The organism is Streptomyces sp. NPDC045695 (assembly GCF_056432025.1).
The window spans coordinates 1-57,188 of record NZ_JBWKJU010000030.1; the positions used below are offsets into that span (position 1 = coordinate 1).

Genomic DNA, 57,188 nt, shown 5'->3' on the forward strand with positions numbered 1-57,188 from the left:
TGTCCTTCTTGTCCCGCCCCCCCCTCCTCTCGCTTGACCGGCACCCTCTCCCCCCCCCCCCCCTCCCCCCCCCCTCCGCCTTGCGATGCACGGCACCGGACGACGCGGGCTCAACCGACAAGATCCGAAAGGGACGACCTAGGCCGGAGGGCCGATCGCGACAGCAGGCAGACATGGCTCACTCGAACTTCCCTCAGCACGGGCCCCCGAGGTCCTGCGGTGCCCCTCGCCACCACCTCCCCGCCCCACCGCCGCGCGGCGCCCTGCCGGCGGGGATCGTGCTCTCGCTGACGGCCCTGTCCGTGGGCCTCCTCCTCGGCGGTGAACGGCCGCCGTTCTTCCAGGCGCTCGACGACCGCTGGGCCCAGTGGACCGACGGGGGCGGGGGCGGCGGGCGGGTCGCCGGCCTCGCCTTCCTGCTCGACCGGCTCGGCGGCCCGCTGGGGACGGTCGTCCCGCTCGCGCTGTCCGGCGGCCTGTGCGTCTTCGGGCGCTGGAGGTCGGGGCTGTTCGCGTTCACGGCCGCCGTCGCGGCGAACGTGCTGGTGGTGCTACCGCTGAAATCGCTGGTCGACCGCCCGAGGCCGCCCCGCCCGCTGGTGCTGGTCAACGACGGCTCGTACCCCTCCGGCCAGGTGTTCACCGCCGTGACCGTCGTGATCGTGGTCGCCGTCGTCCTGTTCCCCGCCCGGCCCAGGCGCTGGTGGTGGCTCTTCGGAGCGCTGTACGTCGCGGCCATGATGGGGAGCCGCACCTGGCTGCACGCCCAGTGGCTCAGCGACGCCGTCGCCGGTGCCCTGGCGGGCGGCGGGGTGTGCCTCCTGCTGCACCGGGCCTTCGCCCCGCTGCTGGAACGGGAAGCCGTCCTCGCTGCGGAGGACCGGCTGTGGGCGTAGGGAGTGTCTCGTGGGTCAGGCCGGGCTCGCGGGGCCTGGTGCCGTGCCGTGGCGCCGTGGCTATCCCGTGAGAACGCCCTGCTTCTCCAGCGCCCTGCGCAGCGCCCGCACGGCGTAGAAGGCGCGGCTCTTCACGGTGCCGGGCGGGACGCCGAGGTGCTCGGCCGCCTGGGCCACGCTGCATTCCAGGGAGTACATGAGACGGATGACGGTGCGCTGTTGCTCGTTCAGTTCCCGCAGGGCGTTGAGCACGGCATGGGTGGTGATCGTGGATTCCGTGCTGTCCCAGGACGCGTCCAGGTCCTCGACCGGCATGAGCTCCAGCGGCCGGTTCCGCCGGGCCCGGTGGTGGTCGATGACGAGGTTCCGCGCCACGGTGAACAGCCATGGCCGGATGTGGTCGGCGCGGGTACCCAGGAAGCGGCCGTGCTTCCAGGCGCGGGCCGCCGTCTCCTGGAAGATGTCCTCCGCCTTGTGCCAGTCGCCGTCGAGCAGCCGCGTGGCGTACCGGACGAGCAGCAGCCCGTACTGGTCGTAGACGTCGCGCATGAAGGCATCGCAGTCGGCGTCCGACGTGACGTGTGGGGTGTGCGCCTGAGGCGGAGCGAGGGTGGTGGTCCCCGCTTCCATGATCCCGTTCATGGGTGGTGCCCGTTCCTGTGCGAGTGTTCTGTGGCCTGCTCTCCCGCATGCGCGGGGGAGTGGCTCAACACTCGTGGGGGGCCCTTGGCCGAACCTTGTCGTCTTCTTGTCGTGCCCTTCGGGTCGCGGTCGCGGTCGCGCGAGGCGTGGGTGAACCGTCGCCCTGTTCCGGGCGTTCACATCACAGCGCCTAGTGGGCTGGACCACCCTGGTGCGGAACCGGGAGGCGGTGGCTTCCGGCCGCCCGCTCCGGCACGGTGGGCGTGGGGTCCGTATGCATGTCCAGGGCGGTGAGGCGGTCGCGGACCTGCTGGGCGCTGTGACGCATGGCTCGCGCGTCGGCGTTCTCCAGGGCCTTGACCCAGTCCGCTCGGGCGCCTTCCCGGTCGCCCTGGGCCAGCCGGGTGTCCCCGAGCCGCATCAGTGTGCCGATGGCGTTCCTGTGGTCGCCCAGCTCCTCGAACGCCCGCGTCGCCCGCTGGTAGGTGGCCACCGATTCCTCGTAACGGCCGAGCGCACGGAGGGTGTAGCCCACGATGTCCCACCCCTGGGCCAGCTGCCACGGTGCGTCCAGGCGCTGGAACAGGGCGATGCCCTCCTCGCTGTACTCAAGGCCCTTCTCCAGCTGCCCCAGGTTGGAGAAGAACCAGGCGAGTTCGAGGAGGCACTCGGCCAGCCACAACTCCTCACCGGTCTTCCGGGACAGCTCCAGTCCCCGCTCGGAGAACGTGACGGCCTCCTGGACCCGGCCGAACAGGAACAGCGCGCACGCCATCACGTAGTGGGCTCGCGCCTGGTCGCCGGTCGCGTCGAGCTGCTCGAAGATCGTGGTGGCCGTGCGGAGGTGCTGCAGGGCTTCTTCCTGGTGGCCGAGATAGCCGTGGATGCTGCCCAGGTGGCGCAGGCAACGCCCCTCTTCGAGTCGGTCGCCCTGGCGCCGGGCCACTTCGAGGGCCGGGGTCAGCGCGGTGATCGCTTCGGGCCAGAACTCCTGGCGTTGGAGATGTTCCTTGAGCGACCAGGCCAGCCCGGTGGTGTGGTGGTCGAGCCCCTGGCTCACCGCGGCGTGGAGCAGGCCGGTCAGTACCCGGTCCTCGGCGGTGAACCACCGGGTCGCCTGCTGGGCGCCGGTGAACGTCTCCGGCGTGACGCCGGGGGCGGGCGCCCCCGAGATCGAGTTCGGCCGTCGTGTCCTGCTTGAGGAGCTGGTTGGCCGCGTAGGCGGTGAACATGTAGTGGTCCAGGACCCGCAGGGTGGCGCGGTCGCGTTCCTGGGCCGTGTCGTGGAGCTGGGTGAGCTCGCCGGCGTACCAGCGCAGGAGGTCGTGCACGCTGTAGCAGCCGGGCCGTGGTTGTTCCACGAGGCAGGAACCGGTCAGTGCGGCGAGTGCGCGGCGGGTCCGGGCGAGGGGGAGGCCGACGAGGCCGGCGGCGGCGGGGGCCGTGATGTGGGGGCCGGGGTGCAGGGCCAGGAGGCGGAAGAGCCGGGCGGCGTGCTCGTCCAGGGACCGGTAGGACCAGGAGAAGACGGTGCGCACGTCGGTGCTGCTGTCAAAGCCGGTGAACGCGTCGAGGTCCCCGTGGGTGTGCATCAGGTCGTCGACTATGGCGTGCAGAGGGAAGGACGGGTCGAGTTCGGCGCGGGCGGCGACCACGGCCATGGCCAGGGGGAGTCGTCCGCACAGGCGGATGATCTCGGCTGTGGCGGTGGGCTCGGCGGCCAGTCTCTCGCTTCCCAGACGTCGTTCGAGGGCTTGGTGGGCCTCGGTCGGTGAGGGCAGCGCGAGCGTGAGGGGTTTGGCGCCGTCGGTGGCGATCAGGCCGGGAAGCTGGTTGCGGCTCGTGATCAGGGTGAGGCAGCCCGCACCCGCCGGGAGCAGGGGGCGTACTTGCTCCTCGTCACGGGCGTTGTCCAGGACCAGGAGGATCCGGCGGTCGGCGAGCAGGCTGCGGAAGAGCGTGCTGCGGGCCGTGGTGTCCTCCGGGATGCGCTGCGCGGGAATGCCGAGGGCGGTGAGGAAGCCGTGCAGAACGGTGCCGGGGTCCACGGCGGGTGCGTGGGGGTGGAATCCGCACAGGTTGACGAAGAGCTGTCCGTCGGGGAAGGACGAGGCGATGCGGTGGGCGTGGTGGACGGCGAAGGTGGTCTTGCCGACACCGGGGGTACCGCTGATGACGACGACGGGAGCAGCCGTCGGCCCGGTCCGGTCCGGTGCACCGCTCACGGCTGACAGCCACGCGCCCTCGGCGGCCCGTCCCGCGAACACCGGGAGCCTGGCGGGCAGTTGAGCCGGGCGTACCAGGGGCGACGGCGTGGTTTCCTCCTCGGCGGCCGGGTCGTGGCGTGGGTCGGACCGGTTGGACCGGTCGGCCGCGCCGACGGCGGCCGCAGTCGGCTCGTCCTCCTCCGGCCCCGCGGACCCGGCCGGCCCGACCGGATCGCGGCCCCGCTCGGTGCCCCGGGCTCCGGGGACGGATGCCGCGCCGAAGCCGTTCAGCTCACCGGCTGAGTGAAGGGGCGGCAGGTCGTGGTGGAGGATGCCCTGGTGCAGGGCGCGCAGGGACGGGCCCGGTTCGAGGCCGAGTTCGTCGGTGAGGAGCCGGCGCAGCTCGGTGTAGCGCTGAAGCGCTTCGGGGTGCCGGCCGGCCAGGTACAGGGCGCGCAGCAGCAGGGCCCAGCCGGTTTCCCGAAGGGGATGCGTCGTGGTCAACTCCTGGGCCGAGTCCAGGGCTTCGGTGATCCGTCCTTGCACGAGCAGCGCGGTGGTACGGATCTCGCGTGCGGCCTGCCGCAGTTCTTCCAGGCGGGCTGTCTCATGGGCGGCGAACAGGTGGTGCGCCGCGTCGGCGAACGCGGTGCCACGCCACAACCCCAGGGCGGCCCCGGCCTCTTCGACGGCACGCTCGGGCCGTCCCTCGTCCATGAACAGGCGCGCCCGGGCGAGGGACCGCTCGAAGCGTACGGTGTCACGGCTCTCCGGGGGTACACGCAGGGCGTAGCCCAGGGGCTCGGTGACCAGCAGTTCGAAGGCGCCGTGCCGACGCAGGTGCGGGGGTTCCAGGACGGCGCGCAGCTTGCTGACGTGCGCGTGCAGGGAGTTCACCGCTCCGCCCGGGCTCTGTCCCGGCTGCTGGGGCCACAACTCCTCGCACAGCGTCTGGGGCGCGACCGCCCGGCCGTCGGCGAGCAGCAGGCGGATCAGCAGCAGCCGCTGCCTGCGCCGCCCCGGATCGACTACCGCGCCCGCCCGCCGTACCACCAGCGGACCCAGCAGCCCGAAGTCGAGCCCCTGCCCCACAGCTGTCATCGCATCCACCCGGAATCCCGCTCGACGGCGCCACCAGCGGGGGCACACCCATGACCATGGCCCGCGGACACGCGCGCGACCTTCGCCGCGGTGAGCTGTCCGCCGCGATGGGGGTGGCCGGTGCGGGTGGCCCGTGCGGGTGTCCGGAAGCGGCGAGGACCCCGTCGTGCCCTGCCCGCATCACCGGACAGGACATTAGCAGGGGCTCCTTCACGCGATGACGCCGCAGGTGGCGCGGTATGAACCGCTGTCCAACCGGCTATGAACCGGCATGAGGTCCCTGCCGTTGTGTGACCGAACGACCGTCGTCACGAGTGGGGAAAATTCATGGTCACCATCGAGGGAACGAGCACCGCACGGTTCGACCCGGTCCGAGCGGCGCTCGCAGCGCACCTGGAGTCCGGGGAGGAGCTGGGGGCGTCGATCGCCGTCGACGTCGACGGAGTCATGGAAGTCGATCTGTGGGGCGGACATACCGACGCGGCGCGGACGGTTCCCTGGCGCCGGGACACGGTGGTCAGCCTGTGGTCGACCACCAAGACCCTCAGCAGCCTGGCGGCCCTCGTCCTCGTCGACCGGGGCGCACTCGACCTCCACCGCCCGGTCGCGCACTACTGGCCCGAATTCGCCGCCCAGGGCAAGCAGGACATCGAGGTACGGCATGTCCTGGCCCACACCTCGGGGCTCTCGGGCTGGCAGCAGCCCTTCGCCATGGACGATCTGTACGACTGGCCGACCGCGAGCGCCCGACTGGCCGCGCAGGCGCCCTGGTGGGAACCGGGCAGTGCCTCGGGCTACCACGTGCAGACGCAAGGGCAGCTGATAGGAGAGCTCGTCCGGCGGGTCAGCGGCCTGACCCTGACCGAGTTCGTCGACACCGAGATCGCCAAGCCGGCACAGGCCGACGTCCAGATCGGTGCGCGGCAGGCCGACTGGCCGCGGATCGCGGAACTGGTGGCCCCGTCGCAGCTCTCGGGGATACCCGCCGGCCTGGATCCCGAGGGGATATTCACCAAGACGCTGCTCGGCAGCCCCGCCCGGGACGAGCACGTCGACACCCCGCGGTGGCGCCGCGCCGAACTCGGAGCCGTCAACGGACACGGCAACGCGCGGGGCATGGCCCGCGCCCTCTCCGTGATCTCACGGCGCGGCCAGGTGAACGGCCGTCGGCTCCTCTCCGCGGCCACGGTGGAGAAGGTCCTCGACGTGCAGGCCGACGGAGTCGATCTGTTCCTGGGTGTTCCCGTCCGCTGGGGCATCGGCTTCGCCCTCGCCGACGCGAGGACCATGCCCCACATGCCCACCGGGAGGATCTGCTTCTGGGTCGGCCGGGGCGGGTCGATCGTCATGATGGATCTCGACCGGCGCGTCACGTTCGCGTACACGATGAACCGGCTGGGCGACGGCATCCTCGGCTCGGAGCGCACCCACAGCTACATGCGGCAGGTCTACGAAGTCCTGCAATCCACGGACTGAGCACGGCCTGAGCACGGGCTGAGCACGACTGAGCACGGACGGAACAACAGCGCCGCTCTCGGAGTGAACCGAACCGGTCCTGCCGTCGTAGGACAGGACGAGCAAGCCTCCCCCCGGTCTGCGCCGGCCACTCGGCGGGAGCCGCACACACCAACTCAGGTGTCCACAGAGGAACTCGGTGCCTCGGCTCTCGAACGCACCGCCATTTCGCCGGGTCCGGCCAGGACCGACGGCCAAGAAAAGAAGGACGTTCACGCATGCGCACCACCCCCCTCAGCCGCAGATCCGCCCTGCTCGGTGTCACAGCGGCCGTAGGGCTCTCCGCGGCCGCCCTCACCCTGCCCGGTGCGGCCAGTGCGACGCCCCTCCGCCCGGAACGACCGACGATCGTGCTGGAGCACGGGGCCTTCGCCGACGCCGCGAGCTGGGACGGTGTCGTCACGCGGCTGCAGCGCGCGGGCTACCCCGTGGTGTCCGCCGCCAACCCGCTGCGCGGTCCGGCGAACGATGCCGCCTACCTGCGCAGCGTCGTCGACCACATCGACGGACCCGTGATCCTGGTCGGCCATTCCTACGGCGGTACCGTCATCAGCCAGGCCGCCGCGGGCCTGGAGGACAAGGTCAAGGCGCTGGTCTACATCGCGGCGTTCCTGCCCGACACCGGCGAGAGCTCGCTCGGACTGACGAACAAGTTCCCCGGCAGCACCCTCGGCCAGGCGATCGAGTCCGTCAACTACACCCTGCCCGACGGCGGTCAGGGCGCGGACGTGTACATCAAGGCGGAGAAGTTCCGCGGCCAGTTCGCCGCCGACGTGCCGGCAGGCAAGGCCAGCCTCATGGCGGCGGGGCAGCGTCCGATCGCCGCCGCCGCGCTGGAGGAGAAGTCGACGAAGGCCGCCTGGAAGACGATCCCCTCCTGGTCCCTGGTGACCACGCAGGACCTCAACATCCCTGTCGCCGCCCAGCGTTACATGTCGGCCCGTGCCGGGGCCCGCACCACCGTCATCGACGCGTCGCACGCGGTGCCGGTCTCCCGCCCCGACGCCGTCGCCCGCATCGTGGAGCGCGCGGCCCACACGGTCCGCTGAGCGACAGGACCACCCCCGTACCGGGCGCTTCACCACCGCACCCACCCGGGCACTTCACCACGCACCGCACGTCTCATCGAAAGGCAGTATCACCATGGCGTTCATCACCGTCGGCCAGGAGAACTCGACCAGCATCGAGCTGTACTACGAGGACCACGGCACCGGCCAGCCGGTCGTGCTGATCCACGGCTACCCGCTCGACGGCCATTCCTGGGAGAAGCAGTCCGCCGCCCTGCTGTCGGCCGGCTACCGCGTGATCACGTACGACCGGCGCGGTTTCGGCCGCTCCAGTCAGCCCACCACCGGCTACGACTACGACACCTTCGCCGCCGACCTGAACACGGTCCTCGAAACCCTCGACCTCGACGACGTCGTCCTGGTCGGCTTCTCCATGGGAACCGGCGAGGTCGGCCGCTACCTGGGCACCTACGGCTCCGCCCGGATAGCCAAGGCCGCCTTCCTCGCCTCCCTCGAACCCTTCCTCCTCAAGACCGACGACAACCCCGGCGGTGTCGACGGCGCCGTCTTCAAGGACATCGAAGGGGCCGTCACCGCCGATCGCTACGCCTACTTCACCGCGTTCTACGAGGACTTCTACAACCTCGACGAGAACCTCGGCACGCGCATCAGCGAGGAAGCGGTCCGCAACAGCTGGAACGTCGCCGCAGGAGCCTCCGCGTACGCCTCCCTGGCCTGCGTGGCGACCTGGTCCACTGATTTCCGTGCCGACCTGCCCAAGATCGACGTCCCGGCGCTGATCCTGCACGGCACCGCCGACCGCATCCTGCCCATCGAGGCCACCGGCGCCCTCTTCCACCAGGCGCTCCCGCAGGCCGACTACGTCGTCGTCGACGGCGCACCCCACGGCCTGCTGTGGACCCACGCCCGGGAAGTCACCGAGGCGCTCCTGGCCTTCCTGGCCAAGTGATCGTGCGCACCCCGCCGCCGTTCCCACGACGGCGGGGTGCCCCCCGGCCGCGGCCACGCCACTGCACGACGGCCCGAGTGGGCCACCCTGTCCTAGCATGTTACACGTGTAACAACGCCCAGGCGAGACCCTTCGAGCCATTTTATTGCGAGGTATTGACGGTCGTAAGTTTAGCGAGATACTTGCTCCACTCTCCCCGCTGCCCCGAGATTGAGGTGCCGCCCCATGGAGCTCTCCCCGTCCGCTCATGCCGATACCTTCTGTCGCGACCGGCTTCCACCGCTCGCACTCTGGCCCGACCTGCACTTCGACCTACCGGAGTTGCAGTATCCGGACCGGCTCAACTGCGCTCATCGACTGCTCGACGAAGCCGTCCGGCGCTGGGGGCCCGACCGGCCCTGTCTCCTGACGCCCGAGGGTGACCGGTGGACCTACGGTGACCTGCTGGAGCGTGCCGGTCAGGTCGCCCGCGTACTGACCGAGGACTTCGGTCTCGTCCCCGGCAACCGGGTGCTGCTGCGCGGGCCCAACAACCCCTGGCTGGTGGCCGCGTGGTTCGGCGTACTGAAGGCCGGCGGTGTCGCCGTCACCACCATGCCGCTGCTGCGCTCCGGCGAGCTCGCGGAGCTCTGCGAGATCAGCCGGCCGACCGTGGCCGTGTGCGACCACCGCTACCTCGGCGAGCTCGCCGCCGTCGAGTCCTCCGGACCGCCGGTGCTGGCGTACGGCGGTCCGGGCGAGGAGGACCTGGTCGCGCGCTGCACGGCGAAGGACGGGCGGTTCTCCAGCGTCGTCACGGCGGCCGACGACGTCGCCCTGATCGCCTTCACCTCGGGGACGACCGGACGGCCGAAGGCCACCCTGCACTTCCACCGGGACGTTCTGGCGAACGCCGACACCTTCTCGCGCCACGTCCTGCGCCCCCGCGAGGACGACGTCTTCACCGGAACCCCGCCCCTGGCCTTCACGTTCGGGCTCGGCGGTCTGGTCGTCTTCCCCCTGTACGCGGGTGCGGCGACCCTGCTGATCGAGCACGCCACCCCGCAGCGGCTGGCCGAGCTCGTGGCGGAGCACGCGGTGACCGTGCTCTTCACGGCGCCCACGGCCTACCGGGCGATCATGTCGGCCGGGGCGGTGGGCGCCCTGACCGGCCTGCGTCGCTGCGTGTCCGCCGGGGAGGCGCTGCCCGCTGCGGTGTGGGAGGAGTTCCACGCCGCCACCGGACTCGGCATCATCGACGGCATCGGCGCCACCGCCGCGAAGGGGCGGGGCGTGTCGGTGATCGCCGGACAGCGCTTCGAGTGGCAGCGGGGCGACATGTTCTGCGTCCCCTCCTGGGCCTGGCACGAGCACCGCAACCTCGACCCGTCCGAGGACGCCTGCCTGTTCTCCTTCAACGACTTTCCCGTCATGCGCTCGCTCGCCTTCCACCGCGAAGAGGCGTACCCCGACAACGGCGGGCACCAGCCCACCGCTTAGGCGGTGTCCGTCGTGTGGACCGCTCCGCCGGGCCGGACGCCGCCGGCCCTGACACCGGCGCCGGCCCGGCGGAGCACCACCGTCTCCCCCCTGCCCCGCTCTCTCCCCCCCGCACACGCACATGCAAGGAGCACCCCATGCGGCTGGTCACCTTCACCGCCGACTCCACGGACGGCTCGCCCCACCGCCTGGGAGCGCAGAGCGACGAGCTCGTCGTCGACCTCGCCTCCCTGGCCGCCCGGGCCGGCGTCCAACTGCCTTCAGACCTGCTGTCGTTCATCCAGGCGGGCGCGTGGGCCCGGGAAGCCGCGCGCGGCCTGCTGGCCGGCGGGCCCGCGGCCTGGCCGGCCGACGCCGTGCACCGCAGTGACGAGGTGTCGCTGCGGGCCCCGCTGCGCCCCGGAAAGATCATCGGGGTGGGGCTAAACTACGTCGAACACGTGGAGGAGTCCAGCCGCAGCCTGGACACCGACAAGGAACGGCCCTCGCGGCCGGTGCTCTTCAGCAAGCCCGCCACGGCGGTCACCGGTCCCGGCCAGCCGATCCTGCACAACGCCGACCTGACCGCGCAGCTGGACTGGGAGTGCGAACTCGCCGTGGTCATCGGCCGTACCGCCTTCCGTGTGAGCGAGGAGGAGGCGTACGACCACATCTTCGGCTTCAGCATCGTCAACGACATCAGCGCCCGCGACCAGCGGCGTTCCGGCCAGTGGTTCTTCTCCAAGGGCCAGGACTCCTACGCCCCCTTCGGCCCCGCCGTCGTCACCTCCGACGAGATCCCGGACCCGATGGACCTGGACCTCTCGCTGCGCGTCAACGGCGTCACCAAGCAGAGGTCCAACACGCGCCACATGCTCTTCCCCATCGCCCGTCTCATCGCCGACATCTCCTCCGGGGTCACCCTGGAGCCGGGAGACGTGATCGCCACCGGATCGCCGGCGGGGGTGGGAGCCGGCATGGTCCCGCCCGAGTTCCTGCACCCCGGCGACACCGTCGAAGCCACCGTCGAAGGCATCGGCACCCTCGCCAATCCCGTCGTCGACGCCCGCTGAGGAGCGAAGTCCATGTCCCCCCGTACCACCCCCGCCCCCCGTACGCCTCGTACCCCTCGTACGCACCGCGCCTACCGCATCGGCCAGATCGTGCCGAGCTCCAACGTGACGATGGAGACGGAGGTCCCGGCGATCCTGCGCGCCCGGGAAGCCGTCGCGCCGGAACGCTTCACCTTCCACTCCAGCCGGATGCGCATGACCCATGTGACTCCGGAGCAGCTCAGGGCCATGGACGCCGACTCCGACCGGTGCGCCGTCGAGCTCTCCGACGCGCACGTGGACGTACTCGGCTACGCCTGCCTGGTCGCCATCATGAGCATGGGGCTCGGCTACCACCGCACCTCCGAGGAGCGACTGCACCAGCGGACCGCGCAGAACGGCGCCCCCGCCCCCGTGGTCACCAGTGCCGGAGCGCTCGTGCACGGTCTGAACACCCTCGGGGCGAAGAAGATCGCGCTGATCGCCCCGTACATGCGGCCGTTGACCCGGACCGTCGTCGACTACCTCACCCACGAGGGCATCGAGGTGCTCGACTACGAGGCGCTGGAGATACCGAACAACCTGGACGTCGCCGCGCACGACCCCGCTCGCCTTCCGGGACTCGCCAAGGCGCTGGACCACGCCGACGCCGACGCCGTCGTGCTCTCCGCGTGCGTCCAGATGCCCTCCCTGAGTGCCATCGAGGAAGCCGAGCAGCTCCTCGGCAAGCCGGTCGTCTCGGCGGCCGTGTGCACGGCCCACCAGATGCTGCGCGCCCTGGACCTGCCCGCGGTGGCGCCCGGAGCGGGACATCTGCTGTCCGGCGCCCATGCGTGACGAGCCGCGGCCGGCGCGCCGCCCGGGAGGGGCGGGCAGCGGCAGCCGCCCGCCCCCGGGTCCGGTCGGTCCGGTCGGTCCGGTCGGTCCGGTCACACGGTCACGGTTTCGGGCCGTGCCCGCGCCGCGGGAGGTGCGAGCCGGCCGGTGCGGTGCAGCCCGTACAGGGCGGCGGCGCACAGCAGACCGAGGGCGAAGAGCGCCAGCCACGGCAGGGCGGACATCCCGGCGTCGCGCGCGGCGTCGAGCGCCGCGCCGGTGAGCAGGTTCCCGACGGTGATGCCGATCCCGCAGATGGTGTTGTACAGCCCGTAGTGCGTGGCGACCATGCGCCCGTCGGCGAGCCGCACGATGGTGTCCATCTCGAAGGGGTAGGCGATCATGGTGCCCAGGGCCAGCAACAGGGCCGCCAGCGCGGGCGGCACTGCGGCCAGCAGCCAGAGCCCTGCGCCTCCGTCCGGTACGGGTACGGTCGTGGCCGCCAGCAGCGGCACGAAGGCCAGGCCCATCGTCAGCAGCCCCCGGACGAGCGCGCGGTCCGGGTCCGTGCGGGCCTTGCACCAGGCGGTGATCTTCGTCTGGAAGAGGATCGTGCTCAGTCCGGAGACGGCGAACAGCCCGGCCACCGCCGCCGCGGCGAACCGCCCTTCGCCGCCCAGGCGCCGGACCTCCAGCGGGAGCGCGAGGTAGACCTGGAAGGACATGACGTACGAGCCGGTCATGGCCACCGAGAAGAGCAGGAAGGGCCGGTTGGCCAGCATGCCGCGCCACTGGGCGAGCACTCCCTCGGCCGGGCCGTCCGCCCGCTCCCTCGTGTCCCCGCCCCGCCGGGCGGGCAGGGCGCGGACCTGGACGAGGCTCAGCACGGCGAAGATGCCCGACGCCACCAGGCACGTGACGCGGAAGTCGACCCCGGTGAGCACCATGCCGACCAGCGGCCCGAGGAGGATGCCGGCCTGGTAGAAGACGTTGAACAGCGCGAACGCCTCCACGCGCCGTTCGCCCGCGTCCTGGGCCAGGTAGGCGCGGGTGGCCGGGTTGAAGAGCGCTCCGGCCAGGCCGGTGGCGGCCGAGGCGGCCAGCAGGGCCGGTGCGGAGTCGACGAGGCCGAGGGTGGCGAAACCGACGACGCGCAACGCCAGCCCGGCAATGATCATCGGCTTGTAGCCGAGACGGTCGGCGAGGGTACCGCCGATCAGGAACATGCCCTGCTGGCTGAAGTTGCGGACACCGAGGATCAGCCCGACCAGCCAGCCGGCCAGCCCGAGGGGGCCAGCGAGGTGGGCGGCGAGGTAGGGCATCAGCATGTAGAAGCCCAGATTGATGGTGAACTGGTTCACCATCAGCAGCTGCACGCTGCGCTCGTACGTGCGGACCTGCGCGAGCGTGCCCTTCACGCGCTCCCGCCTTCCACGTCCTCCACACCTTCCGCACCTTCCGCACCGTCGGTCCCGTCGGACGGCGGTGTGCGGCCGGCGAGCGTGAGCGGGTCGACGACACGGGTGCAGCGCGTCCAGTGGGTCACCTCCTTCTCGTCCAGGCGGCCGATGACCTCGGGTTCGGGCGCGGGCGGTGAGCCGAGGAGGCCGTGGGCCGCGCAGTAGTCGTCGTCGTAGACGGTGCCGAGGTAGCGCTGCGGACCATCGGGGAAGACCGCCGCGATCCGCGTGTCCCCGGGCAGGGTCCGGGCCGCCCAGCCCGCCACCAGCGCGACGGCGCCGACGCTCCAGCCCCCGGTGGCGTAGTGGGAGGAGGCCAGTTGGCGGCAGGTCCACACCGCCTCGGCCGGGGCCACCCAGTGCACTTCGTCGAAGTTCTCGTAAGCGACGTTGCGCGGGTAGATGCTCGAACCGAGGCCGCGCATCAGCCGCGGCCGGGCGGGCTGGCCGAAGATCGTGGAGCCGACGGTGTCCACGCCCACCAGGGTCAGCTCCGGATAGAGCTGGCGCAGGACGCGCGAGATGCCGGCGGAGTGGCCGCCGGTGCCCACGCTGCACACCAGGACGTCGATGTGCCCCAGCTCGGTGGCCAGTTCGAGGGCGAGCGGGGTGTAGGCCGAGGTGTTGTCGGGGTTGTTGTACTGGTCCGGGCACCACGAATCCGGGTGCTGCTCCATGAGGCGGACCACCCGGTCGCGGCGGGCCTGCTGCCAGCCACCCGTCGGGTGGGGCTCGGAGACGACGTTGACCTGGGCCCCGTACGCGGTCAGCAGCCGGGTCATCGACCTCTCCAGGCCGGGGTCGGTGACCAGGGTGACCGGATGGCCGTACACCATGCCGGCCAGCGCCAGCCCGAGCCCCAGGGTGCCGCTGGTGGATTCGATGATCCGGGCCCCGGGCTTCAGGTCACCACGGGCACGGGCCCGCTCCACCATGTGCAGACCCGGGCGGTCTTTGATCCCGCCGGGGTTGAATCCTTCCAGCTTCGCCCAGAAGCCCCGTCCCGAGGGGGCGAGCGGTTCCGATACGTGCAGGAGCGGGGTGTTGCCGACCAGCCCGGACAGGGCGGATCGAGCGGGGGGAGTCACGTCGGTCGTTGAGGAATGCATGAGTTCGCTCTCGGTCGATGGTGCGCGTCATGTACTCGCTCGTGTCGCATGCGCACGCCGCCGCTTGGGGGCGGGCCGAGCCGGGGCGGGGCTGGGCTGAGCGCCCCGCGCTCGGGGGCGGGCACGCGGCAGCCGATGCGTACGGCTGCTGCGTGGCGAGTGGCTTGGGGCGTGCGTTGCCGATCAGGCGGAACAGATCGGAACAAGCCATCCCCTAGATGCGCCACCGACAGATGCTGGTCAGGGTGGAGCGGCCGGTCGGGGGCGGGTGCGGTCCGTAGGCGTGCCGGGGGGAGGGGGACAGCGCGAGGGCCGGGGGCCGGCCGGCCAAGGACAGCAGCAACAGCCCGGGGGCTGCCGCCGTGGGCTGAGAGGTGTTCTGCGTCTGGGGGGTGAGGCCGGGGGAGACGCAGGTGGCGTGGTGTTGATCGTGCTGAGGGTGGCGGTCCTCGCCGCCCCCGGCCGGCGCCATGCGCACCGTGTTCCCGGTGGCGGTCGGTGTCGCCGTGGCGTGTCCGGGCCGATGTCCGTGGCTGTGTCCGTGTCCGTGTCCGAGGCTGTGGCCGTCATCGGCGGGATGGAAGGAACAGTGGACCGTCGCGAGCAGCAGGAGGCCCAGCAGGCCCGCGAGCAGCCGGCCGGGGCGGGTGACCGCCCGGTGGGCACGGCGTACGAGGGAAAGGCCTGTGCGGGAATGGCCGGTGCGGGGGCGGCCTACGAGGAGGCGGCCTACGAGCGGGTGACGGGACACAGTTCCTCCGTGCGGCAGTCGCCTCCCCCGGGGGCACGGGGAGCGGCTGGACAGGCGGCGGGCGTGGAAACTGGACGATTCCGAACATAGCGGCCACAGAGCCGCATGCGCGTGAGCGCAGCCTCAGCCGGCCGCGCGCGCCGCCGCTATACCCGGAGCATGCTCGACGTCCCGGGGTGCCGGGGGAGGAAAGGGCTGTCGTCTCCCGCGGTACGAGGGGGAGCCACGCCCGGACACCCCGCAGGGGCGCGCCGCGCCTCGACCGGCGGGACGGGACCGGGCGCCTCCGGCGCCACCGTCTGCCGCGGACCCCCCAGAGCGCACTCGTGCACGGGGTGGGCCGGCTCCGGATGGCCGGGGGCCACCAGTGCCGGGGCGGGTACGGGGCCGGAGTTGGGCGCGGGGACCGAGGTGGAGGCGTGGCGGGCCGCATGGCCCGAGGCGGGGTCCTCCAGCGGCGCGCCGAACGCGCAGAGGAAGCCCAGGAGCAGGACGCTCAGCCCGAGCAGCCCTGCGAGACCCGCGCGTGAGCGGGCCCCTTCAGCGCGTAAGTGCGGTCGGGCTGTCATCACGGGTGATCTTAAGGGCTGGTCCGCCGGGCGGGGCAACGAGATCTGGACAGTTGTCCCGGGATCGGGGAAGTGGCCGAAGCCCGCCGCCCCGGGCTCACGCCTCCTCGCCGGCGACGAGGAGCTCGCCCACCGCGTCCTTGAGCGCGGCGCGGGCCGGTGCGGGCGTGCCCGGGTCGGTCACGTACCAGTCGGCCTGATCGAGCGTCGCGAACCCGCTGAGCCCGACCACCCCCCACTTGGTGTGGTCGGCCACGACGGCGATCCGCCGTGCCGAGGCGACCAGGGCCCGATTGGTCTGGGCCTCCATCAGATTGGGCGTGGTCAGACCGGCCGTCTCCGACACCCCGTGTGCGCCCAGGACCAGGAGGTCCACGTGGAGGGAGTCGATCACCAGGTCGGCGAGCGGGCCGGCCAGCGCGGCCGAAGGGGTGGGGGAGCCGCCGGTGAGCAGCAGGGTGGGGGCCCCGGCCGCCGGATCGAGGCCGGCGGCCCGCACCAGGTCCGCCACCGGAAGGGAGTTGGTGACGATCGTGAGCCGCGGGACGCCGAGGAGCCGGGCGGCGACCGCGTGCGCGGTCGTGCCGCCCGAGATGGCGACCACGCTGCCCGGTTCCACCAAGGTGGCGGCCGTCTCCGCGATGGCGGCCTTGGCCTCCCCCTCCAGATCGGACTTGGCCTCGAATCCGGGCTCGTGCCCGCTCGCCCCGTCCGCGGCGGCGACGGCCCCGCCGTAGACCTTCTCGACGGCGCCGCGCCGGGCGAGGGCGTCCAGGTCCCGTCGGATGGTCATGTCCGACACGCCGAGCTGACCGACCAGGTCCGCCACCCGTACCGCGCCGTCGCGCCGGACCGCGGCCAGGATGAACGCGCGTCGTTGGTGCACCAGTTGGGTAGCCTGCTCGGCCAAGGGTCGACTCCCGGGTAAGCGGCCAATCCGGCCATAAAGCCCCAACGTAGCACGGTGACGGTGAGCGTCTCTGAGGAGTTGCGGGTCTGAGGCTGTTGATTCATGTGGGGATCTGTTTATTCTTGGGGGTGAAGAAGACCCTCGCCACACTCGCGGACGGCCGCGAACTGATCTACTTCGACACCGACGAGAGCGCCGTGCGCGAGGCGCCCGACCTCCGCCCGCTGGACCGTGTGCACAGCCACCCGGAACTGCGGCGCGACGAGGCCACCGGTGACTGGATCACGATCGCCTCCCACCGGCAGGACCGCACCTACCACCCGCCGGCCGGCGCCTGCCCCCTGTGCCCCTCCCGGGACGGCCGGCTGAGTGAGATCCCCGCCGCCGACTACGAGGTGGCCGTCTTCGAGAACCGCTTCCCCTCCCTCGCCGGCGCGGCCGGGCGGTGCGAGGTCGTGTGCTTCACCCCGCAGCACGAGGCCCGGTTCGCCGATCTCACCCCGGCCGCCGCCCGCCTCGTCCTGGACGCGTGGACCGACCGCACCGCGGAGCTCTCCGCCCTCCCGGGCGTGGAGCAGGTGTACTGCTTCGAGAACCGGGGGGCCGAGATCGGGGTGACGCTCGCCCACCCGCACGGCCAGATCTACGCCTTCCCCTTCGCCACCCCGCGCACCGTCAAGATGACCGCCGCCGCGACCGCCCACCGGGCCGCCACCGGCCGCAATCTCTTCGAGGACCTGCTGGAGCGCGCCCGTGCCGCCGATGAAAGGGTGGTGAGGGCCGGTGAGCACTGGACCGCCTTCGTGCCCTACGCCGCCCGCTGGCCGTACGAGGTGCACCTCTACCCGCACCGCCGCGTCCCCGACCTGACCGCTCTCACCGAGGCGGAGCGGGCCGAGTTCCCCGGCATCTACCTGGACCTCCTGCGCCGCTTCGACCGGCTCTTCCCCGTACCGGGGGAGCCGGAGCGGACGACCCCCGCGCCGTACGTCTCGGCCTGGCACCAGGCGCCCCGTACGGGAGGCGACGAACTGGCCCTGCACCTGGAGTTGTTCACCATCCGCCGGACCCCCGACAAGCTCAAGTTCCTCGCCGGCACGGAGTCCGGGGCGGAAGCCTTCATCAACGACGTGGCCCCCGAGGCGGCCGCCCGCCGGCTGCGGGAGGTCCAGGCGTGAGCCCGTCGGCGCAGGGGGACGACGACAGCCGGGCCGAGCGGGTCAGGGCCGACTTCCACCGGATCTACGGGGGCTCCCCGGACGGCGTGTGGGCGGCCCCGGGCCGGGTCAACCTCATCGGTGAACACACCGACTACAACGACGGGTTCGCCCTCCCGATCGCCCTCCCGCAGACCACCCTGGTCGCCGCCCGCGCCCGTGACGACGGGCGGCTGCGGCTGCACAGCGCCCAGGGCGACGGCCGGATCACCGAACTGCCCGTGGCCGCGCTGGCCCCCGGCGCCGCGACCGGCTGGACGCGCTATCCGGCCGGTGTGGTGTGGGCGCTCGCCGAGGCGGGACACCCGGTGGGGGGCGCGGACCTGCACTTCGACAGCACGGTGCCCACCGGCGCCGGCCTGTCCTCCTCCGCCGCGCTGGAGTGCGCCGTCGCCGTCGCCTACGACGAGCTGTACGGGCTGCGCCTGCCCGGGCCCGCACTGGCCCGGATCGCCCAGCGCGCGGAGAACGCCTTCGCGGGCGTCCCCTGCGGGATCATGGACCAGATGGCCTCGGTGTGCTGCACCGCCGAGGCCGCCCTCCACCTCGACGCCCGCAGCCCGCAGCATCACCGGCAGGTGCCCTTCGACCTGCGGGGCCAGGGCCTGGGGCTCCTGGTGATCGACACCCGGGTCGCCCACGACCTGGGCGACGGGGCGTACGCCGCACTGCGCGCGGGCTGCGAACGCGCCGCCGCGCTGCTCGGCCTGCCCGCGCTGCGCGACCTGCCCGCCGGGGAGCTCCCGCAGGCCCTGCGGGACCTGCCGGAGGCGCTCGCACCCCTGGTCCGTCACGTGGTGACCGAGAACGCCCGGGTCGAGGAAGCCGTCTCGCGGCTGCGGGCGGGCGACGCCGCGGCGCTCGGCCCGATCCTGACCGCCGGCCACGCCTCGCTCCGCGACGACTACCGCATCTCCTGCCCGGAGACCGACCTCGCCGTGACCGCCGCGCTGGGCGCCGGGGCACTCGGCGCGCGGATGACGGGAGGCGGCTTCGGGGGTTCGGTCATCGCCCTGCTGGAGGCCGGGCGGGAGAGCGAGGTGGGCGCGTCCGTCACGGCCGCCTTCGACGCCGCCGGCCACCGGCCCCCGCGCCTGTTCGCCGTCGCTCCCGCCGCGGGCGCCCGGCGGATGCACCCCCGTACCCCCACCACCCCCGCACCTGCCCCCGCATCCCGTGCCCCCTTCCCCGGGAGGACCCCGTGAGACGATGTTTACGGCCCGCGCTGCTCGCCGGAGCGCTGCTCCTCGGAGCGTGGGGAGGTCCCACGGGTCCGGCGTCCGCCGCGGGCTCCGCGATCTCTGCGGGCTCCCCGGTCGCTCCGGCCGACGCGTGGACCCCTCCCCTCAGCACCCGCGGCCGGTACGTCGTCGACGCGTCCGGTGACCGCTTCAAGCTGAAGTCCGCCAACTGGCAGGGCGCACAAGGCTCGTGGAACGGCTCCGGGGACATCAACGACCCGGCGAACCACCACGACGGCGAGAAGGCCGACCAGATGCCGCTCGGCCTGGACCGGGCACCGGTCGGCGTGATCCTCGCCGGTTTCCACGAGCTGGGCATCAACAGCATCCGCCTGCCGTTCTCGAACGAGATGCTGCACGACCAGCGCCCCGTCTCCGACGCCTCGGTCGCCGCCAACCCGCACCTGCGCGGCAAGACCCCGCTCCAGGTCTTCGACGCCGTCGTCGCCGCCACCACGGCCGAGGGCTTCGCCGTCATCCTCAACAACCACACCAACACCTCGCGCTTCTGCTGCGGACTCGACGGCAACGAGCGCTGGAACACCAGCCAGTCCACCGCGCAGTGGGAGAGCGACTGGATCGGCCTCGCCCGCCGCTACAAGGACAACAAGCGCGTGGTCGGCGCCGACCTCTACAACGAGGTCCGCCGCACGGTCACCGACGACGCCAACTGGAACTGGGGCAACGACCACGACTGGTGGACCGCCTCCCAGCGGCTGGGCGACCGGCTCCTCACCGAGGCCAACCCCGACCTCCTGGTGATCGTCGAGGGCATCAACTGGCAGGGCGTTCCCCTGGACGGCTTCGCCCACGGGCGCCCCACGCTGGAGCCCGCGCGCACCCTGTCGCACACGCTCGTCGCCTCCGACAAGCTGGTGTACTCGGCGCACTTCTACGGATACACGGGCCCGAACCACACCGGCGCGACGGGGCTCGGCGAGACCCATGACCCGCGCTACCAGGACCTGTCGCGCCAGGACTTGTTCGCCACCCTCGACCGGCAGGCGTCGTTCGTCACCGGCGAGAGCGGCCGCCACTTCACCGCGCCGGTATGGATCAGCGAATTCGGCATCGGCAGTGACGAAACCAATCCGCAGGCCCGTGCGTGGTTCGGCAACTTCGTCGACTACCTGATCGACCGTGATGCGGACTTCGCCTACTGGCCCCTGGTCGGATGGACCGGACACGGCACCTGGTCGGTCCTCAACTTCGACGCTCAGGGCCGCCGTTCCGGCATCCTGGACGACGCCGACTGGCGTGCGGCCCACTGGTCCCGGCTGGCGGCCGCCCCCCACCAGAGCGGCCCCGTGGCCGCCTCCGACACGTGGGACATGCTCAACCTCGACCACGCCGACGCGGTCCAGTCGCTCCGTATGCGTGCACGCGGGGACTGGGACCCGGGAGCCCGCAAGGCGGTGTGCCCCGACGGTCAGCGCCTCATCGGCCTGTCACACCGGGACGGACGCGGTCTGTGCACCGACGCCGCGGCCCGCGGGCCGGTGGCTCCCGACGTGCGGGACGGCGTGGTGCGCGACGAGCGGTACGTCCAGGGCGACTGGGCCGGCGGCTACACCAAGTACCAGTGCGGCCCCGGTCAGTTCATGACCGGGTACAGCGTGCGGGGCCAGGAGGTGTCGGCGGTGCTGTGCAGCGACGCGGGCCGGACCCTGGGGACGGGCGGCCGCACCGTCTGGTTCGACCGCGGCGACGACCGGCCGGCGGGAGCGCCGGGCGGCGAGTTCGCCGTCGGCAGCTACAAGGGCCAGTGCGGCACCGGCGAATACGCGGCCGGTGTGGCCTTCACCGGTGCCTGGGCCAAGGGGAAGACCCCGGACGCCCTGCTCTGCCGCACGCTCTGAGGGCTGATCCCGGACCGGGAGCCGGGAGCCGGGAGCCGGGAGCCGGGGGACGGGGGACGGGGCCGGGCGAGCCGCCGCGGCGCCCGGCCCCCGGTCGGGAGGCGTTCTACGGGGCCGGGCTCACGTCGTCCGGCCAGCCGTAACCGGTCCGCGGCGGATCCGGTACGGCGCCCACCGCGGCCAGGTCCCGGTCGGCGGCGCGCATCAGCTGACCGGCCAGGTCGCGCATCGCCCTGCTGGCCGCCAGCTCGTCACCGATCGCGGGGACCTCCACGTCCTGCGGATTGCAGCGCGCCGTGCCGCGCCCCACCATCGTCGTCTTCCCGTTCTCGAGGACGGCCCGGGCCTTGGTCGTGCCGTCCTCCTCGGTCAGGTACACCCCGACCTTCCACTCCTCGGCGTGTGTCATGACCCCGCCTCCTCGCGCTCCGGTCCCCTGGTGCCAGTAGTTCCAGAATCCCTCGCTCCGCCGCCCGGAGCGAGGCCTGCACGCGAGCGAGGCCTTCACGCGAGGGAGGTGTGCACGGGGGGATACGTCCCTGCCCCGCGGGTAGGGGCGGGGCATGCCCATGCTCGTCGGAACCTCCGGGTGGCAGTACGAGGACTGGCGCGGCGGGCTCTATCCGACCGGCCTGCCGCAGCGGCTGTGGCTGGAGGAGTACGCCCGGCGATTCGCCACCGTCGAGAACAACAACGCCTTCTACCGGCTTCCGTCCAAGGAGGTCTTCGAGTTGTGGCGGCAGCGGACCCCCGAGGGCTTCGTCATGGCGGTCAAGGCCAGCCGTTACCTGACCCACATGAAGCGCCTGCGCGACCCCGGCGAGCCGGTGCACCGGCTCCTGGAGCGTGCCGAGGGGCTCGGTGACCGGATGGGGCCGGTCCTGCTCCAGCTGCCGCCGCAGTTCCGCGAGGACGTCGGCGCGCTGGACGCGTGCCTGAGGTGCTTCCCGGCCACGGTCCGGGTGGCCGTCGAGCTGCGGCACGGCTCGTGGTGGGAGGCCGAACGCGAGCTGCGGGCGGTGCTCGAACGCCACGGCAGCGCGCTGTGCTGGGCGGACCGGGGATCACGCCCGGTGACCCCGCTGTGGCGCACCGCGTCCTGGGGCTACGTGCGCTTCCACGCCGGGACCGCCGCGCCCCCGCCCCGCTACGGCCGGCAGGCCCTGGCGTCCTGGGCCGGACGGGTCGCCGGAGCCTGGGCGGACGCCGACGACGTGTACGCGTACTTCAACAACGACCCCGGAGGTGCGGCCGTCCTGGACGCGGCGCGGTTCGCCCGGGCCGCGGCGGCGCTGGGCCGCACGGTGAGCCGTACGCCGCCGTCCTTGGCGCGCTGAGGTCGGGCCTGAGGACCAGCTGTACGGCGATGTTCACGCGAGCCGGGTCAGGCCATGGCCCGCTGTCAGACCATGGCCAACTGGGGGATCAGGTGCAGCGCGTTGTCGCGGTAGATGCCCGGCAGTTGGTCCGAGGTGAAGGCGGGGTCCGCGTCGAGGGCGGGGAGCGCCAGGTCCAGGACGGTGTCGGCCGGGGCCGCGGGCCAGTCGGTGCCGAAGAGGATGTGATCGGCGGGCACATGGGCGAGGAGGGTCGCCGCGGGCGCCATGGGCCCCGCGGTGTCGTAGTAGAAGCGCCGCAGGTCGTCGCGGACGGCCGCGGGGTCGACGGGCGGGTCGCAGAACCGTCCGAGGGCCTCCATGCGCGTCGCGATGTACGGCAGGAATCCGCCGGCGTGCGGAAGGATCACCGAGAGGTTCGGGAAGCGGTCCAGCGTCCTCTTGCTGATCATGTTCACGGCGGCCCGGGTGGTGTCCAGGAGGAAGTCGCACATGAAGTTCGGAATCCCCGGAACGCTGGCCGCGCCGGGCGGGCAGCCCGGCAGGTTGTGCGGATGGGTGTCCACCACGGCGCCGCAGTCGTCCAGTTCGTGGAAGACGCGGTCGTAGACGGGATCCCCGAGGTAGACGCCGTCGTAGTTGGCCGTCACGTTGACCCCGACCGCCCCGAACTGGCCGAGCCCCCGGCGGATGGCCCAGGACGACGCGTCGGGGTCGTCCAGGAAGAGCGGCACGTAGAACGAGAACCGTCCGGGATGCGAGTTCGCCACGTCCAGCATCGACAGGAGCGTGATGTTGATCGCCTCACGCAGCTGCGCGGACGAGTGGTAGCGCGCCGGCAGCATGGGCTTGAGGACGGCCGTCGCGATGCCCGCGCGGTCCATGAAGCCGACGGAGGCCTCCGCGTCGAACCGGGCCCACGGGGGCAGCTGCTCCGGCTTGATCAGTCCGTGGCGCTCGGCCCACTCGCGCCACTCGGGCGCGCAGAAGTGATGGTGCATGTCGATCTTCGACGGGACGGCGTGCGCGCCGGAGAGCCGTTCGCCCTGGCCCGCCTCGGAGACCGGTCCGTCCGCCGGCCTTCCCGGGAGGTGCAGCTCGGAGGTGCTCGCTGAGTCGTGCATACGGTCCGCCGTTCGTTCGTTGTTCTTCGTCCGCCCGTCGGGACCGGATCACTTCCCGGAGACCGGGGAGGCCGCCACCGCGGCCAGGGGCGCCGGCGTGCCGGACCCGGAGGGCTCCAGGACGATCCGAAGCTGCTGGAGGCCCCGGAACGCGGGCATGGGGCCCTTGAGCCACGCGCTCCTGCTCTCCTGCGCGTCGTACAGCGTCATGTCGGGGAATCCGCGCAGCAGGGCGCCGAGCGCGACGTCGAGTTCCAGCCGCGCGAGCGGCGCGCCCAGGCAGTAGTGCGTACCGAACCCGAAGCCGAGGTGCGACCCCTGGAGCCCCTCGCGCGTCACGTCCAGGTCCTCGGGGCGGTCGAACTTCTCGGGATCCCGGTTCGCCGAGGAAAGGGCGATCTGTACGAGGGACCCCTTGGGGATGAGCGTGCCGCCGATCTCGGCGTCCTCGGCGGCGTACCGGAAGGTCGACGACTCCACCGACCCCTCGAAGCGCACGTTCTCCTCGACCGCCTGCGGGATCAGCAGCGGGTCCTCGCGGAGCCTGTCCATCAGCTCGGGACGCAGCAGCAGATTGAGGACGGAGTTGCCGATCTGGAACGCGGTGGTCTTGTGGCCGGCGAAGAAGATGACCCACAGGGACGACAGGAGCTCCGTGTCGTCCAGCCCCTCCTCGGCCCGGACGAGGTCGCTCAGGAAGCAGTCCGACGGGTGCTCGCGCGTGGACGAGATGAGCCGCGCGAACCGGTTGCGCAGCCACTCCTCGGCCGCCTCCAGCTCGGGCCGCAGCCGGGGATCGAACCGCGACCGCGCCACGACCGCGAACTGCTGCGTGATCTCGGCCCGGTCGCTCTCGGGGACGCCGATCAGTTCGCAGAGCACCGCGATGGGCAGGGGGAACGCGAACGACGACATCAGGTCGACTGGGTCGCTGCCCCTGCACCCGTCGAGGAGGCCCTCGGCGATCTCGGTGATCCGCGGCCTCATCTTCTCCACCCGGCCCGGTGTGAAGGCGCTGCGCAGACTGCGCCGCAACCGGGTGTGCCGCGGCGGGTCGGAGAAGAGCACGTTGTCGTCCAGCGCGTCGAAGACGCTGCCGTACACCGCGTGGTAGGTGTCCAGGGCTCCGTGCATGTCCTTGCTGAAGCGCGGGTCCGCCAGGGCGTCACGGGCGTCGTCGTACCGGGTGATCAGGTAGGTGTCGATCCCGTGCGCGGGCTTCAGCAGGCAGACCGGCGCCCGCTCGCGCAGAGCGGCGTAGTAGGCATGGGGACACGCCCGGTATTCCGGCGCCCCGGCGGACACGGCCGCCACGATCTCGTCAAGGGTTCCGCCACCCGCGGGCGGCGACGTCTCGTAAGCCATGCTCCCTGCCCTCCGTGACACTCGCTCTCGTTCTCTGCGCGACAGAGCGGTTCCCTGCAGGGGCCGGCCGCGAAACGGCCGGCGTCTCGTTGGAGTGGTGCCGCTCCCCGGGGGGACGGGGCGCTCGCTCCCGCCGGGCCGCGGCGGTGCGTCGATCGGCGGTCAGCCGATCAGCGGTCAGCCGTCCGGTCCGGCGGTGTGGCGAGCCCGGAGTTCCGGGGACATGGAGCTCGTCCAGCCAGCCCGCCCCAAGGAGTCCGCGCATGCTCCGAAGCCTCACCCTGGCGCTCACCACAGCGGCCTCGCTCGCCGTGGCGCCCCTCGCCGCTCCCGCCGCCGTTTCCCCTCCGGCCGACACGGACCCCGGCAGAGCCGCCGCCGACCGCGCCCTCACGTACCGGGCGACCGCCGGCTACCAGCATCACGCGAACGCCGTGCGCGCCGGTTACGTGCCGGACAAGTACTGCGTCGCCGACCGCACGGGACCGGGGGCGCTCGGCTACCCGCACTTCAACCACGCCCACGACAACTCCGTCGACCCGGCCGTGCCCGCGGCGCTGTACTACGAGGACGACCCGAGCGGCGGCAAACGCCTCGTCGGTGTCGAGTGGCTGGTCTACGACCGGGACCAGAACCCGGCCACGGACGACGACCGCCCCACGATGTTCGGCGTCCCCTTCACGGGCCCGCTGCGCGGCCACTTCCCCGGCCAGCCGGTCCACTACGCCCTGCACCTGTGGCTGTGGAAGCACAACCCCCTGGGAGCGTTCGCGACCTACAACCCGAAGGTGACCTGCCTTCCCGGTACCACTCGTCCCGAGCCCGGTAGTTGAATCTGGGGGTCTTCGCGGTCGGGAGCACGCCGCGGACCGCCGTGGCGTGGCTCCCTCCGGCCGAGCTGTGGCCGGCCATCCAGGGCATCCGCGAGCAGCACGATCCGCAGGTCCGGCGGTGGCCACCCCATGTGAACCTGCTCTTCGGCTTCGTCCCGGAGCCGGACTTCGAGGCGGCCGCCCCGTTGCTGGCCGCCGCGGCGGCCGAGTGCGCGCCGTTCGGCGTCCGGCTCAGCGGGGTGCACAGCTTCCGGCACCGCGACTACGCGACCGTGTGGCTGGATCCCGCCGCCCTCGGCCTGGCCCCCTGGGACGGGCTCCGGCGCGCGCTGGTGGAGCGCTTCCCCCTCTGCCGGGGCCGCTCCGCCCGCTTCACGCCGCACCTCTCCCTCGGGCGGACCCGGGATCCGCACCGCCTGGCGGCGGAATGCGCCGTACGGCTGGGCAGTGCGCGGGCGCAGGTCGACCGGCTCGTCGTACTCGCGCGTCGCGGCGAGGAGCCGATGACTCCCCGCGCCACGGTCGCCCTCGGCACGGGCGAGGTGCGGTGGGAGCCCGAGGGCGGCGCCGCCCCCACGCTCCGCTGACCCGCCGCATCCACGCCCTGAAGCCCGCGGCCCCGTCACCGCAGCTGGCGGCGGACCAGCTCGTGGAACAGGCCGCCCGTGTCGGCGAGCAGCTCGGCGGGCGGTCCCTGTTGGACGATCCGCCCGTCCGCCATGGCGATGACACGGTCGGCGCCCATGATCGTGGACAGCCGGTGGGCGATCACGATGCGGGTCGCGCGCAGCGCGCGCGTGGACTCGATGACCACGCGCTGGGCCTCGTTGTCCAGCGCGCTGGTGGCCTCGTCGAAGAACAGGATGCGGGGCCGGCGGATGAGGGCCTGGGCGATCATCAGCCGCTGGCGCTGGCCGCCCGAGATGGTGCCCCCGCCGTCGGTCAGCATGGTGTGCATGCCCATGGGCATGGCCTTGATGTCCTCGGCCAGGCCCGCCATCGCGGCGGCCTCCCACGCCTCCTCCGGTGAGTAGGCCTCGGCGCCGCGGATGCAGTCGAGGACGGAGCCGGTGAAGGGCTGGGCGTTCTGTAGGACGACGCCGCACTGTCGTCGCACGGCTCCCTGGTCGAGCGCCGCCAAGTCCTGGCCGTCGTACAGCACACTGCCCGCCGACGGTTTGTCGAAGCCGATGAGCAGCCGCAGCAGAGTCGACTTCCCGCAGCCGCTGGCCCCGACGATCGCGACGAACTCCCCTTGCCGCACACGGAAGTCGACGCCGTCGAGCACCAGCGGGCCGCCCTCGGTGTAGCGGTAGGACAGCTGCCGGGCCTCGACGGCCCCGCCCAGCACACCCGGGGGAACAGCGGCGGCGCTCCCCTCGGGCGCCGCCCTCAGGATCGGCGCGACCTCCTCGAACACGGGCAGCACGGCCGCCGCCGACAGGAGCGCGCCGGTCACCTGCGTGACCGAGGACAGCAGCAGCGTCACGGCCGTGCTGAAGGTCAGGAACTCACCCGCGGACATGGTGCCGCGGGCCGGTCCGGCCAGCAGCATGAACATCACCAGGGTGCACAGCGGCAGCCAGACCGCGTTGAGCACGGCGATGACGTTCTGGATCCGGCCCGCGCGCTGCTGCAGCTCGCGCGTCCGGGCGAACTCCCGCGCCCAGGCCGCGTAGGCGAAGCTCTCGGCCGCGGCGACGCGCAGTTTGGGCAGCCCGCGCAGGGTCTGGTAGGCCTGGTTGTCGAGACGGTTGTTGAGCTTGACCAGCCGGCGCTGGTAGCGCAGTTGCCACAGTCCCAGCCCCAGGAAGGCCGCCGCGATGACCAGCAGCATGGCGACCGCGGCCAGCGCCAGCGGCACGCTGTAGAGGAGCAGCAGCGCCAGGTTCATCGTGCCGACCGTGCCGGCCTGGACGCAGACCGCGCCGACGCCGGACAGCATGCGGCGGACGGAACTGATGCCCATGGCCGCACCGGCCAGTTCGCCCGTCGAGCGGCCCGCGAAGAACGTCGTGGGCAGCCTCAGCAACCGGTCCCACACCGCGGGCTGCAGCGTGGCCTCGATACGGCCCTCCATGCGCAGGATGGAGACGTTCTGGACGAGCATGAAGGCGGCGCTGACCACGCTGGTCGCGATGAGTGCTACCGCGGTCTGCACGATCAGCCCGGTCTCGGCCTCCGGGACGTACTGTCCGAGCACCTTGCCGGTCGCCACGGGCACCAGCGCCCCCAGGACCACCGCCACCAGCCCGCCCAGGACCAGGCCGCGCAGTTCCCTACGGGTGCCGCGCACGCTGAAGCGCAGCAGCGACAGGAGGCCCGTCCTCCCGGCGGGCAAAGGGCGGTAGAACATGACGGCGCGCGGTTCGAAGGCGGCCGCACCGCACGCGCCGGACGCGGCGACGCGCTCGCGCCCGCCGGTCGCGGGGTCGACGGCCACGTAGCCGCCGCGCCGCCAGAGCAGGGCGACCGGCGCCCCGTCCTTCACGCGCCTGCCCACCAGGGGACCGCTGTCCTCCCGCCACCAGCGCCCGCCGAGTCCCACGACGCGGGTGCGGATCCCGGACGCGAGCGCGATGCGCTCGACGGGGTCCGTCCGCTCGGAGCCGGTCCCCGACTCGGCCGGTGCGGAGAGCGTGATGTGCCCCTCGGCGGCGACCAGGCGGCACACGGCCAGGGTCGCGTCGACGCTCGCGTGACGGCGGGCGGCCCGGCCGGAGCGGTCGATCGAGGCCAGGAGCGTACGGTCCGCCTCGGTACGGGCGGCCCGGCCGGCCGCGATACCCGCCGCCGTACGGTCCTCGTGGGCGCGCTCGCGCTGCTCGATCCAGCGGTCCAGGGCGTACCGCAGCCGGTACTGCTGCTCGACCATGCCCTGCCACAGCGCAGGGTCGACGAGCAGGGTGCCGGCCGCCTGCGCCTCGTAGGCGGCGCCGTGGAGCACGCTGCCCGGCGTGATCCGCATCCACTCGATGTCGTCGTCGGCCCCGCCGTCCCCGGGCTCGGCCGGTCCGTCCGGTCCGTCCATCGGGGCTTCGTACAGCACCCGCAGCCCGCGGCCGATCCCGCGCGCGAAGGCGGCCTCCAGGGGGCTCAGGTACCCCTGGGCCGCGTACGGCTGCGCCTCGTACCACTGCGCCTCGTACGACTGGGCCGCGTACCACTGCCCCTCGTACCACTGCCCTTCCTGCCCCTGTCCCGCCTGCCCCTGGTACGCGAGCTCCCGCAGCTCGATGCGGCGCAGCAGGCACTCCCGCGAGGGCCGGGCCAGCACCGTGTGCGCGGGGCCCTCGGCGGGACCCAGCAGCAGGGCGCCCGCCTCCAGCCGGCCCAGGAAGTGCCAGGGCCCCAGCTGCGCGGCGTCGACGGCGAACAGGTCCAGCCCGCCCCGCACGACGAGCCACAGCACGGACGGCCCCTCCAGGTTCAGGCTGCGCAGGCCCGTGCAGTCCACCGGCGAGCCCAGCGCGCCCAGAGCCGCCACGACGGGGTCCGCGTTCGTCTCCGTGCCCACCTCAGTGCTCCTTGACCAGTTCGGCGTACGGGCCCCGCGCGGCCACCAGGTGCTCGTGCCGCCCGCGTTCCACGACCGTGCCGCGGTCGAGCACGAGGATCTCGTCGCTGTCGCGGACGGTGCTGAGCCGGTGGGCGATGACCACGCAGGCGCAGCCGCGCCGCCGCAGGTTGTCGATGACGACCCGCTCCGTCACCGCGTCCAGGGCACTGGTCACCTCGTCGAGCACCATGACACTGGGGCGCCGCACCAGGGCCCGCGCGATCTCCAGGCGCTGGCGCTGCCCGCCGGAGAAGTTCCTGCCGTCCTGTTCGACGCGGCTGTGGATGCCGCCGGGCCGCCGGGAGACCACGTCGAGGACGGCGGCGTCCTCCAGCGCGGCGACGACCGCCTCGTCCGGGACGGACGGGTCCCACAGCGCCACGTTGTCGCGGACGGTGCCCTCGAAGAGGAAGACGTCCTGGTCGACGAAGGAGACGGAGGCGGCCAGCGCTCCCCGCGGGATGTCCTCCAGCCGCATCCCGTCGATGCGGATGGCCCCCTCCCAGGGGGCGTACAGGCCGGCGATGAGCCGGGAGACCGTGGACTTGCCGCTGCCGGAGCCGCCCACCAGCGCGACCTGCTGCCCGGGGCCGACCGACAGCGAGAAGTCCTTGAGCAGCGGGGCGTCCAGCGGGCTGTAGCCGAAGGTGACGCCGTCGAGCTCGACGTGGCCGGTGAGGCGACGGGTGCCCGGGGCGGGCTCGCGCCGGGTGTGGACGGGGTCGGCCGGGAAGTTCTCGACGTCCTTGAGCCGGGCGACGTCGGCCGCGAAGTCCTGGATCCGTCCGGCGACGCCGTTCAGCCGGGTGATCGGCGCGGTGAAGCTGGTCACCAGGGCCTGGAAGGCGACGAGCAGTCCGACGGTGAGGTGCCCCTCCACCGCCCGCAGGCCCCCGATCATCAGGATCAGCGCGCTGTTGAGCGCGGCCAGGGTGGGCGCGACGATCGCCAGCCACGCGCTGGGCACGCCGAGCCGCTGCTGCACGTCGAGCGTGACCGCGTGCTGTCCGGCCCAGCGACGGAAGAAACCGTTCTCGCCCCCGGTGGCCTTCATCGTCTCGATGAGCTGGAGGCCGCTGTACGAGGTGTTCGTCAGCCGGGCGCTCTCGGCGCGCAGCTTGCGGGTGCCGGTGGCGCGCACCTGGACCGCGATCCGCATCGCCACCACGTTGAGCAGCGCGATCAGCACCCCGACGACGGTCAGCTGCGGATCGTAGGTCCACAGCAGCACGGCGTAGAGCACCACCACCACGGCGTCCACGCCCGCCGCGGACAGGTCGCGGGCGAGGGTCTCGGCGACCGAGTCGTTGGACCGCAGCCGCTGGACCAGGTCGGCCGGGTTGCGCTGGGCGTAGAAGCCGACGGGAAGCCTGAGCAGGTGGCGCAGGAAGCGGGCACTGCCCAGGGTGGAGGAGATCACGCGCCCGCGCAGCAGATTGGCCTGTTGCACGGCGGTGAGCGTGGCCGTGAGCACCAGGGCGGTCGCCATCGCCGCGAAGAGCACGCCGAGGAGCGACGTCTGTCCCGCGATGAGGAACATGTCGATGTACGTACGGCTCAGGGCGGGCACGCTCACGCCGACGGCCACCAGCAGGAGGCTGGAGACCACGGCAGCGGCCATGGTGCCCGAAGTGCCGCGCAGGCGGGACGGTATGGAGCCGAGGACGCCCGGTTTGCGGCCGCTGCGGCGAAAGCCGGCGCCGGGCTCGAAGGTGAGCACGATGCCGGTGAAGCTGGAGTCGAACTCGTCCATGGGGACGAACCGGCGTCCCTTGCCCGGGTCGTTGACGTACACGCCCCTGCGGCCGAAGCGGCGCCCCATGCCGTCGTAGACGACGTAGTGGTTGAACTCCCAGAACAAGATGGCCGGGGCGCTCACCTCGGCGAGCGCGGCCAGGTCCATCTGCATGCCCTTGGCCTGGAGCCCGTAACCACGCGCCGCCTTCAGGAGGTTGCTCGCCCGCGAACCGTCGCGCGAGACGCCGCAGGCGATCCGCAGCTCCTCCAGGGGCACGAAGCGGGCGTAGTGGCCGAGCACCATCGCCAGCGCCGCGGCGCCGCACTCCACCGCCTCCATCTGCAGCACGGTGGGGGTGCGTACGGTACGCGGCCTCCTGCCCCGGGGCGCGGGGGCGGCGGCGCGGCGCCGGCCCCCGGAGGGCGGGAGCCTGCGCGGCGACGGCTTGGACCGCCCCTGGGGCCGGGCGGTTTCCTGGGGCACGGTCATGGGAGCAGCCAGTCGACGGGGCGTTGCGCGGAGAGGTGGACGGAGCCGGTGACCGGCGTGCGGGAGTCGACGGCGTACGGGGGCCCGTCCGCGGAGGACCAGGCGTAGCCGGACCGGGTGGTCGCGGAGCGCTCCAGCGTCACGAGCACCGCGACGGGGTTGCCCGGCCGGGAGAACCGCGCGGCGAGGGCGTCGTCGCCGAGGAAGCTGCCGATCTGTGCCTGCGTCTGGGGCGCACGGCCCACCGCCTGGACGCGGCCGCGCAGCACACCGAACCGGTTCCGCGGGGCGGACTCGACGCCGAGGTCGACCCGGGCGCCGACCCGGATCGCCGACGCGCCCGCGCCCGGCACGTACAGCACGGCCACCAGGGGGTCGTCCGGGTTCGCGGTGCGTTCCACGGTCGCCACGTTCGCGCCGGTCGTGATGACCGCGCCCGTCCTGGCGAACAGCATGGTCACCCTGCCGCCGGTCACGGCGCGCACGGGCCGGTCGCCCTGGTCCGTACGGACGGTGAGCAGGGGAGCGCCGGCGGACACCGCCCGGCCCTCCTCGACGAGGACGTCGGTCACCTGCCCGGCGACCGGACTCTGCAGCAGGTAACTGCCCTCGGCGTGGGTGAGGATGCCGGGCGCGCTCAGCTTGGAGGACACCGTGCCCGTGACGCCCCAGAAGCTCGCGGCGGCCATGACGGCGACCGTGACGGCCAGCGCGAGGCGCCCCTGCGGGCGTGCGAAGCGTACGGGCACATCGAGTTCTTCAGGGGATTGCAGCTTGGAAAGAGCCTTTTTGCGGAACTCCACGGACTATTCCTTCAACTGCAATCGTTCGCTGTACGTGTTTCGCCCGGGCGGGGGATCCCCGTGAACCCCGGAGCCGGAAAAGCCCAGGGGTTCACGGGGAAATACCGCTCAGAGACCGGCAATACCGGTGCCGGAGGTGACCGAAACGCCGGTGATGCCCGAGGCCAGGCCCGGGACGGAGCCGACGAGGCCCTGGGCGGCCTGGACGGTGTGCAGGGAGCCGACGACACCCAGGACGCTGGAGACGTCGCTGGTCGCGGCGCCGGCGAGGCCGCCGGAGATGCTCACGAGGCCGCCGGAGACGCCGTCCAGCTCGGTGTCGGCGATCTCGCGGGTCTCAAGGTTGTCACGCATGATGCGCACCCTTCATTCGTTGGGGGGGGGGGGAGTGGGGGGATTCCATTCCTGCGGCGGTCCAACGTCCCCGAGCTCAAGGGCCGTTCTCCGGACTGCCGCAGCGGGGCTGATGAAAGCACGCGAACGGGCCGCCGGGCCAATTCGGCTGACGCTCCCTCATGAAGAAAGGCGTACCCGGGGCGACGGGTGTGCAGCAACTTTCACCGAATGGTGACAACGTCTCCGCGAGATCGGGTAACAGATACGGGCCCTCCGCCCCGCGCAGGGAGCATACGGGGGCAAAACCGGCACATCCGAGTGGGCTCGGCCCGGTCCACCGGTGAACCGTGAGGACGGGCGGGCCGGGTCACGCACACGATGTGGAGGTTTTCGAAAGGTGCGACGAGGCCGCTCGCAGCCCTCGTTCCCTGGTCAGGGCCTGACCGGGGACCGGCCCAGGACCATCCACGCCCGGGCGGTGAGAGGGATCGAGCCGTCGTCGGCAGCGGGGAGCGAGGAGCGCAGCCGCTCGCGCAGCCGGGCCCTGCGGTCCTCGGGCAAGGCGGTGGCGTAACCGGGGGCGGGCCCCTGGCCGCCCAGGAACGGAGTCCAGTAGTCGTCGAAGTCCCGGAAGCGGGTCGGCACGTCGATTGCCGTCACGTCCACGGCGCTCAGGCCCGCACCGGAGAACAGCGCGCGCAGCGGGCCCGGCCGGCACAGCGGGAAGCGCGTCCCCTCGTCCAGATCGCCCGCCCGCTCGTCGAGCGCTGCGGCCGCCTCCCAGAAGCGGCGGATGAGCTGCATGCCCTCGGCGTAGTCCCATACGTAGGCGCCCACGACCGAGCCCGGTCGCGCGGCCCGGACCATCTCGGCCACCGCGCGCGCCGGATCGGGTACGAAATTCAGCGTCAGCCCGCTGACGACCGCACCGGCCACGGCCTCGGGGACCGGCAGGGCCATGGCGTCGCCGACGACGAAATGCGCGCGGGGAGCGGACACGAGGCGGCGGGCGTGGCGGACGAACCCCTCCGAGGAGTCCACGCCGACCACCTCACCCGCGCCGCCCCCGTCCAGCGCCGCCCGCGAGACCGCGCCCGTGCCGCAGCCGACGTCCAGCCAGCGCTCGCCCGGGGAGGCGCCGAGGCGGCCCACGAACTCGGCCGCCACCGCTCGGCTCCACCGCCCGATGTACGGCTCGTACGCCGCGCCCACGGCCCACGCGTCACGACCGCGGCCACTGTCCTGGGGCATCGCAGCACCACATCCTCTCCGCGGCCGGGCGCCATCCGCCCCGGCCCACGGTCAGGATCGCAAGACCCCGCCCCCGGAGCGCTGACCCGGCGCCGTGGCGAGGCCCGTGAAATAGCTCGCGTCCTTGGGGCGCGCCGCGTCATGGCCGGCGGGACGGGGAGCCGGTTCCAGGTGGGGGATGTACTTGGAGCAGTGGATGTAGGCCTCTTCGACGCTCAGACGGACCCACAGCTCGGGATCGCGTCCCGGCGCGACGTCGGTGGGCAGGCTGGGATGGAGGGAACGCAGGTCCGTGTCGCTGAAGAGCCGGGACACGCCGTTGACGTGGAGGCCCACGTGGTGGTGGGTGAAGTCCACGAACAGCATGCCCAGGTGCGGGTTCTCCGTCATGTTGCCGGCGCTGGCGAGCACACCGTTCCCACGGAACTCGGGGTAGGCGAGCGTATGGTCGTCGATCACGTGGACGAAGCCCGGCGGCCCCGCCCGGAAGCTCGCGTCGCATTCACCGTGGGAGTCGGCGGTGGCCAGGAAGACCATGGTCTGGCGGCCTATGAAGTCGCGCATCTCGGGTGTGAGGCAGGGACGCACCTGTTGGTCGTAGAACCGGGCGGCGCGCTCGGCGGTGCCCAGTTGCTGCTGCAGGTGGTGTTCACCTGCTGATCCAAAGGGCGGCCGGGGCATGGTCACGGGCGTTCTCCTGGCAGGACGGGTGAGCGCGTGGCTCAGGGGCGGGACAGGACGGGCGTCTCGAACGGGTCGTGATGGATGCGGTCGGGCAAGGTGCCGCCGAGCGTGAGCGTCTCGCTGGCGGAGACGACCATGGGGGCCGGACCGCTGAGAAAGACGTCGTGCTGGTACCACGGTCCGTACTCGGCGAGCACCTCGGGCAGAGACCCCCGGATTCCGGGGACGTATTCGTGGGAGACCGCGCCCCTGATGCTCAGCCAGTGGTGGCGCTGAGCCATCCGGAGCATGTCGTCCACCCCGTAGAGCTCGCCGCCGGTGCGGGCGCCGAGGAACAGGTCCACCTGATGGCGCCCGCCGCGGCGGGCCACTTCTTCGACGAGCGCGCGGATCGGGGCGAGACCGGTGCCGCCGGCCACGCAGAGCAGATCGCTGTGGACGGCGGCGTCCAGCACCATGTCACCCATCGGGGCTCCCAGATGGACCACGTCGCCCACCGCGGCGCGGTGCACCAGGGCGTTGCTGACCGAGCCGCCGGCCACCGCCCGCACGTGGAAGGTGAGGCTGCCGTCCTCCCGGGGCGCGTGGGCGGGGGAGTAGTAGCGCCAATGCTTCGGGTACCACGGGGTCTCGACGCTCACGTACTGTCCGGCGGCGTACGCGTAGGGCAGGTGGGGACGTACGGTGATCTCGGCGATGCCGTGTCCGTGCGAGACGTGGTGCACCACCGTGGCGGGCCACACGGCGGGCCGTACCGCCTCGTCCTCTTGGGCGGCACTGATCATGACTTGGGCGACCGTGCCGTACGCCTTGGTCCACGCGGCGGCGACGTCCTCGGTCCACGCGGGGCCGGCGTAACGGGCGAGCGAGGCGAGGAGGCACTCTCCCACGGCCGGGAAGTGCGCGCCGAGCGTGCCGAACTTGCGGTGGTCGCGCCCGAGATGGCCACAGAAGCGAACCAGGCTCTCGGGGTCGTCGACCAGGTCCACGATGCGCAGCAGTGCGCGCAGCAGCCGCCCGCGCTGGGCGTCCATCTCCGGCGGGAACATCGGACGGACCTGGGGGTAGCGGGCGAACAGGATCGCGTAGAAGTACACCGTCATGTCTGCGGCAAGCGGCTCGACCACCGCGACGGAGGCGCGAAGGAGGTCGACCTCGCGGGCCGACAGAGGTGGCTCCACGGCCTCGGGTTGTGGCTCGACGGCGTGGAAGGCCGGCGCTGGCGGCGGGTCCTGCGGTGACGGGCGGGCGGATGTGCTGTTCGAGCGATTGATCCGGAACCTCAAGGGGCCAGCGCTCCTCCATCCGTTGTCCGAGATGGCTTCCCCCGGGCGGACGAGGGATCGGTGCCGCTCATGGGAGCGGACCCCGGGAGGGCGCCGGGGGCGGTGTCCGGACGGCATCGCCGTCTCGGGACGGCGGCGGTGGTGGCGTCGGATATGGCGGTCATGAGTCCTCATCGGGGTCGGGGGCGCCTGAGCGGATCAAGCGGGTCGGGACGCTACATGACCAGGGGGGTGACTCAGAAGTAGCAAGGAGGAAGTAGCAAAGGAGTAGGGCGTCACGTGCCCGTTCGGTCCGCGGCGGAGCGTGGCTAGAAGAGGGTGTTGTCGTTCTTGGACGTGGCCGGAACGACCTGTAGCACGTCCCAGTGCTCGACGACCTTGCCGTTGTCGTCGAAGCGGAAGATGTCGATGCCGGCGTACTCCTCGTCGGGCCACACCTGGCGGCAGTGCAGGATCACGTGGTCGCCGTCGGCGAACACACGCTTGAACTCCACCCGCTTGCCCGGGTACTCGCCGGCCATTCGCTCGAAGTACTCGATGAATGCCTGCTTGCCGTCGCCGACGTGCGGGTTGTGCTGGATGTAGGTGGCGCCCGCGTACCTCTCGATGGCCTCTGCCGGGCGGCACTGGTTGAACATCAAGTCGTAGAACGCCAGGGCCGCCGCCTTGTTGCGCTCAAGCGTGCTGTCACTCATCCCCCCAGCCTAAGGGCTGTCCCGTAATCCCCGGCGGGCGCGCGACGCCGGCTACGGCGCCTCGCCGCGTTGTCGGAACGCCCCCATACGCCCAGTATGAGGACGCTCCTCCGCCTTGCGAGGCACCGCATCCGACGCCGCACGCTGATCCACCGGGGATTACGGGGCAGCCCTTAGGCCGAGAAGTGGTGCATGGCCGGGAAGGGTCGAATGTGTGCCCGGGCCCCCGGTGATCGACCCGGGCCGGGGCGGCGTTCCCGAGGCTCCCGTGGTGTCGGAGCGTGCTGATGTCGTGACCGAATGTTCCCGGCCACACCGTCCCGCCGCGCGCCGCCCGAGGTCTCCGCATAATGGAGGCACGGAACGGCGGACGGGACGCCGGACGGAACGGCGGACGGGACGCCGGACGCAACGGCGGACGGGAAGGGGACTCTCGTGCCATCGGCTCGGCCGGGGGGCGCGGAGGCTCACGGCCCGTTCTGGTCCGAGCCGGGAACGCTGCTCGAACACGTGCCCGTGGCCGTCTTCGGCATCGACGAGGACGACCGCCTCTGCTACTGGGGGCCCGGCGCGCGGGAGCTCTTCGGATACGACGCCTCGGCCGTCCTGGCCCGGCCCGGCGCCCTCCTCTTCGCCCCCGGGCCCCCGGACCCCTCCGACGCGTGCGCCCGGCTGACGGAGCGCGGGCGCACCCAGGGCTACTGGAGGGGCAGGCTGGCGGCACGGCACCGCGACGGCACCGTCTTCGACTGCGGCTTCAGGGTCTTCTCCGTGACCGGCGCCGCAGGGCCTTCGGTGGTGATGGTCCTGGCGAGCCGTAGCGACGAGCTGGACCGGGTCAAGACCAACCTCGCCTTCCTCGACGCCCTCTTCGAAACCTGCCCCATCGGACTGGTCATGCTCGATTCGGACCTCCGCTACGTCCACCTCAACCAGGCGCTCGCCGACATGGACGGCCTTGCGATCGAGGCGCACCTCGGGCGCCGCACGGACGAAGTCATGATCGTGTCCGACGACGGCGAGTTCCGGCGCATGCTCAGCGACGTGGCCCTCGGTGGAGCGCCGGTCGTCGGGACCCTGGTGGGCATGCGCCCGCGCGGGCATCCGGACAGGGACCAGGTACGGTCCGTGAGCTTCTTCCCCCTGAGCCGGGCCGTCGGCTCGCGCCCCGGAGTGGGCGGGCTGATGGTGGACGTGACGGACCGGGAACAGGCCATTCTGGAAGCCACCGCCAGCCGTCGACGCCTGGCGCTGCTGGACGGGGCCTCCACGCGCATCGGAACCACCCTGGACGTGAACGTCACGGCCCAGGAGCTGGTCGACGCGGCGATGCCGGACTTCTGCGACGGCGCCGTGGTCGAGGTCGTGGAGTGGATGGACGAGGCGGCGGACTTTGACCCCGAGCGACCGCTGATCACCCGCAGGATCGCCTCCGGCACGATCCTGCCGCCCCCGGCCACCGAACTCGTGAGCGGGGTGGAGACGGTGCGGTACCCACCCGGCTCCGTCATCCACGACATGCTGCGCACCGGCCGTGCGATCTCCGCCGTGGTCAACGACGCCTTCCTGGCCCGGACCGTCCTCATCGAGTCACGCGCGCGCCTCCTGGTCGAGAGCGGGCTGGCCTGCGTCCTCGTCGCCCCGCTCATCGCCAGGGGCACCGTGCAGGGCATCGCCATGTTCGGCCGGTCCGCGGGCCGGCCGGCCTTCACCGAGGACGACGTCAGCCTCGCCGGAGAGCTCGCCTCACGGGCCGCCATCTGCCTGGACAACGCCCGTCTGTACAGCCGCGTCCAGGACATCGCCCTCACCCTGCAACGGGCTTTGCTGCCCAGCGCGCTGGCGACCAGCCCGTACGTGGACGTCGCCCACCGGTACGTGCCCGGCAGCCGGATCACCGAGGTCGGCGGGGACTGGTACGACGTGATCAGTCTGCCGGACGGCCGGGTCGTGCTCGTGGTGGGCGACGTGATGGGGCACGGGGTGCGGGCCGCGGCCGCCATGGGCCGCCTGCGCATCACCACCAAGGCCCTGGCCAGGCACGACATCGAACCCGCCGACCTGCTCGTCGAGCTCGACGCGTGCGCCCAGGAGGCCGGCATCGAGCTGGCGACGTGCCTGTACATCGTCTACGACCCGGACAGCGGACGCGCCCGCATCGCCAGCGCCGGCCACCCGCCACCCCTGGTACTGCGGCCGGACGGCACGGTGGAGAGCATCGACGACGTCCTCGGAGTCCCTCTCGGCGTCGGCGGCTGCCCCTTCCGGACGATCGAGACCGAACTGCCCGAGAACGCCACCCTCGCCCTGTACACCGACGGCCTCATCGAGGCGCGCGGCCGGGACATCGAGGGCGGCCTGCGCGCCCTGCGCGCCGAACTGGGCAGCGCCCCGGGCCCGTTGGAGGAAATGGCGGACCACGTGCTCGCACGCCTGCTCCCCGTGCCGCCGGCCGACGACACGGTCCTCGTCCTCGCCCGGGTGCGCCGCGGCCCTTGAGGGGGTGTGGCGCGGACCCTCAGGACGAGGAGGCGCTCAGGACGAGGAGGCCCCGGCCATCGCCGGAGCGGGCGACGGCGCGGCGGGCTTCGGCAGCAGGACGTTGAGGAGGGGCGCCGCGATGGCCGTGGTGATCAGGGCCATCAGCACCATCGACGAGAACAGCTGCACGGTCAGCAGCCCCATGCTCAAGCCCACGTTGAGAATGACCAGTTCGGTCAGCCCACGGGTGTTCATCAGCACGCCGAGCGCGGTGGAGTCCCGCCACCCCATTCCGGTCAGGCGGGCCGACAGCGCGACGCCGCCGAGCTTGCCGAGGCAGGCCACGGCGATGATCGCCCCGGCCTGCAGGAAGCCGGTCATGGACAGCGAGGTGAGGTCCACCGAGAGGCCGGTGACGACGAAGAAGACCGGCATCAGGACCTTGCCCACGGTCTCGATGGGGACACCCGCGGCCCGATGCAGCAGACCGTCGCCGCGCCGCGGCATCACCAGACCGAACATGAAGGCACCGAAGATGGCGTGGATGCCGATGTGCGAGGTGACCACCGCCGAGGTGAACGCGCCGCCTGCCACGAGCACCGCCAGGTACGGACCGTGGTCGGGGCGCAGCCGGTCGGTCACCGCGGCGAGCGCGGGGCGCACCAGCCACAGCATCACCACGAGGTAGACCGCGGACCAGCCCATCACGCCCACGAATCCGGCCGTGCCGGTGGCGTTCGTCATGGCGACGACCACGGCGAGCATGCACCAGGCCAGCACGTCGTCCACGGCGGCGAGACCCAGGGCGAGCACGCCGGTGCGGGTGGACTGCAGGTTGTGTTCGGAGATGATGCGGGCGAGCACGGGGAAGGCCGTGATCGACATGGCGACGCCGAGATAGAGCGCGAACTCGGCGAAGGGCACGGTGTGCCCCTTCACCACGTCGTGCGATTCGTAGATCATCCAGGCGAGGCCGACGCCCAGGACCATCGGCAGGGCGATCGAGCTGATCCAGATCGCCCCGGTGGAGCCCATGTGCCCCTTGAAGGAGCGCGTGTCGAACTCCCAGCCGATGGTGAACATGAAGAGGAGCAGGCCGACTTGGGCGATCACACCCAGGTGCGGGCGTATCTCCTCCGGGAAGAGCTGGGAGGGCAGGTCCCCGGGCAGCAGCCCCAGCAGGCTGGGCCCGAGACAGATCCCGGCGGTGATCTCGCCCACCACCGCGGGCTGCCCGATGCGGCGGAACAGCACGGTGAGGGCGGTGCCGGTCACGAAGACCAGGGCCATACCGCCGATGGCGGTGACGGTGATCCACTCCGCATGGGGCACAGTGTTCTCCTCTGGGGTGAGTCAGCGATTCACGGTAGCCAGCCCCTGGCACGGGAGCGGCGGCTCTTTCGGACCTCTGTCCTCACGAGCCGCCGCCGCACCATCCACCGAGAAGTCGACTGCACCTCACACGCGTCGAGACACCCATCGAGCGGGTCGGCCCTCAGCCCCCGGCCGGAGCCAGCACCACGAAGTCCGCGTTCGCCGGGTCGAGGCAGACGGCCAGTCGCCCGACGCCCTCGGCGTCCGCCGGCCCCATCTGCACGCTGCCACCGTTCTCGGTGACCTTGGCGACCGCGGCGTCGCAGTCGCCGACGGCGAAGACCGGGTGCCAGTACGGCCGCCCGCTCGCCAGGGCGAGGTTCTCCGCGGGCATCTCCATCAGGCCGCCGTGCATGCGCTCCTCGGGAAGCCCGGAGGGGGTGATGAGGGTGTAGGTGCCCCCGCCGCCCGGCAGCTCCGTGTCGCTGAACCGCCAGCCGAAGACACCGCCGTAGAACTCCTTGGCGGCCGCCGCGTCGCTCGTGTACAGCTCCGTCCAGGACAGCGAGCCCGGCTCGTCCGCCAGCTCCATGCCCTTGGTCGTTCCCGGCTGCCACACGGCGAACTGGCCCCCCAGCGGGTCGTTGAACTGCGCCATCCGGCCCCATTCGTCCAGGTCCCTCGTCGCGACGCGCACCGTGCCGCCGGCGCGCTCGACGGCCCGGGTCGTTTCGTCGGCGTCGGAGACGTTGAAGTAGATCATCCAAGCCGAGCGCGCTCCCTCCTCGGTGAGCTTGCCGAGCCCGGCCACGACCTTGCCGTCCTTCCGGAACATGCCGCCTTCCATGTCCTCGCCCTCGCCCATGGACTCGTAGTCCCAGCCGAGTACGGCGCCGTAGAAGGCCGCGGCGGCGCGTACGTCGGGGGAGCCGAGGTCGATCCAGCAAGGGGACCCGGGGGCGAAGTCAGTGGTGATCATGATTGTTCCCTTTCGCGCGTCCTGCGGGGAGCACGAGGCCCCGACGTGACGCCGGGCGGCTGCGTGCTACTGGAGCTGGGACAGGTCGACCGAGTCGGCGGGAGCGGGCGGCTTGGCCACGACGGGTTCGTCGAAGGCCGAGAAAGTGGCTTCCAGTTGCTCGCCGGGCTGATCGGTGCCCTGGATCCGCAGGAGGTACGGCTCGTCTTCGGTCGAGACCTGGAAGGTGCCCGTCTCGCCCGCGTGCCGGCTGCTGACCGTGATGGCCGGACGGCCGTCGACGGTGGTGCGCGCCCCCTTGTCCAACTGCTCGTTCACCGGCTTCGAGGAGAACTCCTTCTTGAAGAACCCCAGGTCGCAGAATTCGGCGAAGTCGCGCAGCAGCGGGCTGCCCGTAGTGCCGTGCAGGTACCGGCCATTGATGAGCGCGATCGCGTCCTCGGCCGCATCGCCGGGTACCTGGGCGCGCAGAATGTCCTCGTCGAGCTTCATCCACACGTCCTTGCCGCGTTTGACGATGTCGGCCTTGCCCGACTTCCCGGGAGGCGCGACGGAGCCGACGCAGTTGCCCCGCTCGTCGAACCGCAGGTCCAGAGAGGTGGTGCCCGAGCTGTCCTTCACCGTGGCCACCATGCGCATGGACGTGACCTCCGACATGGCCTTGCGAGCCGCGTCCGCGATGGCCGGGGCGCTCTTGTCGGCGATGCCGTTGTCATCGGCCCGGGCGGCTCCCGCGCCCGTGAACATCACCAGACAGGCGGTGCCGGCGGCCGCGCAGCGGGCCGCGGCTGACCGGGGTGCGGACATCGCGCATCACCTCCGCTGGCCGCCCCCGGACGGCATCGGGCGTCGCCGTCGGGCTCCGGGGCGGCCGGTCTCACCCGTTCAGCGTAGGTCCGCGCCGGGCCGCGCGCAGTCCGGGTGGCCCCCGGGGCCTTCCGCGGATGCGGCCGGCCGGGCCGCGCATGCCGACTGGCGCTCCTTGGTGGATCATGGCGCGCTTTGGGATCGAATTTGAGCCAAATTGACCCAGAAGGATCGTTCCATTCCCCGCAAACCAGCCGTAATCGGGGGCCGAGAACGGCCACGGGGGGTTGCGGATTGGCCGGGGCGGGCGCACGTTTTGGAGCACCAGAGGGCGGGATGGGGCCGGCGTCGGTCCCCGTGGCAGCAGTGAGGGGGATCTCATGACAGTCCAGGCGATCAAGCTGCCCGTACTGCCGATGCCGTATCCGGTGCGGGTGAACCGGCACCTGCCGGCCCTGCGCGAGGAGAGCGCGACGTGGGCGCGGGACATGGGCATGCTGGCCGCCGCCGGACGTCCGTCGGCCCACCGGCCGATCTGGACCTCCTCGCAGTTCCACGCCATGGCCGTCGACCAGCTCACCGCCTGGGCCCTGCCCGACGCCTCACTGACCGACCTCCGGCTCAATCACCGGTTCAACCTCTGGGCCCTGGCCTGGGACGACTACTTCGCCTCCGCCTTCAAACGGACGGGCGACCTCACCGGCGCGCACGCCTTCACCGCCCGCCTCCACGCCTTCCTGCCGACAGAACCGGGCGCCCGGTTGCCGGCGCCCGCCAATGCCGTCGAAGAGGGCATGGCCGACCTCCAGCAACGGCTGTTCCCCCCGAAAATGGCGCACTGGCGGCGGGGGCTCAACCGCGCCCTGGCCCGGTACATCGACGCGGGAGTCCAGGAACTGGCCAACAGCCGCGTCGGCCGTGTCCCGGACCTCGTCGAGTACGCCCAGTTCCGCCGCGAAAGCTTCGCCGCGTACACGGCCCCGTACTCCGTGGAACTCGCCACCGGCGCACGGATACCCGAGCAGATCCGGCACAGCCGGGCCTTCGGGGCACTGCTGGACGCCTTCATGGACTACATGGGAATGGCGAACGACATCGCCTCCTACCAGCGGGAAGTCCACGACGAACACGACGTCAACAACCTCGTCGTCGTCCTCCAGAGCGCCCTGCACCTCACCGTCCAGGAGGCGATGGACGCGGCCGCCGATCTGGTGACCGCCCGACTGCGCCACTTCGAGCACCTCATACGGAACGAGCTGCCCCCGGTCGTCCAGCGGGCCGGGCTGAACCACGCCGCACGGATCGAGCTGGACGCGTGGCTGCGGGGGGCTCGCAGTTTCCTGTCCGGCCTCCACGCCTGGTACACCGGGGCGCTCCGCTACGCGCCGGCAGACGGTCCCTTCCCGGCGCAAACGACTTCCCCCGCCGCGCTGCCCCCTGCCGCGCTGTCCGCCGCCGCGCGGTACGTCCCGGCCCCCTCGGGCCGCACCACGCCGACGCACGCATAAGGACCCGGCCGCACCCCCTACTCCCTGCGCAGGAACCGCCTCAGCCGCGTCCACCACGAGGTGGTGGGTTCCGTCGGGCGCGCCGACTCGACCTCGTACGCCGGCCAGGCGGGCGCCATCGGAACGCCGCTGCTCGGCGGGGGCGCGACCGGCAGCGGGGGCAGCACGTCATGCGCCTCCGGACTGCGGTACGCGAACTTCACGGGCAGCGCCGTCAGGTGCCGCGACCAGGTGGATGAGCGCCAGGTGAGCTCTTCCTCGGGCACCGCCAGGCTGATGTCGGGCAGCCGGGTCAGCAGGATGTCGACGCCGGCGTCGGCGATGACACGGCCGATGTCCTGGCCGGGGCACTCATGGGCACCGGCGCTGAACGACAGGTGCGCGCGGTTGTGGTGCACGCGGGTCGTGGGGTCCGGGCGGACCGTCTGGTCGACGTTCCCGGCGGCCAGGCCCAGCAGGAGCATGTCCCCGGCCTTGATCTCCTGCCCCCCGAGGGTGGTGTCACCGGTGGCCCAGCGGCCCGGGCACACCATCAGCGGCGGCTCGTCCCAGAGGACCTGCTCCACCGCCTCGGGCAAGGTCATCTGGCCGCCGGCCAGCGACCCGCGGAACCGCGGGTCGGTGACCACCATGCGCAGCACGTTGGACATGAGGTTCGCGGTCGTCTCGTAGCCCGCGAGCAGGATGAGGCGCAGGTGGTGCTGCACCTCCTCGTCGGTGAGGCCGGCCGGGTGGGCCATCAGCACGGAGGCGATGTCCTTGCCGGGCCGGGCGCGCTTGTCGACGACGAGCTGTTCGAGGGTCTCCAGCACGTAGGCGTTGCTCGCGAGCGACGTTTCGGTGCCCTTGAAGAGGTCCCGGGCGGCGTGCACGAGCCTGGGACCGTACTCGTCCGGCATCCCGAGCAGGTGGGTGAGAACGAGCATGGGCAGGTGCTCGGTGAACTGCCCGACCAGCTCCGCCCTGCCCGCTTCGCAGAACTCGTCGACCAACTGGTGTGCGAAGCGCACGATGTGGCGGCGGATCCCGCGCTGGTCGAACTGGTCGAGACTGGCCGTGACCGCGCCGCGCAGGCGCTGGTGCTCTTCGCCGTCCGCGCAGACGCAGTCGGGTCGCCAGCCGATCATCGGCATCAGCGGCGAGGTGGCGGCGTCGATCTCGCCGCTCTTCCAGCCGTGCCAGGTGCGGGGGTCGCGGGAGAACTGGGTGGAACGGCTGGCCACATCACGGTTCTCGAGGTATCCCAGGACGAGCCAGGCCCGTACGTCCCCGTCGAGCAGGACGGGCGCCACCGCGCCGTGGGCGGCGCGCAGCTTCTCGTACAGGCCCATGGGGTCGGTCTCGGCCGCGGGGCCCCAGAGGGGGGTCACCGCGTCGAGTCCCGTGGCGGTGTGGGCCGGGCAGCCCGGGGGCGGGACGAGCCCTGGCTGCGTGGTGGTGTGGTCGGCGGGAGGGACGGTCATACGGACTCCTGAGCGGCGGCGAGAGTGCACAGGTAGCCCATCAGCGAGAGCAGCGCGTCGCGGCTGGACGACCGCTCGCGTGCGTCACAGGTGACGATGGGCACCGATTCGTTGAGCGCCAGAGCAGCGCGCAGGGCTGGTAGCGGATGCTGCGGCGCCTCCGGGAAAGAGTTGACGGCCACGACGAAGGGGACCCGGCGGTCCTCCAGGCGGGTGATGATCTCGAAGCAGACTTCGATCCTGCGGGTGTCGACGAGGACCACGGCACCGAGGGCGCCTTCGAAGATGCCGTTCCAGAGGAACCAGAAGCGTTCCTGTCCGGGCGTCCCGAAGAGGTAGAGGATCAGCTCCTCGTTGATGCTGATGCGGCCGAAGTCGAGGGCGACGGTCGTGGTGTGCTTGCCCTCCGCACCGGGATTCGTGTCGATTCCCTCGCCGGCCTGCGTCATGGTCTCTTCGGTGGTCAGGGGCGGGATCTCGCTCACCGCCCCGACCATGGTGGTCTTGCCCACCCCGAACCCGCCTACGATCACGACCTTGACGCCTCTGGCGCCGTGCGGCAGCAGCACGTCCGAGCGGCGGGGGCCGACTGCGGCGTCAGAGCCTGCGTAGTCCATGGATCACCGCCTCCAGAAGGCCGAGTTCGGGGACCGCCGCGACGGGAACGGGAGCAGTGGCCTCGACCCGCTCCTGGTCCACGAGTTTGGAGAGCAGCACCGTGATGACGCTGAACGGCAGACTGAGGTACGCGGAGATCTCGGCCACCGACAGCGGGTACTGGCACATGGCGAGAATGGCCGCCTGCTCGGGCTGCATACCGGGTTCGGGTGCCGCCCGCGACGCGACGAGGGTGACCAGGTTGAAGGCTTTGGCCGAGGAACCCGGGCCACCGGAGATGACGTAAAGCGGCACCGGAGTGCCTTCGTCCCATGGATGCTGGTCGTGTGACGTCACGTTGCCTGCCCGATGTCATCACGAGGCGGGCTGGTCATGTGCTGGCCGATCCGGATCACCAGCGTCCGCATGCGGTCGCCCAGCAACCCCGCGTCCACCTCCGCATCGGCCAGCACCGCGAGATAGGCCCCGGGTCCGGCCGCCATGAGGGAGAAGTACCCGCCGTCCACTTCGATCCCGACCATGTGGGTCGAGCCGTTTCCGTGCGGGAACTTCTGCGCGATGGCCTTCGCCAGGCTCTGGATGCCCGAGCAGGCGGCGGCGATCGCGTCGGCGGTGTCGGGCTCCGTGTTCGCTTGACCGATGCACAGGCCGTCTGACGACAGCACGACCACGTGTCGCACGTACGGGACGCTGGTCTCGAGCTCGTTGAGCATCCAGTCCATGTTGGGCAGTGGCGGCACGGTTACTCACCCTCGTCTGATGGCTCGCTGGTTTGCTGGGAAGATCCCGTGACCGGTCTGTTGTCGCCGCTGAACGCCTCCCACATCAGGCCCGGTTGCCGGGGTGTGCCGGCCACGCCCGGGGTGGGGGCCGGAGCGGTGGGGGGTGTGGGGGCCGTACGGACGACCGGTGTCGGGACGGGCGACTCGCGCCGCCGCTGCGGCAGGCCGTTGACGGTTTGTGGCACCTCGACGGAGTCTGCTGCGGCATCGCGCGTCATCGTCGGCCTCGGCACGGTCGGTGCGCCCGTCGGCCTCGGCGCGAACGGTGCGCCCGTGGGCCTCGGCGCGAACGGTTGGAGTTTCTGGGCGGGTTGCTGAACCGGGGTGATCAGGCGCCGCGGAACCAGCACGACGGCCCGCACCCCTCCGTAGGCGGAGGTGCGCAGTTCGACGTCCAGGCCGTGCTCGCGGGCCAGCCTGCTGACGACGGGCAGGCCGAGCTGCGTCGCCTCGCCCAGGTCCGCCAGACCGCTGCCGGACGCTGCCTGCGCCATGATCCGGTCGACGCGCTGGCGGACCTCTTCGGTGAGCCCGACCCCACGGTCCTCGATCTCGATCGCGATACCGGAGGGCACCTCGCTCGCGGTCACCTCGACCGGGGCGTGCGGAGGCGAGAAGGTCGTGGCGTTGTCGAGCAGTTCGGCGAGCAGGTGGATCAGTGGCTCGGCTCCCGGGCCGATCACGGCCACTTCCGTCACCGACTGCAACTTCACGCGGGGGTAGTCCACGATGCGTGACATGGCGCCCCGGATGACGTCGTAGAGCGGGATCGCCCTCGACCACTGGCGCCCGGGCCGGGCGTCACCCAGTACGGCGATGCTGGCCGCGAGCCGCCCGATCAGCGCGTTGCGGTGGTCGATGTCCTGCAGACCGTGGGAGACCACGACGTCCGTACCGTGCAGGATCTGCATGTCCCGCAGGTCCTTGGCGAGTTGGTGCACGATCGCCTGGACCCGACGGGCGATCGCCACCAGGGCCCGCTGGGACGACTCCCGGGTGCGCTCCTCGGCGTCCACGGCTTCCAGGAGCGTGCGCAGAGCCGCCCGGAGCGCTTCGGCGAACTCGCTGTCGAGGTGGTTGCCGAAGGGGACGGACTGCAGGATCTCCGAAGCGGGCTCGCCCTTCTGCATGCGGGCGACCGCCGCCGGCAGGAGCTCTTCGGCGAGCCATACGGTGGTGGCGCGCTGATCGGACAGGCGCGCGAGCAGCACGCTCTCGCGCTGCGCGTAGTACCGCTGTACGTCGGCATTCGCCCGGGCGTAGCGGGCCGCCTCCGCCGAGCGTCCCCTGCGCGCCGTCTCGGCTGAGGTGAGGGCCGTCAGGACGACCGCGACGAGGCCGCACCAGGCAACCGGCGTGCGTATCTGCGGGGGGCCGTAGAGCAGCGCCACCGCGCTGGCCCCGGCCAGAACGCCGGGGGGGATGAGCCATGCTGGAGCCATTGCACGGGGCAGCGCTCTAGCGGTTGAACCTGCACGAACCATCGAAGGGTCCTAAACAGTCTGGAATGAGTGGACTGGGCGTGCTGCGGTGCGCGGACAAGAACGGTCGCGTCCTCGCCCGGACGGGCGCGGACGCGACCATGAGTACGCCCGACCGTTCGGTTCGAGATTGCATCGGTGGTCACACCTCTCTGCGGCCAGGCTTCGTCCCCGCGCAATGCGGCGTTTGACTCGCAGTGAGCAGCGCAACACGCAAGGCGAGCATAGTCAGTTCGCGTACGCCAGGTGGGCTTGACCGGAACGGAGGGCCCCGTTGATCGATCTGGACCGCAGTTGATCGATCGACGCCGCGACGCACACGTCACCTGTATGGAAATCGACTGCATTCGGCGGCCTGCGGGGGCGGACCGAACCGCTGCTAAGTCGTCGACTCCCGAAGTCCTTCGGGGGTTGATCAGGCTGCCAGGGCGACGGAGGATTCTTCTTGTCGGTCGGCTGGTGTGTGTCGGTCGAGCCGGGCCAGCAGATCGTCCAGGTCGGAGGTGGTGAACTTCCACGGGAACGGCTGTGCCGTGGCGTTGTAGCGGTCTTCGAAGGCTCGGAGCCGGTCCCGGACCTGGATGAGGTCCGTAAAGGCGTTGGGCTGGACGACCTTGCGCTGGACGATCGAGAAGAAGATCTCGATCTGATTGGTCCAGGAAGCCTGCACGGGGGTGTGGACCATGACCGTGTTCGGAAAAGCCTTGGTCAGACGGTCGATGGCCTTCTTCCCCCGGTGGGAGGAACCGTTGTCGACGATCCAGAAGACGCGTCTGGCGCTCGCGTAGGGCTCGGCGGTCATGACCTGGGTGACCAGGGCCATGAAGGGGACGATGCCGGTCTTCGGCTCACAGCGGCCGAAGACCTTCGCGCGGTGGACGTCGTAGGCGGCCAGGTAGGCCAGCGCACCGCCGCGGCCATACTCGTGGTTGACGCGCATCGACCGGGCCCGGCCCGGGGCCAGGGTCGGATGGCAGCGGCAGCGCGCCTGGCGGCCTTGGGGCGGAAGTCCGGGTCGCGGATGAAGATCCAGGACCGGTGCTGCCAGGGCTTGAGCGCGTCCTCGCGCAGCCAGCGGCGCACCGTGGACGCGGAGACGGTATCGGTGATCCCGCGCGCGGTCAGCTCGGCGGCCAGCTCCGGGCAGGACCAGCGCGACAGCGGCACGCCCGTCTCGGCGGGCAGCTGGCAGGCCAGTGCCTTGGCCTCGGCGACCTGCACGGGGGTGAACCGGGCGGGGCGTCCGGGGCGCTTGCGGTCGGCCAGGGCCGTCAGCCCGCCGTGGGCGAACCGGCCGCGCCAGGTCCGGACCGTGTCCACGTGCAGGCGGGTCTCGGCGGCGATCCTGGCATTACCCCGGCCGCGTGCCGCCAGGAGGACGACTGCGGCACGCTGCCGGGCTTGGTACGGAGTCTTGTGCCCGTAAGCCATCCTCTTCAGCCGGTGGCGCTCGGCGGCGGTCAGCACCACCGCCACGGCAGCGCGTATGGCCACGTACCTGTCCCCCGGATCCTGCGACAGGCTGATCAGCCTGAATGATTTCGACTGTCCCCCGCTCTTCCTTCCACATCGTTGGATCTTCAGGAGGCAGGAAGAGCGGTAGTGACCGGCATGTTGACGACCCGCCGACCGTCAGGTCGGCGGGCCGTCGTGATCGTTGAAGGTTCGTCGGCTCTCAGGAAGGCGGCCGGTGGCCTACACGCGTGTCTCGCGTGTCACCGCAGTTCGGGGGCGCTCACGCGGCGGACCGGACCTTGATCGCGTGGCTGAGGGCGGCCTGCTCGTCGTCGGGAAGGCGACGCTCGGCATGGAGCATGCGCAGGGCGGTGGTGATGCGTTCCTCGTCCTCGGGTGTGCCGAGGCTGCCCATGTACGGGGGCAGCAGCAGACTCAGGGCTTCGAGGTCCGCGCGCGCGCAGAGCGTGGTGAGGAGTTCACCGACCGGGTCTTCGTGGTGCTGCGGTGCGGGCCGAGCGGTGGCACGCAGTCCTGCGGCGATGCGGTAGCGGAGCCATTGCTGGTGGGGGCCGGCCGGGACGTCGTCGATGTGCTTGGCGGCGGACTCGAAGTGTTCGCGGGCCTGCTCGATCTGGCCCAGGTCCCGGTGGGCCCGGGCCATGTTGCCGTGAAGTGAGGCGTAGAAGCCGCGGACACGCTCGTCGCCGACCTTATCGGCCCGGTTCAGGCACTCGTGGTTCCAGCGCAGAGTCTCCTGCGGGGTCGGCTGGTGCCGGGCGAGATAGTGCGCGGCGATGCAGGCGCCGTAGTCGTCCTCGGCCGCTTCCCACGCTTGAAGGAACAGGTCCTGTGCCCGGACATCTCGTCCTTCGGCCTCGGCCTGCATACCCTGCGCGCACAGTTGCACGACGATGTTCTCGGGGTCGGTCACGGTTCTCCTGAAGTGATGGGGATGCGGTGTTGGGGAAGAATCAGCTGGAGGTGCTGAGGGCGACGGGCATGATCAACGTGGTGAAGCTGCCCTGGTCCGCGGAACGCACCACGACAGGCCGATCCACGGCGGAGATCTCCAGCAGAACGTCGGGCCCGACACTGGCCTCCAGAGCGGAAGCCAGGACGGCGGGATCGAAACCGATCCGCTGGGGCAGGTCTTCATGGCAGACCGCAGGCAGGATGGCGGCGTTGGAGTGGTCGGCAAGAGAGACGACCAGCTCGTCGCCGGCGAAGCTCAGAGCGATGCGTGCAGCGTCTGTGTGGCTGTTGACTGCGTCGCGAAGGGCCAGGCGATCCACGATCACGCGGTATTCGGGCGGGGCCAGGGCCGAGAGCATCTCGCGGTAGGCAGGGAACAGGCCATCGGTCGTTACCAGGGAACGGGACTCTGACGTGCTGCGTGCTCGGGCGCCGTCCGGTCCGACCTGGATGGTGACCTCGTGGACTCGCGCCGCCCATTGCCCGAACTCGATCAGGTCAGCCGCGTGCACCAGTAGGCGGCAGGAACCTCCGTCGAGCGCCGCCGGCCTCAGGACACGCATCGACAGGCGATAGCGATCGGTAGCCACCAGACGAACCTCGCCGTCATCGATCTCGATGAGGACGCAGCCCAGCGCGGGGAGTTCCACGTCGGAGGCGGCGGCCGCCACCACCTGGCGTACCGCACTGGCCAACTCCACGCCGCCGATTCGCGCTTCAGTGGTACTGCCGGCAGTCGAGAGGGAACGTAGAACCACGGCGATGGCGGCCTCGGCCGTCTGCGTCTGGTCCCGCATCCTCTCCAAGTGCCGCTCCAGCACCTCGCGGCCCTCGCGCTCGGGTCCGTCGAGCACCATGGTGACCTCAGCCAGCGGCAGTCCCGCTTCCCGCAGACTGCGCAGGAGAGCGGCACGGGCCTCCTGAGCAGGACTGTAGAAGCGGTATCCCGTCGCCCCGTCAACCCACGCCGGCCGCAGAACGTGGCAGTCGTCGTAGAAACGCAGGGCGCTCGGAGCGAGACCGACCCGCCGCGCGAAGGCGCTGATGCTCAGTAGTTCCGTGGTGCCGTCCATGGCCCCGATTGTCGACGTTCATCCAACTTGAAGGTCAACTCGCCCTTCGGCCGGGTTCCACGCCACCACCTGGCACGAGAGCTCCCTCAGCGTCAACCCCCGAAGGACTTCGAGAGCCGACCACTAAGTCGTCGGGGTTGCGGCCGACTTGGCGGCCTGCTCGATCCTCGTCCAGTGGGCCGCACGGGCCTCCTCGTCGATCTGCCTCTCGTGCTCGGGGCGCAACCCGGTCCGGCCGTCGAGTCCCTCGCGCAGGATGTCGGCGTGCCCGGCATGCCGGATCGACTCCCCGAGGACGTGGACCATGACGGTGAACAGGTTGGTCTCGGCGTGCGGCTCCGGCCACCACGGCACGTGGCCGGGGGCGTCGATGGGAAGCTCGTTGATCGTCGCGTCGGAGTGCTCCCACGTGCGCCGGTAGAACGCGACGATCTGCTCAAGGGTCTCGTCCTCGGCCGCCCACAGATCACTGCCGTCGGAGTCCTGCCACCGGGACAGCGGCTGCGGGAAAGGGCGGCCGAAGACCTCGCCGAAGTACCGGGCCTCGACGGTGGCCACGTGTTTGACCAGGCCCAGGAGGTTGGTCCCGGTCGCCGTCAAAGGCCGGCGGGCGTCGTACTCGGACAAGCCGTCGAGTTTCCAGAGCAGTGCCTCGCGGTCCCGCCGCAGTCGACCGTGCAGGGTGTCTTTCGCGAATTCATCGATCATGCGGCATGAGCCTGCCATGGGCCCTGGCGAGCCCCTGCCCCGGCCCACGTACGAGGTCCCCCGCAGTGGTCCGTGGAGGACAGGTCGCGGACCGGCTGGGGAAGCCGGTGTCTCCACCACCCACACCTCGGGCCGCACCGCGGCCGCCGCCCGCCACGCCAGCGGCGTGAACACCACGGAGGCGAACTCCTCCAACCGGACCCGACACGCAGCGAGTTCGCCAGCCCTCCTACGACCTGATGAAGCCCTACTAGCCGTTTTGCCAGCGAGGGGACTTGTCACTGCGGGCCCAGAAAGTTGCTGGTCACCGCCGGTTCTATAGGGGATGCTGCAAACGTGATCGAGCGAGAGACCGCGGTTCGTATGGTCGAGGAAGAGCTGGACCGCGAGAGCCAGGAGTGGGCGGCTCGGGGCGTGGCCACGATGCGCACAACAGTGGTGCATACAGAGGAACACGAGCTGGTCTGGAAGGTGTACTGGCAGTCCGAGGAGTACGCCCGCACTCGGGACCCGGACACGATGTTGGCGGGCCACGGCCCCTACCTGGTCGACCGCCTCGACGGAGGGTTGCACCAGATTGGAGTGGTCTCTGAGATTGAGGGAGCCTGGGAGGCTGACTACCGCGTTCGCATCCGTGGGCAGGCCGTCCGCACCTCTGTGGACGATCTACACGACGAGATACGTGAAGCTGCCGCAATACGCGGACGCATGCAAGCGGTACGCATCCTGCGCCAGAGGCTGCCGATTCTGACTCCGGCGCAGGCCCTCGAGTACGTAGGTGCCTTGCTGCACGCCGACGCCCCAGCCCACCTTGTGGCCGTCGCCGTTGACCACCTCATCGAACCCATGAACCCAGTGCTCGCCGTGCGGACCATCCGTGCGGGAAGCCTCGGCTACTGGAACTGACTCACAACGGTTGACTGCTCCATTGGGAAGCCTCTGAGCGCGATAAGCAGCTCGCGGGACACCGCCTGTATCTTGCTGATCAGGCTCGAGGCGGCTCAGGCTTTTACCCGCTGGGACTATGGTCGCGCCCCTGCTTCTCGTTCTGCGTCCGTCCCCGCCGCCGGCTCCGCGCGGGCCGGCTCCGCGGTCCCCGCCGCCGGCTCGTGGCACGTCCGCGCGGCCCGCAGAGTCAGCGTGGAGGCGGCGATCAGGCCCACCACCGCGATGCCCGCACCGGACAGGCGCAGCGCGCCGACCGCGCCGAGGCCAGCTCCAAGCGGTCCGCCGAGCGCGGTGCCCAGGAGCACCGACAGCACCCTGGGCGTCGAGACAAAGTCGTGAGGAGGCTGTGTTCCTGTGCTCCAAGTCCAGCGCGACAGCTCAGCCTGGGGTGGAGAATGGCATGGCGTCAGCCCACTCCCACGTGATTCGGGGTGCCTTGTCGTCGCGTCGCCGAAGGCGGCTGCCCAGTCGGCGGTACCGACGTTGGTCGTGAGGATCGTGCTCGACTCAGATACCCCGGGTTGATGATCTGGAAGAGGGCTGAAGCGCCGTCGCCCTTCACTGAGCAGACCGTCGCCCGCCAGGGCTACCCGCCCCCGATGCCGGAGATCGCCCAAGGCGTCCACCTCAGGAGCACCTCCCCGTCGCGCATCAGCTCATGGCGCTGGAACGCAAAGGCGTGCTCTACCGGGGCCCGCACCGCCCCCGCGTCTACCGCGTCCGGCCCGCCTACCGCGCCGTTGCCCCGTCCGGCACCGGGTCGGAGACGGTTCATCGCTCGATCAGTCCGGAGGGCTCTCGCTACCCTTGGAGCAGGGCCCTCCGGGACCCGTTCGCGGCCTCGCACTCGTGCACAAGGTGAAGCCGGTCATGCTCGTGCGGTCCGCCGGCGTCGCGGGTCGGCTGCTCCGCGCCGGACACCCGGGCCTGCCGCTTGGGGAAGGGGCGGCCCGGGTGGAGCGGCCCGATGTCAGGCGGGCGCGTCGTGTGGCTCGGTGGTGCGGGGCGGTGGGCCCGCCTGCCTCAGTTGCCGATGCCGGAGCTGCCGATGCCGGAGTTTCCGATGCCGTGGCTGCCGACGCCGTCGTTGGCGATGCCCGCGTTGCCCAGGCCCCAGTTGGCGATACCCGCGTTGCCGACGCCGTCGTTGGCGATGCCCGCGTTGCCGACGCCGTCATTGGCGATGCCCGCGTTGCCGATGCCGTCGTTGAAAGCGCCCGCGTTACCGACGCCCGAGTTCCCGATGCCCGAGCTGCCCACGGACTGGCCCGGCCCCGCGTCGTCGGCGCTGGCCGCGCCGGCGCCGCAGACAGCCAGTACCGTCGCGGCGCCCAGCGCGGTCGTCACGCGGAGAAGAGTGGTGCGCATCATCCCATACCTCCCATTTTGGACATTCTTGCCCGTAATCCTTAGCACGCCGCCATCTCGAATGCGTGGAGGAGTGTCAGGAAGTCGCCGTGTCGTCCAGTGGTCGTCCAGAGGTTTCGTCCAGGACTGGGTGGTGGTGGAGCAGGCCCACGCTCGGGATCTGTAACACGTCCTGCGGTCCGGAGGGTGATCTCCCCGTCAGGGATCACCGAATCGAAGGCACTTCCGCCCGCTTCATCGCAACGCCTGCTCCGCCGTTGCTACGTTCTCGACGTTTCTGTATGGATTCCCGGACATCAAGCCGCATGTCAACGTTTGTTGGCTGCGCGCCTGATGAGCCGGTACATCCGGTATGCCCGCCTTGCCCGGTACGAGCGTACGCCTCGACCAGCGATGGTCGATCACCGCCTTCCATGAAGGAGATCGTCGATGACCGTTGACACCGGCCCGGAAGCACAGCTGGATCCGCCCAAGCAGTCCAGCCTGGGCACGTCGGCCGCCCGCAACCTTGCCACCACGACCAAGTCCGCCCCGCAGATGCAGGAGATCACCTCCCGCTGGCTGCTGAGGATGCTGCCCTGGGTGGAGACCAAGGGCGGCGCCTACCGGGTGAACCGCCGACTGAGTTACACCGTCGGCGACGGGTCCATCGAGTTCGTCCAGGACGGCGCCCGCGTCCAGGTGATCCCGCGCGAGCTCGGGGAGCTTGCCCTGCTGCGCGGCTTCGACGACGAGGAAGTGCTGGCGGCGATCGCCGGCCGCTGTGTGCAGCGCGATTTCCGTGCCGGTGAGGTACTGGTCGAGCGGGGTGCTCCCGCCGACCAGATCCACCTGATCGCCCACGGTCGGATCAGTCAGACCTCCGCGGGCAAGTACGGCGACGAGATCTCCGTCGCGGTACTCGCCGACGGCGACCGGTTCGGCGAGAACGCCCTGCTCGACTCCGACGCCCGGTGGGACTACACCGCCACCGCCGAGACCCCCGGCACCCTGCTCACGCTCTCCCGCGCGGACTTCGCGGGCATCATGTCCGGGGCCCCGCACCTCCAGGAGCACATCGACCGGTTCAGCTCCCTGCCCCTGCAGCGGCAGAACAAGCACGGCGAGGCCGAGATCGCGATGTCGGCCGGCCACACCGGCGAGGCAGAACTGCCCGGCACCTTCGTCGACTACGAATCGAAGCCGCGCGAGTACGAGCTCTCCATCGCCCAGACCGTCCTGCGCGTCCACACGAGGGTCGCCGACCTCTACAACGGGCCGCACAACCAGACGGAGGAGCAACTTCGGCTCACCATTGAGGCGTTGCGTGAGCGCCAGGAACACGAGCTGGTGAACAACCGCGAATTCGGCCTGCTCCACAACGCCGCCTTCAAGCAGCGGATCCAGACCCACTCCGGCCCGCCCACCCCGGACGACATGGACGAGCTGCTCTGCCGCCGCCGCGGCACCAAGCTCTTCCTCGCCCACCCGCGCACGATCGCGGCGATCGGCCGCGAGATGAACGCCCGCGGGCTCTACCCGGACCACGTGGACGTGGGCGGACAGCAGGTCCCGGCCTGGCGCGGGGTCCCGATCCTGCCGTGCAACAAGATCCCCATCAGCAAGGAGAACACCAGCTCGATCCTCGCGATGCGCACCGGTGAGGACAACCAGGGCGTCATCGGCCTGCGCCAGACCGGCCTGCCGGAGGAGTACGAGCCGGGACTGTCGGTCCGTTTCATGGGCATCGACGAGAAGTCGATCATCTCCTACCTGGTCACCACCTACTACTCCGCCGCGATCCTGGTGCCCGACGCCCTCGGCGTCCTGGAGAACGTCCAGATCGCCCGCCGGAGCGACTGACCGGCCGGCGGGACCCGTACGACGACAGCCCGGCCCCTCCCGGGCCGGCCGAGCGCGCCCGGAATCCGGGAGAAACCACCGACCTCACCAAGGAGTCACGGATGCCCGAGCCCGGGCCTTCCCCTCTGCAGTCGAGCCTGCCCGGCGCCGCTGCCCAGTTCGGGGCCCACGTCCTCGGCAGCGCCCAGGCCCGCGCGTCCGGCAGCCTGCCGGGCGGGCCCGCAGTACCCGGCAGGCCCGCGATGCCGGGCCCGCCCTCCGTGCCCCGCGGGCCTGCGGTACCCCGCATGCCCGCGGTGCCCGGCCCGGCCGGCCTGCCGGGCCTCTTCGTCCCGTCGGCATCCACCGCCCCGACCGCCCCGACCGCCCCTCCTGCCCCTCCCGCCCCGAGCCCCGCCCTGCAACGGCTCCTGAGCGGACCCAGCGGCCTGGGCACCCAGGGCCTGCACCCGGCCGCCCGCCGTGAAGAGCCCCCCGTACCCGCGGCGGCCCCGGAGCCCGGGGCTCCGGCGGCCGGCAACCCCGTTCCCGGCCTCTACCACCACCCCGTGCCGGAACCGGACCCGGTGCGGGTGGAGGAGGTCAGCCGGCGGATCAAGGCCTGGGCGGTGGAGGAGGTCGACCTGTTCCCCGATGCCTGGGAGAACCAGTTCGACGGCTTCCACGTAGGGCGCTACATGGTGGCCTGCCACCCGGACGCCCCGACCATCGAGCACCTGATGGTCGCCACCCGGCTGATGGTCGCCGAGAACGCGCTCGACGACTGCTACTGCGAGGACCACGGCGGCTCGCCCATCGGCCTCGGCGGCCGCCTCCTGCTGGCGCACACCGCCCTCGACCCCCTGCACACGACGAAGGAATACGAGCCGCAGTGGGCGGAGTCCCTCCACGCGGACGCCCCCCGGCGCGCCTACCGCTCCGCCATGGAGTACTTCCTGCGGCAGTCCACGCCCTCCCAGGCCGACCGCTACCGGCACGACATGGCCCGGCTGCACTTGGGCTACCTCGCCGAGGCCGCATGGGCCCAGACGGAGTACGTCCCCGAGGTGTGGGAGTACCTGGCCATGCGGCAGTTCAACAACTTCCGCCCCTGTCCCACCATCACC

49 protein-coding genes and 4 pseudogenes (1 of these 53 running past the window's edge) are annotated in these 57,188 nt (G+C 71.5%); 19 read left to right on the top strand and 34 right to left on the bottom strand.

Translation table 11 applies throughout. The features are described from left to right. Positions 1-173 precede the first annotated feature (173 nt). Positions 174-896, top strand: coding sequence for a phosphatase PAP2 family protein (locus AC07DU_RS31620; protein ID WP_479115198.1), 723 nt, complete (start codon positions 174-176; stop codon positions 894-896). 60 nt (positions 897-956) lie between these two features. Here the strand turns inward: AC07DU_RS31620 and AC07DU_RS31625 are convergent, their stop codons facing one another. The 4 genes and pseudogenes from AC07DU_RS31625 to AC07DU_RS31640 form a co-directional block, all read right to left on the bottom strand. Then, a complete protein-coding gene (locus tag AC07DU_RS31625) occupies positions 957-1,538 on the bottom strand; it encodes a sigma-70 family RNA polymerase sigma factor (protein ID WP_479027296.1) in 582 nt (193 codons plus the stop codon). Positions 1,539-1,944: 406 nt separating this feature from the next. Further along, positions 1,945-2,031, bottom strand: a pseudogene (locus tag AC07DU_RS31630) (hypothetical protein); the annotation flags it as partial. Between the two features lie 9 nt (positions 2,032-2,040). Further along, positions 2,041-2,598: pseudogene (locus tag AC07DU_RS31635) on the bottom strand (tetratricopeptide repeat protein); the annotation flags it as partial. A 1,534-nt stretch (positions 2,599-4,132) separates the two neighbouring features. Further along, positions 4,133-4,846: pseudogene (locus tag AC07DU_RS31640) on the bottom strand (AfsR/SARP family transcriptional regulator); the annotation flags it as partial. Between the two features lie 327 nt (positions 4,847-5,173). On the opposite strand from AC07DU_RS31640, the gene AC07DU_RS31645 reads away from it, so the two are divergent. From AC07DU_RS31645 to AC07DU_RS31670, 6 genes are all read left to right on the top strand, one after another. Next, positions 5,174-6,322: a serine hydrolase domain-containing protein gene (locus tag AC07DU_RS31645; protein WP_479115200.1), complete on the top strand. Its 1,149-nt coding sequence runs from the start codon at positions 5,174-5,176 to the stop codon at positions 6,320-6,322. A gap of 257 nt (positions 6,323-6,579) precedes the next feature. Continuing rightward, positions 6,580-7,410 carry an alpha/beta fold hydrolase gene (locus AC07DU_RS31650; RefSeq protein WP_479115202.1) on the top strand — a complete coding sequence of 277 codons (831 nt, stop codon included), beginning with the start codon at positions 6,580-6,582 and terminating at the stop codon, positions 7,408-7,410. A 94-nt stretch (positions 7,411-7,504) separates the two neighbouring features. After that, entirely contained in the window at positions 7,505-8,338 is an 834-nt protein-coding gene (locus tag AC07DU_RS31655; protein ID WP_479115204.1) for an alpha/beta fold hydrolase, read from the top strand. Between the two features lie 225 nt (positions 8,339-8,563). Next, positions 8,564-9,817, top strand: a complete 1,254-nt coding sequence (locus AC07DU_RS31660) for an AMP-binding protein (protein ID WP_479115206.1) — start codon at positions 8,564-8,566, stop codon at positions 9,815-9,817. Between the two features lie 137 nt (positions 9,818-9,954). Further along, positions 9,955-10,869, top strand: a complete 915-nt coding sequence (locus AC07DU_RS31665; protein WP_479115208.1) for a fumarylacetoacetate hydrolase family protein — start codon at positions 9,955-9,957, stop codon at positions 10,867-10,869. Positions 10,870-10,881: 12 nt separating this feature from the next. Next, entirely contained in the window at positions 10,882-11,685 is an 804-nt protein-coding gene (locus AC07DU_RS31670) for a maleate cis-trans isomerase family protein (protein WP_479027270.1), read from the top strand. A gap of 92 nt (positions 11,686-11,777) precedes the next feature. Here the strand turns inward: AC07DU_RS31670 and AC07DU_RS31675 are convergent, their stop codons facing one another. The 4 genes from AC07DU_RS31675 to AC07DU_RS31690 form a co-directional block, all read right to left on the bottom strand. Further along, positions 11,778-13,082: an MFS transporter gene (locus tag AC07DU_RS31675; protein ID WP_479115210.1), complete on the bottom strand. Its 1,305-nt coding sequence runs from the start codon at positions 13,080-13,082 to the stop codon at positions 11,778-11,780. After that, on the bottom strand, positions 13,079-14,233 hold the full coding sequence (locus AC07DU_RS31680; RefSeq protein ID WP_479115212.1) for a PLP-dependent cysteine synthase family protein: 1,155 nt from the start codon (positions 14,231-14,233) through the stop codon (positions 13,079-13,081). The genes AC07DU_RS31675 and AC07DU_RS31680 overlap by 4 nt, the downstream gene beginning before the upstream one ends. Positions 14,234-14,447: 214 nt before the next feature. Continuing rightward, positions 14,448-14,984, bottom strand: coding sequence for a hypothetical protein (locus AC07DU_RS31685; RefSeq protein WP_479027261.1), 537 nt, complete (start codon positions 14,982-14,984; stop codon positions 14,448-14,450). 666 nt (positions 14,985-15,650) lie between these two features. Continuing rightward, entirely contained in the window at positions 15,651-16,463 is an 813-nt protein-coding gene (locus tag AC07DU_RS31690) for a DeoR/GlpR family DNA-binding transcription regulator (protein ID WP_479115214.1), read from the bottom strand. Positions 16,464-16,591: 128 nt separating this feature from the next. Between AC07DU_RS31690 and galT the strand changes: the two genes are divergently transcribed. The 3 genes from galT to AC07DU_RS31705 are packed head-to-tail and all read left to right on the top strand — an operon-like array spanning position 16,592 to position 20,780. Further along, positions 16,592-17,641, top strand: a complete 1,050-nt coding sequence (gene galT, locus AC07DU_RS31695) for a galactose-1-phosphate uridylyltransferase (RefSeq protein WP_479115216.1) — start codon at positions 16,592-16,594, stop codon at positions 17,639-17,641. Further along, positions 17,638-18,885: a galactokinase gene (gene galK, locus AC07DU_RS31700; RefSeq protein WP_479115218.1), complete on the top strand. Its 1,248-nt coding sequence runs from the start codon at positions 17,638-17,640 to the stop codon at positions 18,883-18,885. Before galT ends, galK begins: the two co-directional genes overlap by 4 nt. Then, entirely contained in the window at positions 18,882-20,780 is a 1,899-nt protein-coding gene (locus AC07DU_RS31705; RefSeq protein WP_479115220.1) for a glycoside hydrolase family 5 protein, read from the top strand. The genes galK and AC07DU_RS31705 overlap by 4 nt, the downstream gene beginning before the upstream one ends. A gap of 106 nt (positions 20,781-20,886) precedes the next feature. Here AC07DU_RS31705 and AC07DU_RS31710 read toward each other — a convergent pair whose 3' ends face one another. Beyond that, positions 20,887-21,189, bottom strand: a complete 303-nt coding sequence (locus tag AC07DU_RS31710; RefSeq protein ID WP_360893628.1) for a DUF1876 domain-containing protein — start codon at positions 21,187-21,189, stop codon at positions 20,887-20,889. Between the two features lie 154 nt (positions 21,190-21,343). Between AC07DU_RS31710 and AC07DU_RS31715 the strand changes: the two genes are divergently transcribed. Then, on the top strand, positions 21,344-22,117 hold the full coding sequence (locus AC07DU_RS31715; RefSeq protein WP_479115222.1) for a DUF72 domain-containing protein: 774 nt from the start codon (positions 21,344-21,346) through the stop codon (positions 22,115-22,117). Positions 22,118-22,182: 65 nt separating this feature from the next. Here AC07DU_RS31715 and AC07DU_RS31720 read toward each other — a convergent pair whose 3' ends face one another. Both AC07DU_RS31720 and AC07DU_RS31725 read right to left on the bottom strand, forming a co-directional pair. Continuing rightward, on the bottom strand, positions 22,183-23,241 hold the full coding sequence (locus AC07DU_RS31720) for an amidohydrolase family protein (RefSeq protein ID WP_479115224.1): 1,059 nt from the start codon (positions 23,239-23,241) through the stop codon (positions 22,183-22,185). Positions 23,242-23,289: 48 nt separating this feature from the next. Continuing rightward, positions 23,290-24,606, bottom strand: coding sequence for a cytochrome P450 family protein (locus AC07DU_RS31725; protein ID WP_479115226.1), 1,317 nt, complete (start codon positions 24,604-24,606; stop codon positions 23,290-23,292). Between the two features lie 263 nt (positions 24,607-24,869). Between AC07DU_RS31725 and AC07DU_RS31730 the strand changes: the two genes are divergently transcribed. Together AC07DU_RS31730 and AC07DU_RS31735 are read left to right on the top strand one after the other, a co-directional pair. Further along, positions 24,870-25,439: a hypothetical protein gene (locus AC07DU_RS31730; protein ID WP_479115228.1), complete on the top strand. Its 570-nt coding sequence runs from the start codon at positions 24,870-24,872 to the stop codon at positions 25,437-25,439. A 41-nt stretch (positions 25,440-25,480) separates the two neighbouring features. Further along, complete coding sequence (locus AC07DU_RS31735) at positions 25,481-26,026, top strand: 2'-5' RNA ligase family protein (protein ID WP_453373117.1); 546 nt, start codon at positions 25,481-25,483, stop codon at positions 26,024-26,026. A 35-nt stretch (positions 26,027-26,061) separates the two neighbouring features. Here AC07DU_RS31735 and AC07DU_RS31740 read toward each other — a convergent pair whose 3' ends face one another. The 8 genes from AC07DU_RS31740 to AC07DU_RS31775 form a co-directional block, all read right to left on the bottom strand. Continuing rightward, the gene (locus tag AC07DU_RS31740; protein ID WP_479115231.1) at positions 26,062-28,956 is read right to left on the bottom strand and encodes an NHLP bacteriocin export ABC transporter permease/ATPase subunit; all 2,895 of its coding nucleotides are present in this window, start codon (positions 28,954-28,956) and stop codon (positions 26,062-26,064) included. 1 nt (position 28,957) lies between these two features. Further along, positions 28,958-31,225: an NHLP family bacteriocin export ABC transporter peptidase/permease/ATPase subunit gene (locus AC07DU_RS31745; RefSeq protein ID WP_453373119.1), complete on the bottom strand. Its 2,268-nt coding sequence runs from the start codon at positions 31,223-31,225 to the stop codon at positions 28,958-28,960. Continuing rightward, positions 31,222-32,028 carry a biotin/lipoyl-containing protein gene (locus tag AC07DU_RS31750; protein ID WP_479115233.1) on the bottom strand — a complete coding sequence of 269 codons (807 nt, stop codon included), beginning with the start codon at positions 32,026-32,028 and terminating at the stop codon, positions 31,222-31,224. Before AC07DU_RS31750 ends, AC07DU_RS31745 begins: the two co-directional genes overlap by 4 nt. 108 nt (positions 32,029-32,136) lie before the next feature. Then, positions 32,137-32,382 carry a hypothetical protein gene (locus AC07DU_RS31755; protein ID WP_360893601.1) on the bottom strand — a complete coding sequence of 82 codons (246 nt, stop codon included), beginning with the start codon at positions 32,380-32,382 and terminating at the stop codon, positions 32,137-32,139. A gap of 414 nt (positions 32,383-32,796) precedes the next feature. After that, positions 32,797-33,615, bottom strand: coding sequence for a class I SAM-dependent methyltransferase (locus AC07DU_RS31760; RefSeq protein ID WP_479115235.1), 819 nt, complete (start codon positions 33,613-33,615; stop codon positions 32,797-32,799). A gap of 51 nt (positions 33,616-33,666) precedes the next feature. Then, positions 33,667-34,296 carry a pyridoxamine 5'-phosphate oxidase family protein gene (locus AC07DU_RS31765; protein ID WP_479115274.1) on the bottom strand — a complete coding sequence of 210 codons (630 nt, stop codon included), beginning with the start codon at positions 34,294-34,296 and terminating at the stop codon, positions 33,667-33,669. 41 nt (positions 34,297-34,337) lie between these two features. After that, a complete protein-coding gene (locus AC07DU_RS31770) occupies positions 34,338-35,480 on the bottom strand; it encodes a globin domain-containing protein (protein ID WP_479115237.1) in 1,143 nt (380 codons plus the stop codon). Positions 35,481-35,893: 413 nt separating this feature from the next. Beyond that, the gene (locus AC07DU_RS31775; protein WP_360893592.1) at positions 35,894-36,280 is read right to left on the bottom strand and encodes a nuclear transport factor 2 family protein; all 387 of its coding nucleotides are present in this window, start codon (positions 36,278-36,280) and stop codon (positions 35,894-35,896) included. A 435-nt stretch (positions 36,281-36,715) separates the two neighbouring features. On the opposite strand from AC07DU_RS31775, the gene AC07DU_RS31780 reads away from it, so the two are divergent. Further along, on the top strand, positions 36,716-38,779 hold the full coding sequence (locus tag AC07DU_RS31780; RefSeq protein ID WP_479115239.1) for a SpoIIE family protein phosphatase: 2,064 nt from the start codon (positions 36,716-36,718) through the stop codon (positions 38,777-38,779). 36 nt (positions 38,780-38,815) lie between these two features. Here the strand turns inward: AC07DU_RS31780 and AC07DU_RS31785 are convergent, their stop codons facing one another. The 3 genes from AC07DU_RS31785 to AC07DU_RS31795 all read right to left on the bottom strand — a co-directional run bounded on the left by AC07DU_RS31785 (position 38,816) and on the right by AC07DU_RS31795 (position 41,861). Continuing rightward, positions 38,816-40,093: a cation:proton antiporter gene (locus tag AC07DU_RS31785; protein WP_479115241.1), complete on the bottom strand. Its 1,278-nt coding sequence runs from the start codon at positions 40,091-40,093 to the stop codon at positions 38,816-38,818. 163 nt (positions 40,094-40,256) lie between these two features. After that, positions 40,257-41,054, bottom strand: a complete 798-nt coding sequence (locus tag AC07DU_RS31790) for a VOC family protein (protein ID WP_479115243.1) — start codon at positions 41,052-41,054, stop codon at positions 40,257-40,259. Positions 41,055-41,120: 66 nt separating this feature from the next. Then, positions 41,121-41,861, bottom strand: a complete 741-nt coding sequence (locus AC07DU_RS31795; protein ID WP_479115245.1) for a hypothetical protein — start codon at positions 41,859-41,861, stop codon at positions 41,121-41,123. Between the two features lie 380 nt (positions 41,862-42,241). Between AC07DU_RS31795 and AC07DU_RS31800 the strand changes: the two genes are divergently transcribed. After that, positions 42,242-43,369, top strand: a complete 1,128-nt coding sequence (locus AC07DU_RS31800; protein ID WP_479115247.1) for a terpene synthase family protein — start codon at positions 42,242-42,244, stop codon at positions 43,367-43,369. A gap of 17 nt (positions 43,370-43,386) precedes the next feature. On the opposite strand, the gene AC07DU_RS31805 is transcribed toward AC07DU_RS31800, so the two are convergent. The 10 genes from AC07DU_RS31805 to AC07DU_RS31850 all read right to left on the bottom strand — a co-directional run bounded on the left by AC07DU_RS31805 (position 43,387) and on the right by AC07DU_RS31850 (position 51,924). Next, positions 43,387-44,832: a cytochrome P450 gene (locus tag AC07DU_RS31805; RefSeq protein ID WP_479115249.1), complete on the bottom strand. Its 1,446-nt coding sequence runs from the start codon at positions 44,830-44,832 to the stop codon at positions 43,387-43,389. Next, positions 44,829-45,449 (bottom strand): GTP-binding protein, encoded by a 621-nt coding sequence (locus AC07DU_RS31810; RefSeq protein ID WP_479115251.1) that lies wholly within the window; start codon positions 45,447-45,449, stop codon positions 44,829-44,831. The genes AC07DU_RS31805 and AC07DU_RS31810 overlap by 4 nt, the downstream gene beginning before the upstream one ends. Continuing rightward, positions 45,430-45,744, bottom strand: coding sequence for a DUF742 domain-containing protein (locus tag AC07DU_RS31815; RefSeq protein WP_360893569.1), 315 nt, complete (start codon positions 45,742-45,744; stop codon positions 45,430-45,432). The genes AC07DU_RS31810 and AC07DU_RS31815 overlap by 20 nt, the downstream gene beginning before the upstream one ends. A 38-nt stretch (positions 45,745-45,782) precedes the next feature. Beyond that, positions 45,783-46,172 carry a roadblock/LC7 domain-containing protein gene (locus AC07DU_RS31820; protein ID WP_360893566.1) on the bottom strand — a complete coding sequence of 130 codons (390 nt, stop codon included), beginning with the start codon at positions 46,170-46,172 and terminating at the stop codon, positions 45,783-45,785. Positions 46,173-46,192: 20 nt separating this feature from the next. After that, positions 46,193-47,674 carry an ATP-binding protein gene (locus AC07DU_RS31825; protein WP_479027201.1) on the bottom strand — a complete coding sequence of 494 codons (1,482 nt, stop codon included), beginning with the start codon at positions 47,672-47,674 and terminating at the stop codon, positions 46,193-46,195. Positions 47,675-48,128: 454 nt separating this feature from the next. Next, positions 48,129-48,617, bottom strand: a complete 489-nt coding sequence (locus AC07DU_RS31830; RefSeq protein ID WP_479115276.1) for a transposase — start codon at positions 48,615-48,617, stop codon at positions 48,129-48,131. Then, positions 48,512-49,207: a helix-turn-helix domain-containing protein gene (locus AC07DU_RS31835; RefSeq protein WP_479115253.1), complete on the bottom strand. Its 696-nt coding sequence runs from the start codon at positions 49,205-49,207 to the stop codon at positions 48,512-48,514. The genes AC07DU_RS31830 and AC07DU_RS31835 overlap by 106 nt, the downstream gene beginning before the upstream one ends. A gap of 241 nt (positions 49,208-49,448) precedes the next feature. Further along, positions 49,449-50,102: a hypothetical protein gene (locus AC07DU_RS31840; protein WP_479115255.1), complete on the bottom strand. Its 654-nt coding sequence runs from the start codon at positions 50,100-50,102 to the stop codon at positions 49,449-49,451. Between the two features lie 40 nt (positions 50,103-50,142). Beyond that, positions 50,143-51,216, bottom strand: coding sequence for a DNA polymerase III subunit beta family protein (locus tag AC07DU_RS31845; RefSeq protein WP_479115257.1), 1,074 nt, complete (start codon positions 51,214-51,216; stop codon positions 50,143-50,145). 123 nt (positions 51,217-51,339) lie between these two features. Next, positions 51,340-51,924 carry a DinB family protein gene (locus tag AC07DU_RS31850; RefSeq protein ID WP_479115259.1) on the bottom strand — a complete coding sequence of 195 codons (585 nt, stop codon included), beginning with the start codon at positions 51,922-51,924 and terminating at the stop codon, positions 51,340-51,342. Between the two features lie 336 nt (positions 51,925-52,260). Between AC07DU_RS31850 and AC07DU_RS31855 the strand changes: the two genes are divergently transcribed. After that, the gene (locus AC07DU_RS31855; RefSeq protein WP_479115261.1) at positions 52,261-52,830 is read left to right on the top strand and encodes a YrhB domain-containing protein; all 570 of its coding nucleotides are present in this window, start codon (positions 52,261-52,263) and stop codon (positions 52,828-52,830) included. Positions 52,831-52,946: 116 nt separating this feature from the next. Here the strand turns inward: AC07DU_RS31855 and AC07DU_RS31860 are convergent, their stop codons facing one another. Then, complete coding sequence (locus AC07DU_RS31860; RefSeq protein WP_479115263.1) at positions 52,947-53,177, bottom strand: hypothetical protein; 231 nt, start codon at positions 53,175-53,177, stop codon at positions 52,947-52,949. A 264-nt stretch (positions 53,178-53,441) separates the two neighbouring features. Between AC07DU_RS31860 and AC07DU_RS31865 the strand changes: the two are divergent. Next, a pseudogene (locus AC07DU_RS31865) lies at positions 53,442-53,638 on the top strand (LexA family protein); the annotation flags it as partial. 257 nt (positions 53,639-53,895) lie between these two features. Here the strand turns inward: AC07DU_RS31865 and AC07DU_RS31870 are convergent. Then, positions 53,896-54,243 (bottom strand): hypothetical protein, encoded by a 348-nt coding sequence (locus tag AC07DU_RS31870; RefSeq protein ID WP_453373130.1) that lies wholly within the window; start codon positions 54,241-54,243, stop codon positions 53,896-53,898. Positions 54,244-54,669: 426 nt separating this feature from the next. On the opposite strand from AC07DU_RS31870, the gene AC07DU_RS31875 reads away from it, so the two are divergent. Next, a complete protein-coding gene (locus AC07DU_RS31875) occupies positions 54,670-56,082 on the top strand; it encodes a family 2B encapsulin nanocompartment shell protein (RefSeq protein ID WP_360893545.1) in 1,413 nt (470 codons plus the stop codon). Between the two features lie 101 nt (positions 56,083-56,183). Then, on the top strand, positions 56,184-57,188 hold the 5' portion of the coding sequence (locus tag AC07DU_RS31880) for a family 2 encapsulin nanocompartment cargo protein terpene cyclase (protein ID WP_479115265.1). 387 nt of this gene lie beyond the right edge of the window; the window shows 1,005 of its 1,392 coding nt (coding positions 1-1,005); its start codon is at positions 56,184-56,186; its stop codon lies off the right edge, out of view.

Coding starts and splice junctions, on each gene's coding strand:
- AC07DU_RS31870 (WP_453373130.1), bottom strand. CDS start 54,243: ATGATGCGCACCACTCTTCTCCGCGTGACGACCGCGCTGGGCGCCGCG.
- AC07DU_RS31620 (WP_479115198.1), top strand. CDS start 174: ATGGCTCACTCGAACTTCCCTCAGCACGGGCCCCCGAGGTCCTGCGGT.
- AC07DU_RS31680 (WP_479115212.1), bottom strand. CDS start 14,233: ATGCATTCCTCAACGACCGACGTGACTCCCCCCGCTCGATCCGCCCTG.
- AC07DU_RS31875 (WP_360893545.1), top strand. CDS start 54,670: ATGACCGTTGACACCGGCCCGGAAGCACAGCTGGATCCGCCCAAGCAG.
- AC07DU_RS31850 (WP_479115259.1), bottom strand. CDS start 51,924: ATGATCGATGAATTCGCGAAAGACACCCTGCACGGTCGACTGCGGCGG.
- AC07DU_RS31670 (WP_479027270.1), top strand. CDS start 10,882: ATGTCCCCCCGTACCACCCCCGCCCCCCGTACGCCTCGTACCCCTCGT.
- AC07DU_RS31800 (WP_479115247.1), top strand. CDS start 42,242: ATGACAGTCCAGGCGATCAAGCTGCCCGTACTGCCGATGCCGTATCCG.
- AC07DU_RS31790 (WP_479115243.1), bottom strand. CDS start 41,054: ATGATCACCACTGACTTCGCCCCCGGGTCCCCTTGCTGGATCGACCTC.
- AC07DU_RS31765 (WP_479115274.1), bottom strand. CDS start 34,296: ATGCCCCGGCCGCCCTTTGGATCAGCAGGTGAACACCACCTGCAGCAG.
- AC07DU_RS31745 (WP_453373119.1), bottom strand. CDS start 31,225: ATGACCGTGCCCCAGGAAACCGCCCGGCCCCAGGGGCGGTCCAAGCCG.
- AC07DU_RS31775 (WP_360893592.1), bottom strand. CDS start 36,280: ATGAGTGACAGCACGCTTGAGCGCAACAAGGCGGCGGCCCTGGCGTTC.
- AC07DU_RS31820 (WP_360893566.1), bottom strand. CDS start 46,172: ATGGACTGGATGCTCAACGAGCTCGAGACCAGCGTCCCGTACGTGCGA.
- AC07DU_RS31665 (WP_479115208.1), top strand. CDS start 9,955: ATGCGGCTGGTCACCTTCACCGCCGACTCCACGGACGGCTCGCCCCAC.
- AC07DU_RS31845 (WP_479115257.1), bottom strand. CDS start 51,216: ATGGACGGCACCACGGAACTACTGAGCATCAGCGCCTTCGCGCGGCGG.
- AC07DU_RS31755 (WP_360893601.1), bottom strand. CDS start 32,382: ATGCGTGACAACCTTGAGACCCGCGAGATCGCCGACACCGAGCTGGAC.
- AC07DU_RS31655 (WP_479115204.1), top strand. CDS start 7,505: ATGGCGTTCATCACCGTCGGCCAGGAGAACTCGACCAGCATCGAGCTG.
- AC07DU_RS31715 (WP_479115222.1), top strand. CDS start 21,344: ATGCCCATGCTCGTCGGAACCTCCGGGTGGCAGTACGAGGACTGGCGC.
- AC07DU_RS31725 (WP_479115226.1), bottom strand. CDS start 24,606: ATGGCTTACGAGACGTCGCCGCCCGCGGGTGGCGGAACCCTTGACGAG.
- AC07DU_RS31720 (WP_479115224.1), bottom strand. CDS start 23,241: ATGCACGACTCAGCGAGCACCTCCGAGCTGCACCTCCCGGGAAGGCCG.
- AC07DU_RS31710 (WP_360893628.1), bottom strand. CDS start 21,189: ATGACACACGCCGAGGAGTGGAAGGTCGGGGTGTACCTGACCGAGGAG.
- AC07DU_RS31650 (WP_479115202.1), top strand. CDS start 6,580: ATGCGCACCACCCCCCTCAGCCGCAGATCCGCCCTGCTCGGTGTCACA.
- AC07DU_RS31795 (WP_479115245.1), bottom strand. CDS start 41,861: ATGTCCGCACCCCGGTCAGCCGCGGCCCGCTGCGCGGCCGCCGGCACC.
- AC07DU_RS31825 (WP_479027201.1), bottom strand. CDS start 47,674: ATGGCTCCAGCATGGCTCATCCCCCCCGGCGTTCTGGCCGGGGCCAGC.
- AC07DU_RS31805 (WP_479115249.1), bottom strand. CDS start 44,832: ATGACCGTCCCTCCCGCCGACCACACCACCACGCAGCCAGGGCTCGTC.
- AC07DU_RS31645 (WP_479115200.1), top strand. CDS start 5,174: ATGGTCACCATCGAGGGAACGAGCACCGCACGGTTCGACCCGGTCCGA.
- AC07DU_RS31660 (WP_479115206.1), top strand. CDS start 8,564: ATGGAGCTCTCCCCGTCCGCTCATGCCGATACCTTCTGTCGCGACCGG.
- AC07DU_RS31730 (WP_479115228.1), top strand. CDS start 24,870: ATGCTCCGAAGCCTCACCCTGGCGCTCACCACAGCGGCCTCGCTCGCC.
- AC07DU_RS31810 (WP_479115251.1), bottom strand. CDS start 45,449: ATGGACTACGCAGGCTCTGACGCCGCAGTCGGCCCCCGCCGCTCGGAC.
- AC07DU_RS31760 (WP_479115235.1), bottom strand. CDS start 33,615: ATGCCCCAGGACAGTGGCCGCGGTCGTGACGCGTGGGCCGTGGGCGCG.
- AC07DU_RS31625 (WP_479027296.1), bottom strand. CDS start 1,538: ATGAACGGGATCATGGAAGCGGGGACCACCACCCTCGCTCCGCCTCAG.